We start from the raw sequence: 50,176 nt of genomic DNA, 5'->3' as shown, positions 1-50,176 counted from the left end.
CTTCGCGTTCGGGAACCACTTGCTGGAGGCGGCGTGCGGGCCTGACGCGGGCGCGGCGACCAGGGCGGCACGGCCGCTCCCGGCGATCGGCGTGGACGGGGGCACGGCCACACCGTGACCGGCGGCGCGGCGCGGGCGGGTCACCGATCGGCGGCCCGCCACAGCGCCGCCGCCCTACCCCGGACGTTAAGTTCTCTCGCCGACAGGAAGACCTGAACAACACGGCTCGAAACCGTTCGAACCAAAGGTGTCGTGCCGCAGATCGGAACCTGTCCCAGCCGCCAACTTCATCCGGAAGGGACATAGGTGTTGCAAGTGTCACTTTCTGAAGTCGCGTGCACGGACGTCCTGGGCATTCGCGGCTCTGTGCAGAGGACTGTGAAGCACCGGATTGTCAGCAGTCCTCTGCGCTACGGTGCGTTTGTTCCGTACTCGCGTGCGCGACGGTGAGGTCCGGCATGGACGGCGGCCAGGCGCAGATCATCGAACAGGGCGTGCTGACCGCCCCGGATGAGGCATGGGACGTGGCGGTACGCCAGGCGGAGGTGATCGGCCAGCTGGCCGCCGGGCCACGGGTGGGATTGGCGGCCGCGGACGTGGCGGCAGACGAGCTGGGGATCTCACGGCGGCAGGTGTACGTGCTGCTGGGCCGGTGGCGTGCGGGTGAAGGCGTCGTCTCAGACCTGCTGCCCCGGCGCTCCAGCGGCGGCCGACGACTCGGCCGGTTTCCGGCGGCGGTCGAGACGGTGATGACCGAGGTGATCCGTTCGCGGTATCTGAACCGGCAGCGGCGCTCGGTGGCGGCGGTCTACCGGGAGGTCGTACGCCGGTGCCGGGCCGGCGGGCTGCCGGTCCCGGCGCGCAACACGCTGGCACGGAGGATCGAGGCGCTGGATCCGGCGGCGGCCGCCGCGGCGCGGGAGGGCGCAGACGGGGCGCGCCGTCTGCGGCCGGCGGGCGGCGATCCGCCGAAGATTGAGGATCTGCTGCAGCAGGTCCAGATCGACCACACGCCGGTCGATCTGGAGGTGGTCGATGAGCGGCATCGGCTGCCGATCGGCCGCCCGTACGTCACTGCGGCTATCGATGTGGCTAGCCGCTGCGTGGTTGGCCTGGTGGTCACGCTGGAGGCGCCCTCGGCGCTGTCGGCCGGGCTGTGCCTGGCGCACACGGTGTGTGACAAGCGGCTGTGGCTGGAGCGGCTCGGGATGGAGGCGGTGGCCTGGCCGATGAGCGGCAAGCCGCAGGAGATTTACGTGGACAACGCCGCCGAGTTCCGCAGCGAGGCGCTGCGCCGGGGCTGCGCTCAGCACGGGATCACGCTGGCGTACCGGCCCAAGGGCATGCCGCACTTCGGCGGCGTCATCGAGCGGCTGATCGGCACGATGATGCAGATGGTGCACGAACTGCCCGGGACCACCTTCTCCAACCCGGCCGAGCGCGGCAGCTACGACAGCCAGGCCAAGGCGGTGCTGACCGTCGCCGAGCTGAACCGGTGGCTGGCCCTGGCGGTGGCCGCCTACCACGGCCAGGTGCACGCCACGCTGGGCCAGACCCCGGCCGGGCGGTGGGCCGAGGGCGTCGCGGCCGGCGGCCGCCCCGCGACGGTGACCAGCGCGACGGCGTTCCTGGTCGACTTCCTGCCGGTGATCCGGCGGACGCTGACGCGGACCGGCTTCACCATCGACCACGTGCAGTACTACAGCGACGCGCTCAAGCCCTGGATCGCCCGCTGGGACCGGCTGGAGAAGTTCGTGCTACGCCGCGACCCGCGCGACCTCTCCCGGATCTGGGTGCTGGACCCCGACGGGCACGCCTACCTGCTGGTGCCGTACCGGACGCTGTCGCGCCCGCCGATCAGCGTGTGGGAGCAGCGTGCCGCGATCGCCCGGCTGCGCGAGGAGGGCCGCGCCCAGGTCGATGAGAGCGCCCTGTTCGCCATGGTGGAGCAGATGCGGCAGATCACCGAGGATGCGGCGGCCAAGACCCGTCGGGCCCGCCGGGAGGTGGAGCGCCGCTCGGCGACTCCCGCGCCGCAGACAGCAGGGCCGCCGCCTCCACCGCCGGTCGAGGGGTGCGCGGACGGGGAGCCGGTGCGGCCGTTCGAGGTGATCGAGCAGTGGTGAGCCACGAGCCGGACGTCGAGCCGGACATTGCGCCGGAGTTCGAGATCGAGCTGGAGCCAGGGCGGGTGGAGGATCTGTCGCACCTGCATGAAAGCGCCCGGCCGGTGGCCCGGTTGCCTGCCGCCGAGCGGCTGGCCCGGGTCCGGGCGGATCGGTGGATCGGCTACACCCGCGCCACCCAGGCGCTGGACCAGCTGCACACCTTGCTGGACTGGCCGGCCAAGCAGCGGATGCCGAACCTGCTGGTGATCGGGCCGACCAACAACGGCAAGTCGATGATCGTGGAGAAGTTCCGGCGCTCGCACCCGCCGATCTCGCACCCGGACGCCGAGGAGATCCCGGTGCTGGTCGTGCAGATGCCCTCCGATCCGCACGTGGCCCGCTTCTACACCGGGCTGCTGAGCGCGCTCGGCGCGCCGCTGCGCCCCCGGCAGCGGCTGGCCGAGCTGGAGCAGCTCGCGGTGCGGCTGCTGCGGCAGGCCGCCGTGCGGATGCTGGTGATCGACGAACTGCACAACGTGCTGGCCGGGCGCGACGGGGCGCGCCGCGAGTTCCTCAACCTGCTGCGCTTCCTGGGCAACGAGCTGAAGATCCCGCTGGTCGGCGTCGGTACCCGGGACGCCTACCTAGCGATCCGCTCCGACGACCAACTGGAGAACCGCTTCCCCCCGTTTGTGCTGCCGCGCTGGGAGCCCGGCCGGGAGGCGAGCACGCTGCTGGCCAGCTTCGCCGCCGCCTTCCCGCTTCGCCGCCCCTCCTACCTGGCCACCCCGGAGATGACCGAGTACCTGCTGACCCGCAGCGAGGGCACCATCGGGGAGCTGGCTGCGCTGCTCACCGAGGCCGCCGTCGCGGCGATCGAGTCCGGCGAGGAGGCCATCACCCAGCGCACCCTGCTGCTGGCCTCCTACACGGGCCCGACCGAGCGGCGCCGCAAGTTCGAACGCGAGCTGGCATGACTCACGGGGACCTGCCGGACGCTCTGCGCCGCTGGCCCGTCCACCCCGAGCCCGGCCCCGGCGAGGCGCTCACCTCCTGGCTCGGCCGTCTCGCCGGGTTGTACCGGCTGTCGGTCGAGCAGCTGCTGGCGCACAACCTCGGCGCGGCGTCGGCCGAGTTCGACCGCGGCGCGGACCTGGACTACCAGGCGCCCACGATCATCGTGCACGCGCTCGCCGCACGGACCGGCGTCGAGGTGGACCGGTTGCGCCGGATGACGATCGCCGGGTGCGTGCCGTGGCTGGCCGACACCCTGAACCCCGCCGAGGGCCCGCAGGCCTTCGCCGACTACGTTCGAAAGGAGTCGGTGCTGCTGCCACCGGGCCAGGCCGGATACCACGTGATCAATCGCTGGCGGCCCTGGCTGCCGCTGAGCGGCCGCCCATGGCGGACGGCCCGGCGCATCTGCCCCACGTGCGCAGCCGACCCGGGGCGCGGCGTCGTCTTGCTCGCCGCGCTCCCCCTCATGGCCAGCTGCGCGGAGCACGGCTGCTGCCTGGAGAACCTTCACGACGTTCGCCGGGCCCACCGCTACGGCGAGCCGATGCCCCCGCGCCCGGTCCCGGACGCCGTCGCCGCGTTGGACCGGCTCACCTTCGAAGGCATCGCCACCACGACCGTCACCCTGCCCGCGCAGACCGTGCACGTCGGGGAGTGGCTGCGGCTGCTGCGGACGCTGCTGGACGAGGTCAGCATGGTCGACTCCCGGGCCGGCCCCGGCTCGGCCGCCGTCCTGCACCAGATCTGGGACACCGCTGGCCTGCCGTTCCGGGCGGGCCTGTCCTTCTGGCGGCCGTACGAGCGGCTGAGCCCGCCACGTCAGGAAGCGATGCTGCACGCGGCGGCCACCGCGGTGCAGCTGGCCGCGAACGGGAGGATCGTGCCCTGCGGCACGCTCGGCTCGGCGCTGCAGCCCGCTCCACATCGGCGGTAAGGCAACGGGTGAGGCGGTCAGCCCGTGGCGGGCGCCGCTGCCGCGTTGGTGTCGTGGTCGCGCAACATCCGCAGCACGGTGGCCGGGGATGGGTGCCGGCCCTTCTTCTTGCCCTTGGTGATGACAAGGCGGGCGGCGATGTCGCGGAGGCTGAGGTTCTGCTGGCGCAAGTGCAGGGCCATGGTGAGCATGGTGTCGTCGGTGACGGCGGCGCCACCGATGGTCTTGCCGCGGCTGCGGGCCGATTCGTGGCCTTCCAGGGTGCGGTCGCGGATGTACTCGCGTTCCATCCCCGACAGGGCCGCGAGCACGGTGAACACGACGCCGGAGGAGTCGTGGGAGCCCTGCAGGTCGCCGGTGAGGAACTCCAGGCCGATGTCGGCGGCGCGCAGCTGCTCGGCCAGGGCGGCCAGGTCGAGGCCGCGGCCGAGCCGTTTGTGCTCGTGCACCACGAGGGTGACCGCCACGCCCGCCGCGCGCAGTTCCCGGGCCAGGGTGACGGCCTTGTCGAGCTCGGGGCGGCTGGCGGCGCGGGTGGAGATCTTCTCGGCGAAGACGCGGGTGACGCCGGCGGCCTTGAGCGCGTCGAGCTGAGTGTCCAGGGACTGGCGGACGGTGGAGGCGCGGGCGTAGCCGATGCGGACGTGCCCGGCCGGTTCGGTGCCGGCCGCGATGGGGCGGGGCAGTTCGATCCAGGCCGTGCCCGGCTTGCGGACCGGTGGGGTGGCCACGGTGAGCGCCTTGGCGAGCGCGGGCACGAGCCGGAAGCGGGCGGTGTGGTACTGAACGGCCACCTTGCCCCGGCCGGTCCGGCAGGGCGAGCCGGCGGGGGCGGCGCAGGAGGTCATCGGGCAGGCGTGGGCCTCCACACGGAGGTGGTCGTCGTCGCGCACCCCGGAAGCGTTTCATGGGAGTGTTTCACCCGGCTACCTTATTGCACCGATCTATGAAACAGCGTTCCCCCTGGACGCGTTCTGCAGAGGGCGGTGTTTCATAGGTGGTCGCTTGCGAAACAGGACGCCGCACCCATCTCGGCATGGCCCCTCTCTTGGACTCCATCCATCCGGACCGGGGGCGGACGACATCGCCTGCCTATCGAGAGCTACGCTGTGAACAATAAACCAATATGTTCAAATGGAGACAACATGCCGTCGGCGTTCTCCGAGGAAGAGCGGTTGCGGATCATCGAGCAGTTGCTCGACACCGCCACCCACCTCTTCTCGACCCAGGGGCTGCGCAAGACGTCCCTGGAAGAGTTGACCGCTCCCGCGGGCATCGCCAAGTCCTCGCTGTATGCCTTCTTCGACTCCAAGGAGGACCTGTACTTCGAGGCGATGCTGCGCCAGAGCGAGCAGGTCCGGCGCCGGGTGATCGACCAGGGCCTCAACCGCGGCGCCGACACCCGCGACGCGCTGCGCCGCTTCCTGCGCGCCACGATCGCCGAACTCGACAGCAATCGGCTCTACCGGCGGCTGATGTCCCACCCCCAGGAGATGGCCGCGGTCGCCGCCAAGCTCACCCCCGAGCGCATGGCCGCAGCGACGGACGGCCCGATGGCCGATGTGCTCCAGTTCCTCAGCACCCATCTGAAAGACGATCCGCAGGTCCTGCTCGGCGTGCTGCGCGCGGTCCTGCTGACCCCGCTGCACGCCGAACACCTGGGCACCGACATCTATCCGGCCGTGATGAACCGTCTGATCGACGCGGTCACAGAAGGGATCACCCCATGATGAACGGCCTGCCGTACCTGTCGGCCGGCGCGGGAGCACCCTTGGTCGTCCTGCTCTACACCCCGCAAGCGGCCAACCCGACGGGCCTGGCACGCTGGTCCACGATGCGGATGGTGCGACCGTTCACCAAACACTTCACCGTCTATGTCGTCAACCGGCCACCCGGGCTGCCGTCGGCCACGACGATGGCCGGCCTCGCCGCCGTCTACGCGCAAGCGATCAAATCCACCTTCGAGGGCCCGGTGAACATCCTGGCCATCTCCACCGGCGGCTCCATCGCCCTGCAACTTGCCGCCGACCATCCCGGCCTGGTCAACCGCCTGGTCCTGGCGGGCACGGCCTGCACTCTCGGCCCTGTCGGCAAGCGAGCCCAACGTCACTACATCGAACGTGCACGCCAAGGCAGGCGGCCCAGCCCCGCACTGGCCGAGATCGTTACCGAATCAGCGATCGGCCAGAGACTGCTGCGATGCCTGCTGTGGCTGTCGGACAGCGGCCACAAGGACCACAGCGACGCCGTCACCGTGCTCAACGCCGAAGACGGCTTCGACTTGCGCGGCCGGCTGCACGACATCACGGCGGCCACGCTGCTGATCCAGGGTGGTAAGGACCTCGTCTACCCGCTGGAGCTGGCCCGGTACACGGTCGAGGGCATCCCCGACGCCCAACTCGTCGTCTATCCAGGCCGCAGCCACAGCGGCACATTCACCGATAAGCGCTTCACCTCCGACGTACTGGCCTTCCTGACAGACGCGTGATCAAACTCAGCGGCCGCCTGGGTGCGCCGGATCCATCGTCCACACCGGCGCAACCAAGTCGCCTGGCGACCGGCATGAGCGCCTGCGCCGAAAAGTCGCCACCTGCGCGACGGGCACGCCACCCTCGCTGAGGCAGCCGGCGCCTTCCTGGCCACCCCACACGCGGCCGACCCCGACACCCACCGCGCCTGCACCCGCCTTGGCCGCGATCGGCGGCTGTCGAGATCGCCGATGTCAAGATCGGCCAATTGCTCGCCGAGCTGTGGGGGCAAGCGCGCCGGCGACGTAGAACCGCAGTCGCACTGCCGTCGCCTCCTGGCTGATCTGGTGCCGCGTCAAGAGGCATTGAGCCGCGCCGTCGGGTCCGGCCGACGCAGAACGCCGTGAGGAAACTGCCGCCGAGACAGCGCGGTCGCCAAGACCACGATCCACCGGCTGCTGTGGCGCCGCGACATCCCGCAGCCAGCCATCAACACCAATATCACTGCTGGAGCCGTCACCACCGTCCTGGCACAGGTCGCTCATCTCGGTGATCGGCCGTGCCATCGTACGGACACGGGCCGGCCGGCGTAGGGCGGGAAGGTAGCTGGAGGCGGTGTAGTCGTTGGCCAGGCGATATGGGTGGAAGCCGTGTGCGAGCAGGGGCTGAAGGATGTCGTCGATGCTGTGTCCGAGCTTGGCCAGCCGTCGGGGGTGACCCCAACGATGAGTTCGGCGTCGGACCGGAGCCGGTCGAGTAGTGGGGTCAGTCCGCGTACGGCCGCGCCTTCGGCTCCCTCCACATCGATCTTGCTCGTGCGGGCCTGAGTGAGTTCGGTGTCGGTGAGGATCTGTGGCAGGGTCCGTGCTTGGATCGCGAAGGATGATTGCGTGGTGCGGGGGCGGATGATGGTGGTGGCCCCGAGGTTGGTCGAGGATGTCCATCAAACCCTCTTCGGAGACGATCATGCCATACGGGTCGCACGGCCGCCCTTAAGGGACAGCGGCAGCCGGGCCCAGCGCTTGAGGATCGCGAACTCCTTCCAGGGGCTGCTGCTGACCGTCTCCTTATAGATGACCGCCCACTTGCCCTTGAGGTAGAACCGGGCGGGCGTGTCGTCGGCGTGGGTGAACTGGATGACGGCGTCGCGGCGGCCCAGGGACACCGGCTGGTGCACGTAGCGGAAGCGGAACGGCCTGGGCTCCTTGCCCCGCACCTCACGCGCGAGCGAGGCGGCGGCGTGGGCGCCGGTCGGGATGCCGCTCTGGCACGTCCCATGGATCACGCCGTACTTCTGACGGATCGCCGCGGCGTCGCCGATCGCGTAGACCTCGGGGTGGGAGACCGAACGCAAGGCGGCGTCGACCACGATCCGGCCCCGCCCGTCGACCTCGACCCCGGCCTCGGCGGCCAGCGGCGACACCTTGACACCGGTCGTCCACAGGACCGCGTCAGCGGCGAGGAGCTCGCCGCCGTCCAGCTCCACCGCTTCCGGCATCACCTTGGTCACGGACACGCCGGTCCGCACCTCGACGCCGAGCCGGTCGAGCCCGGCCAGCAGGTAGGTACGCGCCTTCGCGCCCATCATCGCTCCGAGCTCGCCCCGGCTGAGCAGGACGACCCGCACGGACGGGTGCTGCTCGGCGATCTCGGCCGCGGCCTCGATCCCGGTCAGACCGCCCCCGCCGACGACGACGGTCGCGCCCGCCACCAGGCGAGAGGTGAGACGGGCGGCCTCGTCCGCGCTGTTCAGCGTGACCGCGTGCTCGGCCACGCCCGGCACCATGCCGATGTCGGCGACGCTGCCGAGCGCGCAGACGAGCTTGTCGTACTCCAGCGAGCGGCCGTCGGCGAGCGCCACCCGGCGGGCGCCGGCGTCGATCGCGGTCACCCAGCCTTGGACGAACTCGACGCCCGTGCCTTCGAGCATCTCCGGGATCCGCAGATCGGCCAGTTTCTGCCCGGTGGCGACTTGGTGCAGCCGCAGCCGCTCGGTGAAGCGGGTGCTCGGGTTCACCAGGGTCACGCGGACGTCCTCGCCGCGGGTGCGGCGCGCGACGGCGGCCACGGCGGTCATTCCGGCGTATCCCGCTCCGAGAATCAGGATGTTCATGGCTGATGTCCTCATCAGTCGTAGCGGGTCCGCCGGTGCGGCGGACCCGCTGGTTGGTAGCCGTCCGGCGGGTGAGCACTTGTGTGTCCTGGACGTCGAGTCCTGATGAAAGACAGTGCCTCTGCTGGTTGGCCGGGAGAGTTGATCGCTTCTGGGATGTCGTGGCCCGCCGACGGTGTTGGCGTGACCAGCACCCGGTCGACGAAGACCACAGTGTGCTCGGGGCCTGCGCCCTCAGCGCGGCCGCTCGTGCCCGCGCCGCCCGGTCAGCACGTCCTGCCGGCGCGAGGTCCAGCGCGGGGCGATTTCCTCGATCAGGTGACCCAGGTGTTTACGGGAGATCCCGGTGAAGGCGGAATGCGAAAGGCGGTACAGCCCAGCCAGGCTTAGACACCCTGGCATGATCCCGTACGGCATTCTCGTTCATCCGCTTGAGACCAACGTCGGGTCGCCGACCAAGATCACGATATAATCGTGCGCGAGGTCGTTAGCCGGGCCGGGATTCTCAGCCGGCCCGGCCGTGCGCCTCCACCGAAAGGTCCTGCCAGTCGTCCCAGGTCTTGAGCCGGTCGGCATAGGCCTGCTGGATCATCGGGTAGAAACCCTGACCGAAGAGCACCCGCAGAGGCGGGTTACCGGCGTCGACAATCTTGAGGAGTGCTTGAGCCGCGGCGGCCGGGTCGCCGGCGGGCAGCTTGCCCGCCACCCCAGCGAGTGCCCGGCGGAGACCGTCGTAGATCGGGTTGGGCTCGACCTTGTAGCCGTTGTTGAGCGGATTCGGGTTCTTGCCGGACCTGGTGGCGAAGCCGCCGGGCTCGACCATGGTCACCTTGATGCCGAAGCCGGCAACCTCGCCCGCAAGAGATTCGTTCAGCGCCTCCAGAGCCCACTTCGAGGCGTGGTACGCGCCACCGAGCGGCATGGCGATGAGCCCGGCCGCCGAGGACATCTGGATGATGTGCCCCGACCCTTGCTCGCGCAAGTACGGCAGCGCGGCCTGGATGACCCGCATCGCGCCGAACACGTTGGTCTCCAGCTGATCGCGCAGTTGCTCCTCCGTCAGCTCCTCGATCGCACCGAACTGGGCGTAGCCGGCGTTGTTCACGATGACGTCGAGCCGGCCGAAGTGCTCCTTGGCCCGCTTCACGCTCTCGAAGACGGCGACCTTGTCGGTCACCTCCAGCTCCAGCGGGAGCACCGCGTCACCGTAGGCTGCGACCAGCTCATCAAGGCTGCCGGTGTTCCGCGCGGTCGCGGCCACCTTGTCGCCGCGAGCCAGGGCGGCCTCGACGAAGTTGCGGCCCAGACCGCGCGACGAACCGGTGACGAACCAAACCTTGCTCATGATCTCATTCCATTCTTCGTTTTGCTGGGTTGCCAGCATCTCGTGGTCGACAACCCGCTTCTGGTGTGGCTCGTGACCTGCGCCACGTGAGCTTCCCCCAGTACGGGGTGGCCGCATTACCGGGTGGTGATCAGCCGCCGAACGCGCGTGCGTTGTCGTGTGCCCAGTCGGCGAAGGTGAGTGCGGGCCGGCCCAGCAGCTCTTCCACGGTGGCGGTGGTGGGGCCCGGACGGCTGGCGTAGTCGGCCAGGGAGCCGAGCAGGCGGGCCGGGACCTCCTCGGGCAGCCCTTGCGCGAGCAGGCCCTGCCGTACCTGCTCGGGCGGGAGCTCCTGGAACGACAGCTCCCGGCCGATGGCTGCGCCGATGAGGCGCACCTTCTCGAACTGATCCAGTGACTGCGGCCCGGTCAGCGTGTAGACCTTTCCCGCGTGGGCGCTGGTGCGGAGGGCTTGTACGGCGACGGCCGCGATGTCGGTTTCGTGGATCGGGGAGGTGGCGGCCTGGCCGTACGCGCCGCGCACCACGTCGCCGGCCTTCAGCTGGGGCGCCCAGGCCAGGGCGTTGGCGGCGAAGTCGGCCAGGCGCAGCACCGTCCAGTCCAGGCCGGAACTCATGACGAGCTCCTCGGCGAGCTTGAACTGGGCGGCGAAGCGGGCTTCCCCGGCTGGATACTCCACGGTGGTGGCCGATAGCAGCACCGCACGCCGTACGCCTTGCTTGGCGGCCAGCTTCAGCAGGTCGCCGAGGCCGGGACCGGCGGCGCGCGGGCTGATCTGGATGGCTTCCGCTCCTTCCAGCGCCTGCTCGATCCACTGGGGATGGAACAGGTCTCCGTTGACGGCTCTCACGCGATCAGGGAGCTTGGCCTCGGCGGGGCTACGGGTGACCGCGGTGACGGCGGTGTCGTCCTGGAGCAGCTGGTTCATCACCTGGCGTCCCACGACGCCGTTGGCTCCGGTGATCAGGATCATGGCGGTTGTCTCTTTCGGTCGATATGTGGACACAGCGTCAGGCCGGCGTCGGGCCGAAGTCCTGCGCGCGGGAGGTGACCCACTGGTCGTAGGTGAAGGCCGCCCGCCCGGTGACCTCCTCGATCGTCGGCAGGACCGGTGCGGTCTTGCCGTCCCATTCGGCGAGCCCGGCGATCATGTCGTCGATCGCGGGGGCAGGCATACCGTGGTGGAGCATCTGCTCCCGGAACAGCTCGTGAGGCAGTTCCTCGAAGCGCAGCGGCCGCCCGATCGTCTCGGCGATGATCCGCACCCGGTCGATCCCCGTCAGCGACTGCGGCCCGCTGAGCAGGAAGGACTCGCCCACGCGCTCATCGAGGAGTGCCCGGACGGACACGGCGGCGATGTCGCGCGGGTCGACCGGGGCCACGGCGGCGTTGCCGTACACGCCGCGGACGACGTCGCCGGCCTTGATCTGCGGCGCCCAGGCCAGGTCATTGGTCGTGAAGAAGCCAGGGCGGACGAATGTCCACGCCAGCCCGGAGGCGGCGACGGCCTGTTCCAGGCTCAGGTGCTGTTCGCCGATCCACGAAGGCGTGGTGTACGTGATCGCCGCAGACGACAGCAGGACGACGTGCTGCAGGTCGGACAGCCGGGCCGCGTCGAGGAAGGCGTCGAGCCCGGTGAAGACGGGGAACAGGAATGCCCGCTCCACGCTGTCCAGCGCCTCCGACAGGGTGTCCGGCTGGGTGAGGTCGCCGGGCACGACCTCGACCTGCTCGGGGACGGAATGGCCGCCGGGGTTGCGGGTGATGACGCGAACCTTCTCGCCGGCGTCGATCAGCTGGTTGACGACGTGGGATCCGACGTTGCCGGTGGCACCGGTTACCAGAATCATGGTTGCGATCTCCTTATTCGGTGAGTCGACCCGTCGGGTCGAGGTCGGGGGTGAGCGCGGCCAGGCGGGCGAGCTCGGGGGTGGGTTCGAGCAGGGCGCGGCTGCCGACCCGGTGCTCGCGGTCGTCCATCGAGACTTCGAGGGTCTTGGTCAGCGTTTCGTCCAGCTCGGGGTAGTCGCTCCGGTTGTGGCAGCCCCTGGTCTCTCTGCGGGCGATGGCCCCAGGACGGTGGCTTAGGCGACGAACAGCGATGCCTGTAGGTCGAGCAGGTGGGCGAGGTCCTCGTAGCCTTCGTCGGTGGGTGACACGTCCACCTGTCGTGCCCGTTCAGCCGGCGCCTCGATGCCGAGGAGCGCCTGCTTGAGCCCGTCCTCGTGGCGGACCACGCCGCAGCGCTCCCACATGAGGTCGCGCAGGTCGCGCTGGAGCGGCTGGGCGAACTCGTCGCCGCGCTTGACCAGGGAGGCGAGCCGTTCGTTGGCGGCGGCCACGACGGCGGATGGTGGTCCGGCCCAGCACGGCGTTGATGCCTCCGGCGGCGAGCACGGTGTGGGCGTCCGTTCGGGCGCGCTTGCCCACGACGAGCACCTCACAACCGGCGTCGGAGGCGGCGATCGCCGCCCGTAGTCCGGCCGCGCCGGAGCCGAAGACCAGGACGTTCACGGCATGGATCTGGACGTCAGTGGTGATGGGCATGGATGCCTCCGGTTACGGACAGGGGGACGACCGCTTCGACGTGCTCACCCTGTGGCGAGCGGGTCGGGTACACCCGCCGGGGGAGCTCGGGGTCGGGGCTGTCCAGCGGCACGGCGTCGCCTCTGACCAGGCCGAGTTGCACGACCTGGCGCGGCAGCACCGCGTTCAGCAGCAAGTCGGCGGCGACCCGGATCCGGTTGCCCGGCATGACGTACAGGTGGTAGCCACGGGTGACCAGCTTCGCGGCCACTCCGGACAGTGGCACGCCCAGCGGGTCCGCCGCCGCTTGCCACCCGCCGAGGTCGACGAGGAAGCCCAGCAGCCGATGCCGGTACGGCTTGGCGCCCCGGCCCAATCCGAGCGAGGCCGCGACGTTGCGGGCCACGGCCTTGCCGTGCCGTTGGGCGTGCTGCCCCGTCATCGGGGTGATCTCGCCCGGACCGGCCAGGTCGGGCACGGCGGCCGCGTCGCCGGCTGCGTAGATCTCCGGGTGGCCGCTCACCGCCATGTACTCGTCGGTCTGGATCCTGCCGCTCACGGTGGGCAGGCCGAACGTATCGATGACCGGATCGGGCCGGACGCCCGTCGTCCAGACGATGGTCCTGGCCGGCACGAACTCGCCATCGCTGAGCAGCACCCCATCCGGTGCGGCCTTGCGCACGGTGGCGCCCAGCCGCAGCTCGGCTCCGCGCTTGCGCAGGACCCGCTCGGCGGTCCTGCCCAGGGAAGGGCGCAGTTCGGGCAGGAGGCGGTCGTCGTACTGCACGACGATCCAGCGCACCGGCACGCCGGCCAAGCTCCGGTACTTGCGCAGCAGAGACCGGGTGAACAACTGCCCGACGGCGGCCGTCTCGGTGCCCGTGTAGCCCGCTCCGACCACGACGAAGGTCAGCCGGGCCCGCCGCTCCTCCGGGTCTTCGGCGACGGCGGCCAGCTCGACCTGCCGGATGATGTGGTCGCGCAGATAGAGGGCTTCGGGCAGACCCTTCAGGCCGTGGCTGTAGGTCTGGCTGCCCTCGATCGGCAGAACCTTGTTCACCGCGCCCACGCTGACGATCAGCCGGTCGTAGCCGACCTGCCGCGATCGGCCCTCGGAGTCGACGTAGCGGACCTCTCGCTGATCGGCATCCAGCCCGGTGACGGTGCCGGGCAGCAACCGGGTGTACGGCAGCGCGGCGGCCAGGGACACCGCGACGTGGCGCGGATGCACGATCCCGGCCACCACGTCCGGCAGCAAGGGCTGGTAGAGCATGAAATCGGTCGGATTCAGCAGGGTGACATCGATCTCCCGCCGGTGCTTGCGGTTCAGAACCCGCGCGGCGTTGTAACCGGCGAACCCGCCGCCGATGATCACAACTCCCGGTCGGTGCGTCATGGTCTCTCTCCTCAAGTCCGCTGGATGGCGGCTCTCCAAATGGTGGATTTTCCGGTGATCCGGATCAACGACGCACTTCGCTATGCTCCGGTAAGCGCGACTTACCGATGGAAGGCGGACGTGGAACTTCGTGACATCGAGATCTTCCTGACGCTCGCCGAAGAGCTGCACTTCGGGCGAACCGCCGAGCGCTTACGCATCACCCATGCGCGGGTCAGTCAGGTGATCAAGCAGCAGGAGCGGAAGATCGGCGCCGACCTGTTCTACCGGACCAGCCGGACCGTACGGCTGACGCCGATCGGCGAGCAGCTCAGAGACGACCTCCGGCCGGTCTACCGGGAACTGCACGAGAGCATGCGGCGGGCCAGCCTGGCCGCCCAGGGCAAAACCGGCGTGCTCCGCATCGGCATGATCCCCAGCTTCGCCCACGACCTGCGCCCGTTCTGGGACGCCTTCCGCGCCCGGCACCCGCAGTGGGGCCTGCAGATCCGGCACAACCTCTTCGTCGAGCCGTTCAAACCACTCCGCAACGGCTCGATCGACGTCCTGATCAGCTGGTTTCCCGTTGAGGAACCGGACCTCACCGCCGGCCCCGTCGTCTGGACCGAACCCCGGGCCTTGATGGTGGCCGCCGACCACGACCTGGTCGAGCGTGGCTCTGCCAGCCTCGAAGCGCTTGCACACTACGGCGTGTGCGGACCGTCGATCACCCTGCCCGACTACTGGGAAGACACCGCGGTGCCCTTCAACACCCCCAAGGGCCGCCCGGTCACACGCACCATGCCGATCACGACCTGGGACGAAATGGCCACGCTGATCGCCGACGGCCAGGTCGTCCAGCCAGTTCACTGGCACGCCATCCGCTACAACGCCCGTCCCGACATCGCCTACCTGCCCCTCCGGGACGCCCGCCCCATCAGCTGGGGCCTGGTCTGGCGGGCGGATGCGGAGACCCCCGCCATCCGTGGTCTCGCCCAGGTTTTCAGAGACCTGGGAACGCTCACTTTTGACTAGGTTGTGTCCGGCCGTCTCCCCCGATGTGCTGGCCGAGGTAGTGCGAGACCTCGGCATGCACACCTTCACGGAGCAGGGTCCTGTTTCCGGCAGTAAGTCAGGCTTACCGCAGGATGGCGGGATCCATCGTTGATTCTCATGGCCGCCAAAACCCACGATTTGCGGCATGAGATCGACGATTGAGACCCTTCGCCGTGACTTCGACGTCGACATCATCGAACCGGGCGCAGGCAGAGCATAACCAGCTGCGAAATCCCCACCGTTCCCGTCAGCGTGCACACGAGTACGGAAATCCGTGCAGGCGACTTCGGAAATCGACAGCGGGGGTCACACAGGAAAGTGTGAGCAGGGTGCCGCCGACGACGCCTATCGAGCGTCTGAGCTTCTGGGGACTGCCGGACTCCTGCGGCAGAGGCGTCTCGGCAGGGCGGAGCGTATCGGTCATGGGGAACGAGTTCCGATCGACTCGTGCGATGGGGATGAGGGGCGGGAGCGCGCTATCGTCTCCGGCGGCTTCGGGGCGTCCTCGATTCGTCCACTCCCGGCGGCCGTATGGAATACCTAGGGAAACCAGTGCGTCAAGAGGGGTTCGTCCACGAGATCCATGGATCAAGCCGGGCCGCGGTGCATGGGTGGGCCGTTCCGAACCAGGCCACACGGCATAGCGGCGAAGAGCTTGGCCGCCCGCTGTACACGAAGGTGGCTGAAGCCGCTGGCGCGGGCCAAAGTCGGCGAACACCGCCACCGGCCAGGTTCCAGCGGGCGGGCGCCGCGCGTTCGGCGGTGCAGCCTCGGGCCGCGATGGGCGCCGGAGGGCCAGCCGACAGGGCGGTGACGTGCGCCTCAGTGCTCAGGGAGCAGATCGGCGTGCCCGTGACGGCCACCGACAAGCGATTCATCTTCGTAGACTCCGTCTTCGAGCGTTCCTGGGCACTATTGCACGCGATTCGATTGAATGGTTAGCTCTTTCACGCACAGGAGGTGAACGCCATGGACGACATCGACCGGGCCATCCTGCGGGAACTGCAGGTGGACGGGCGGATCCCGTACAGCGATCTGGGGCCGAAAGTCGGGCTGTCGCCCTCGGCAGCCCGCCAACGGCTGCAGCGACTGATCGACACGAAGGTGGTGCAGGTCGTCGGGGTCACCGACCCGATGGCCATGGGCGGGCAGACCATGGCCATGCTCGGTCTGCGCGTGAACGGCGATCCCCGCGCGGTGGCCGACGAACTCTCACGCCACGACGAGGTCGTTTACGCCGTCCTCGTCTCGGGCGCCTTCGACCTCTTCGTGGAGGTCGTCTGCCGTCGCCCGTACGCCCTCCTGGATTTCGTCAACGTCGTCGTGCGTCCCATCGAGGGCGTCGCGGCGGTGGAGAGCTTCCCGTACTTCGGGATCCACACCCACCGCTTTCTGTGGGACGTCGACTGAGCACTCCTGCCTCACCACCACCGAGGTGACAGCGCGACCGGACAGAGCAGCTCCGGTGGTCGGCCCGACCTGTCGTCGACGCGGCGCGTCCCGTCCGCCTGTCCGGGGCCTCTCGCCTTTGTGCCGACGGCCGCCACGGCGGCCGATCACGTGCTGCCGATGCCTCACCCACCGCCCCCTGCCGGTCAGCATCCACCCATCCCTCCACCGAACCGCTCCGAGGTACCCGGCATGACGCATCACCAGCCCCTCACCATCGACTTCTTCACGCACCAGGGCCTGCCTGCCCCACGGCTGACCACCGAAGAGGCCCGCCGGACCGCCGCCGAGCACTTCGGGCTCGCGGTCCGCGCCGAGGCGCTGGGCAGTCAGCAGGACGCCAACTTCCTGCTGACCCACGACGACGGATCGCCCGTGGCCGTCCTCAAAATTGCCAACCCGGCGTTCACCGCGACCGAGATCGACGCGCAGGACACCGCCGCAGACCTGATCGCCGACGCACATCCCGGTCTGCGTGTCGCGACCGTTGTGCGCGATGTCGATGGTGTCCGCAGGACTGTCACCGTCCCAACCGACAACGGTCCGGTCACCGCCCGCCTGCTGCGGTATCTGCGCGGTGGGACGCTCTCCGGCTCACGTCACCTGACGCCCCGGACGGTCGCGGCCATGGGTCGTATCGTCGGCCAGGTCAGCACGACCCTGCGGTCCTTCCGTCATCCGGGCCTGGAGCGGGTCCTGCAGTGGGATCCCCGCCACGCCGACCGCGTGGTCACGCGACTTTCGGACCACGTCGTCGAGGCGGAGCGCAGATCCGCCGTGCTGGCCGCGACCACGGAGGCCTGGGCCGTTCTCCTGGGGGTCGCCGACCGGCTACCGCGCCAGGCCGTGCATCTGGACCTGACCGACGACAATCTCGTCATCTCGCCCGAAAGCCCCGTGCCACTGCCCGACGGGATCATCGACTTCGGCGACCTGACGGACAGTTGGGCGGTGTGCGAGCTCGCCATGACACTGTCCTCGATCCTCCACCACGACGGCATGGAACCGCACCACGTCCTGCCCGCCGTCCGTGCGTTCCACGAGATCAGGCCGCTGTCCGGGGACGAGGCGACGGCTCTGTGGCCCCTGGTGGTGCTCCGGGCGGCCACCTTGGTGGTCAGCGGACGGCACCAGGCCGCCGTCGACGGCGACAACGCCTACGTGAACGCCGCGCTCGAGCGCGAGTGGCGCATCTTCGAGCAGGCCCGCGCCGTGCCGACTGCGGTGATGACCGAACTGATCGTCGAGACATTCGGCCTGACCCGCCAACGGGCCACCGCCGCGGTGCCCGCGGTGCCCGTGCTGGCCGGACCGGACCCCGCAGGCATCGCTGTGCTGGACCTGGCCGTCGGGTCCGACACCATGGACCACGGCACCTGGCTGGAGGACGCAGCCGTGGACCGTCTCGCTGCCGGCCTGCTCACCGCCGGCGCCACCACCGTCACCACCCGCTACGGTCAGGCGCAGCTCACCGCTGCCCCCGCTCTGTCCACCACCTCGCCCGCCACCATCGCCACGGGCGTCGACCTGTGGCTCGACGGGCCCGCCGTCCTGCAGGCGCCGGGCGACGGCGAGGTACTGGCGGCGGTGCCCGGCCGCGCGGCCGTCACCTTCGGGCCCCACGTGCTGCATCTGTCCTTCCCCGACGCCGCCCACCCGATCCCGCCCACTGGCAGACCCGTGCACGCAGGCGACCAACTGGTCGCCCTGCCCGCCGGCGCTCGCGTCCACGTCTCGCTCCGGCGGCCCGAGGCACCCACGATCCCGGCACTGGTGCGGCCCGAGTACGCCGTCGGCTGGCTCGCGCTCACCGCCGATCCCGCCCCGCTGCTCGGGCTGCCCGCTGTCGGCGGTGCCACCCCGGAGGACGACCTGCTCGCCCGGCGCGACGCGGCATTCGCCCTGGTCCAAGAGCACTACTACGAGAACCCGCCCCGCATCGAACGCGGTTGGCGCCACCACATGGTGTCCGCCGAGGGCCGCTCCTATCTGGACATGGTCAACAACGTCACCCCGCTCGGCCACGCCCATCCCCGCGTCGAGCAGGCGATCTCGCGGCAGCTGCGCAGGCTCAACACCAACTCCCGGTTCCACTACGCCGCCGTCGTGCAGTTCACCGAACGCCTCGCCGCTCTGCTGCCGGCCCCCCTGGACACCGTCTTCCTGGTCAACTCCGGCTCCGAGGCCGTCGACCTGGCGATCCGGCTCGCGATCGGCGCCACCGGACAGCACGACGTCGTCGCCCTGCGCGAGGCTTACCACGGCTGGACCTATGCGTCCGACGCCGTGTCCACCTCTCTCCAGGACAACCCCAACGCACTGGCCACCCGCCCGAGCTGGGTCCACACGGTTGACTCACCCAACTCCTACCGGGGGCGTTGGCGCGGCGAACAGGCCGACAACTACGCCCTTGAAGCCGTCCAGGTGATCGATGAGCTGGCCGCCTCCGGCCGCCCAGCGGGCGCCTTCCTCAGCGAGTCGTACTACGGCAACGCCGGCGGCGTCGCTCTGCCCGACGGCTACCTCCAGCAGGTGTACGCGGCGGTGCGTCGGCACGGCGGTCTGGCCCTCGCCGACGAGATCCAGGTCGGCTACGGCCGCCTGGGCACCTGGTTCTGGGGCTTCGAGCAGCAGCAGGCCGTCCCTGACATCGTCTGTGTCGCCAAGGCCATGGGCAACGGCCATCCACTGGGCGCCGTCATCACCACCCGGGCCGTCGCCGACCGCTACCGCGACCAGGGCTACTTCTTCTCCTCCACCGGCGGCAGCCCCGTCTCCAGCGTCGCCGGCCTCACCGTCCTGGACACCCTGCGCGACGAGGACCTGCAAGGCAACGCCGTGCGCACCGGCGCCCACCTCAAGGCAAAGCTCCAGGCCCTCGCCGAGCACCATCCCATCATCGGCGCCGTGCACGGCTCCGGCCTCTACCTCGGCCTCGAACTGGTGCGCGACCGCCACACTCTGGAGCCCGCCACCGAGGAGACGGCCGAACTCTGCGAGCGCATGCTCGACCTCGGCGTCATCGTCCAGCCCACCGGCGACCACCTCAACATCCTCAAGATCAAGCCACCGCTGTGCATCGACCCCGCCGGCGCCGACTTCTTCGCCGACACCCTCGACCGCGCCCTCACCGAACTCGGCCACCGCGGCACGGGCGGGCACACCCGCTGAACGACAACGGCGCTCCTGCTCCCAACGTCGATCGGCAGCCCGACTCAGGCCACGCCTTTGCTCCTCTACATGGTGTCCCGCTAGAAAACACGCCACCGAGACCGCCCGGCTGAGCGAGCTGCGCCTGGTCGCCACCGAACTGCACGCCGCGGCGGGTCTGCGAATCGGCGAGCCCGCCGCGGTGGTTCCCGAGGCCGAGCGGCTCACAACGTTGGCGGAGCCGACGCCAGGCAGCTCGCAACCTGAGCCCACCGGCGCAGCCTGACAGAATCGTGACCCATGATCGACGATTTCGCGAAAGACAACCTGCACGGGAGACTGCGGCGGGACCGCAAGGCGCTGCTCTGGAAACTCGACGGCTTGTCCGAATACGACGCCCGCCGACCTTTGACAGCGACCGGGACCAACCTCCTCGGCCTGGTCAAACACGTGGCCACCGTCGAGGCCAGGTACTTCGGCGAGGTCTTCGACCGCCCTTCCCCGGAACCGCTGCCCCGGTGGCAGGACTCCAACGGCAGCGATCTGTGGGCGACCGAGGACGAGACCCGCGATCAGATCATCGGGTTCTACCGGCGCACGTGGGAACACTCGGACGCGACGATCAACGAGCTTCCCCTCGACGCCCCCGGCCACGTGCCGTGGTGGCCGGAGCCTTATGCCGACACGAACCTGTTCGCCATCATGGTCCATGTCCTCGGCGAGTCCATCCGGCATGCCGGGCACGCCGATATCCTGCGCGAGGGCCTCGACGGCCGGACCGGGTTGCGCGCCGAACACGAGAAGCAGATCGACGAGGAAGCCCGTGCAGCCTACTGCGCGAAGATCGAACTGGCCGCCAGGACGGCCGCACCAATCAAGGCTTAACCACAATCGCGCCACCGTGGCCCCGCCAAGGGCGGGGCCACGGTTCACCTCCGCCCCCCACCAGCAAGATCACTTAAACGCCAAAGGGGCTCATCGAACTTGATCGGGGTTGAGGTGTCCTGTCTCGTTGAACTTGAGGTCTACCCCTCGCCTGCGATGCATCAGATTGGATGAGAATGTGATCTATGCAGCTCCCAGACCAACTTCGCCAGTTAATCGAGCAGGACGCCTCCTGGTCGACTGACCACGAAGGAGCCAGTGGTACGGCCCTGAGGGTCATGTCGGGATCGAAGGTGTTCTACGTCAAGCACGGCCCCCTCGCCGGGGCCGAGCACCTGCGACTGCGCTGGCTTCATGGACGCGTTCCCATCCCTGAGGTGGTCGCCTTCGAAGACCCTGTTCTCGTTCTTGCCGACGTGGGCGCTCCATCCCTGGAAGCCGCCGCACCCGCCGACATAGGCGCCGTGCTAGGCCGGACGCTGCGCATGCTGCACGAGTTGCCCATCACCGAGTGCCCCTTCGACGGCCGACTGCCGGCGGTTCTCGAACACGCCAGCGCCAATATCCGCGACTGCCTCGTGGACCCGGACGACTTCGATGCCGACCATTTCGGGCTGACCCCTGAGATGGTCTACGAACGACTGCTGGCCACGCGCCCGCGCGTCGAGGACCTCGTCGTCGCGCACGGGGACTACACCCCCTCCAACGTGCTGGTGCCCGCCTCGGGAGAGCCCATAGTCATCGATGTCCCGGCACTGGGTGTGGCCGACCGGTACCGCGACCTCGCCATCGCCCACAGGGACTTGTCCGAGGACCACGGCCCGGCGGCCTGGGAGGGGTTCCTTTCCGCCTACGCCCTCGTCGATCACATCGACGAAGAGCGGATGTACTACTACCGGCTCCTGGACGAGCTTCTCTGACCCAGGACGGTGATCATGCCTCAGATCGGTGAGGCAACGACAAAATGCCTCGTGATCGATGAGATTGCCTGAGCTTCAGCGAGACAGGGCATGAGGCCTGACCGGGCACGCTCGCGCGGGGTGTGGGATGAGATCGCCTTGTTCGTGCAGACGGTTCCCGCGCTGATCGGCCTGGCCCGGGTTCTGCTGACCCGCTGAAGCCTTCCGGACCTCGGTCAGTTGCCGTTGTGCTCCATGGTGATCAGGACGCTGCCCTGCCTGCGGCCGGAATCGACGCGCCGGTGCGCCTCGGCGGCCTCTGCCAGCGGGTAACGCCCGTCGATGGCCGGCCTCATCTGCCCTGCTTCGGTGATCTGAGTGAGGAAGCGCAGGTCTTCGGCCTTGTCAGTGGTGGGACGCAGGCCGGTGAAGGCGATGACCGCCCGCTTGTCACCGAACTTCCGCGTCCAGAACGACTGCAGGAGGATCCCCGGGGAGGGGACGGTCGACAGGTAGACGCCGCCGCTGTTCAGCACGCGCCTGCTCCGCGAGAACGAGCTCTTGCCGGCGGCGTCTAAGACCACGTCATAGGTGCGGCCGGCGCGGGTGAAGTCCTCTTTGGTGTAGTCGACGACTTCGTCGGCGCCCAGCGATTTCACCAGCTCCAGCTTGGCGGTGCTGCACACTCCGGTGACCCGCGCCCCAAAGTGTTTTTTGGCAAGTCGCACCGCCGCCGCACCCACGCTGCCGGCGGCGCCGTTGATGAGGATCTCCTGCCCCACGCGCAGATGTGCGTTGTCCCGGAGGAACGGCAGGGCGGTCAGTACGCCGTCCAGGACGGCGACGGCCTGAGCGTAGTCCAGGCCGGCCGGCATGACGGCCAGTGCTCCATCCTCGGGCACGCACACATACTCGGCGTGGGCGCCCAATGCCGGACCGGTGTCCCCGAAGACCTGATCGCCCACGCTGAAGCGGGTCACGTCCTTGCCGACCGCCACGACCTCGCCGGCGAACTCGCCGCCCAGCGTCTTGGCCTTCGGCTTGATGGGACCGGTGAACATCCGCGCTAAGAACGGGCTACCTACGCGGAAGATGGCGTCCGTCGCGGTCACCAGGGCGGCGTGAATTCTCACCAGCACGTCCTTGTCGCCGGGGGCGGGGGTTTGGACCTCTTCGATGCCCAGAACGTCGGGGGCGCCGTACTTGTAGTAAGTCACTGCTCTCATGGGGTGTCCCTTCTCGAGTGGACGTGCGGTGGGCGCCGGATCGCTCCATGTAAAGAACCTTTAACACGGTCCAACGTAAAGCACGGCAGACATCGTGTCAACAATTCTTAACATCGGTCGCCGGCTGGAAGGCGTCTCCGCAGATCAAGAGGCATCCGGCGGATCGCCATGCTGCCGGTGCTGCTGGCACATCGCCTGGAGTTTGTGCGGGTAGCGGCGACCATGGTTGACCACATTGCGCAGGAAGAAGGCCAAGGGCGTGGTCTGGACGAAGGCGCGGGTGGAGGCGTTCAATCTCGCGTACGAGAAGCGTCTAGCCGCCGAGCGGGCCGCCCCGGTTCAGCCGAAGAAGCCGCTGGAGAGGTTCAAGGTGTGGCTGGCGACGCCGAGGCCTTCGCCGGTGATGGTGTGGACACCGGTTCAGCTCGGTACCTTCCTCTACTATGCGGCGCCTGACCGGCTGTACGCCCTGTATCACCTGATCGCGTTCCGAGGCTTGCGTCGTGGCGAGGCGTGCGGTGCGCGCTGGATCGACGGCGAGTTGGACGAAGGTCTGCTGGCCACGGCCAAGCAGCTCACCAACGTCGGCCGGGAGGTGAAGGAGGGATCGCCGAAGACAGAGTCGTCGGGCGCGGTGGTCGCGCTGGACAAGGTCACGGTCGCCGTCCTGCGGGCGCACAAGGCGCGGCAGAACGAGGAGCGGCTGGCGTGGGGATCGGCGTGGACGGACACCGGCCGGATCTTCACGCGGGAGGACGGCAGCGAGTTGACGCCTGACTGGGTCAGTGAGCACTTCGAGCGGTTGGCGTTCGCGGCCGGCCTGCCGCCGATACGGCTGCACGACCTTCGCCACGGTGCGGCAACGCTGTCCCTGGCGGCTGGCAACGACATGAAGACGACGTCGGCGATGCTGCGGCACTCGAGCGTGTCGATCACGGCCGATCTTTACACGACGGTGCTGCCGGAAGTGGCGCGGGAAGCGGCCGAAGCGAGTGCCGTTGTGGTGCCTCGGGCGGTCGCCGTGGGGGAGGCGTCCCAAACTGGCGGTCTCCCTACGGTCTCCCATCTGGGAGACCGCCGACCCGCCGACTTGGCGGGATCAAGGAACCCCCACGTACAGCCTGGAGTGGGAGAGTAGGGCGGGTGGGACTTGAACCCACGACCCACGGATTATGAGTCGGTTCCCTCGGTGCCGTTCAGTGCCGCAGAGAGTCGCATCCCGCTGGGTGCATCGCTCCGGTGCAGGGCAGGCGCACGGTAGCGGGGCCCGGGTTTCGTCGCCGATCGAACGCGTATGAGCAACCGTTGAGCAACCATCAGCCATCTATTCGGCTGCACCGACGACCGACAGCAGGTGGTCAATCTACGTCGCATGCTCCACTTGAAGTGCATGGATGAGGTTTTCGGCAGGCGCTCAGCCGGCCCTGCCGTTGTACGCCGGCCTCTGCATCGGCCTGCTGGCGGACGCGGCGATCGGCGCCTTCACCGGTTGGATCACCGCCAGGACCGGGATCAACCCCTTCGTGGTCGCCAAAGTGAGCGACTCTCCAGGGGTAGAAGCAGTCCAGGTGTCGAAGGCCCGGCACATGCCAACTCTGGTGGCACACGCCCCGCCATGTCACACGTCGAACAGCGCGCTCTCCACATGGTCGAGCGCCAGCCGTACCGCTCCCAAAGCCACCGATTCGCTGCCCAGCGTCGAAGCCTCCACCCGCACGGGGAAGAGGCAAAGCTTCGCGAGTTCCTCGCGCAGAGGTCCCACCAGCAGGTCACCAGCACCTGACATGCCGCCACCGAGAACGACCAGCTCGGGATCCATGGTGAGAATCGCCGCGCCCACACCTCTGGCCAGATCGCGGGCGAAGGCCTGGACGATGGCGTTCGCCTCGTGGTCGCCCCTGCGCACCGCCTCGAAAACCCGCTCGGCGGCGTCCGCGGCCGAGCCCTCGTCCGCGCCGTAGGCGTAGAACCGGTCCAGCGCGGTGTACCACCCGAAGGCGCTCATCACGCCGATCTCCCCAGCCGCGCCGTTGCGGCCGAGGTGCAGCTTGCCGCCAATGAGCAGACCTGCCGCGATGCTCCGCCCGGCCAGGATGCACAGCACGTCGTCGGCGTTCGCGGCGACGCCACGCCAGTGTTCCGCCAGCGCGGCCAGGTTGGTGTCGTTGCCGACGAGAACGGGACCCGCGCTCAGCCCGTCCAAGGCTTCGGCGAGGTCGAGCCCGGCCCAGCCTGGCAGCCGATCGCTGACCACCACCTTGCCCGCGACCGGGTCGACGACTCCTGTCGTGGCGACGCCGAGAGCGCGCACGTCGGCGGGCTCGAGCCCCGCGGCGCGCAGCGTCCTGCGGACGACGGCCCTGGCGGCGGCGAGCCGGTCGTCCGGGGTGGCCTCAGGGCTGACGGCCGACCTGCGGGTGTCGACGATGCGGCCTTTGAGGTCGGCGGTCAGCGCCAGCACCTTGTTGGGGCCGATGTCGAGGCCGACGACGTGGCCTGCCTCCGCGCGGAACCGGTAGCGCTTGGCCGGGCGCCCGACCGGGCGCGGGTCCTCCGCCCTGGGCCTGACCTCCTCGGCGTGCCCTTCGCTCTGCAGGCCCGCGATCACGTCCTCCACAGTGGCCCTGGAGATGGACGTGGCGTTCACGAGCTGAGTCAGCGTCAACGCGTCGCTGCCGTGCAAAGCGCGCAGCACCGCGGCCGCGTTGAGGCGCCGGAGCAGCGCGGGGTCCTGGCCAGTAAGGGTCACGCGGTCCTCATCACGAGTCGATGAATGCCTGGAAATCATGGTAGCCCATTGCCAATTATTAGAGGAGGTACTAAAAATATCCCCAGCACCACTCTGAGAGGACCCCCCAGGTGAAGAAGGTATGCACGCTCGCCGCCGCCGCGCTCGCACTCTCAGCCTGTGCCCCTGCCGGCAGCGGCAGCACCGAGCAGACGGCCGGCGGCATGAGGAAGGAGATCACCTTCCTCACGTTCGAGACACCGAACCTCGGCCCGGAGATCTGGGACGCCCAGATCAAGCGGGTCACCGACAAGTACCCCGACATCACGGTGAAGAAGCTCGTGGCGCCGAGCGCGGGCGAGCGCAACGGCTACGCGAAACAGCTCCTGGCTTCGGGGCAGCTACCCGACGTCATGGCCGCCATCGCGCCCGGCGGGTTCGCCGAGGGCGGCCATCTCGCTCCGTGGGGCGATGCCGAGCTGGCCGCGTACGAGTTCCCGAAGGCCAACCCGCTGCGGGGCAAGATCTACCAGCTTCCCTACAACACCCAGCCGACGCCGCTGATCTACTACAACAAGAAGCTCTTCGCCGAAGCGGGTATCAGCGCCCCACCGAAGACCTGGGCAGCGCTCCTTGAGGTGTCGGCCAAGCTCAAAGCCAAGGGCGTCAATCCGTTCGTGGTCGGCGGCGGCGGAAAGGACGCGTTCGCGGCCGGATACCTGTGGATCGCCCTGGTCGGCACCGACGTGTACAGCAAGCAGCCCGACTTCCTGGTCAAACGGCGCGTGGGCAGGGTCAGGTTCACCGACCCCGACTTCCAGAAGGCCACCGCCAAGTTCGTCGACCTGGTGAAGAAGGGATACATCGACAAGGCCGGTCTCTCGCGTGACTACCCGTCGACGGAAAAGGCCTTCGTCGAAGGCAAGGGTGCGATGTACCCCATGGGTTCGTGGTTCGCGGCGTCCGCCGACGCCACCAAGCCCTCCTTCGACGTCGGGGTCTTCCCTCTGCCCACCGACGACGGCGCCAAGCCGATCGTGCCCGCCTACACCGGCGGTGGGCCGATTGTCAGCGCCAAGGCCAAGAACCTCGAGGCGGCCAAGAGATTCGCTCTGGAGTTCAACCAGAACCAGGCGAACAACGACGAGACGGTGAAGTCGGATGCCGCGATCATCGCGATCAAGGGCTACACCCCGCCCACCATGGGCCCGGTCTACGACGCCACCCTCCAGGTCTACAGAGACGCCCTCGCGGCCGGAGGCGTGGTCAACGCCTTCACCGTCGAGACCGGCGACGACTCCTTGCTGCCCGGCGTCTCCGACAAAGTCTTCGCGCTGGCGCAGGACATCATCGCCGGCAGGAAGGACGCCGCACAGGTGACCAGGGAACTCGACGCGGAATGGGTCAAGGCCGGCGGCCAGTAGCCCTCTCATTCCGGGGTCGCCGTCGATCTGCCTCTTTCGGCGGCGCCCCATCAAACCGAAAGAGCCCTGCAGATGGTCCTGAAACGACGCGGGCCCGCCCTCTGGCACCGGCTCGGCTACCTGCTGAGCTTCGTCGCCCCGGGCGTGCTGGTCTACGCCTGTTTCGTGCTCGCGCCGATCCTGCTCAGCGTCGGCTACAGCCTCACCAACGCCAACATCTTCGTCGCCGAGACGAGGTTCGTCGGCCTGGCCAACTACCTGAATCTCGTCACCGACGAGGCCTTTCTCAGCTCCCTGCGGGTCACCACGATCCTGACCCTGATCGTCGTGATCGTGCCGAACGTCGCGGGGATCGGCGTGGCCGTACTTCTCGACCGGGCCGGCTGGCTCTACCGGGTGCTGCGTAGCGTCTTCTTCGTTCCCGTCGTGCTCAGCTCGGTGGTGATCAGCGTGGTGTGGATGGCCATGCTGCAAGACGAGGGCCTGATCAACACGATGCTGCGCAGCATGGGCGTGGACAACCCGCCCGGCTGGCTGTCCGACCCGAACCTGGCCCTGTACTCCATCGGCTTCATCATCAGCTGGCAGATGCTCGGCTTCTGCTCGGTGGTCTACCTGGCCGCGCTGCAGGGCGTGCCGCAGTCGCTGCACGAGGCGGCCAGCATGGACGGTGCGGGGCCGTGGACCCGCTTCCGCAAGGTCACCTGGCCCCTGTTGGCCCCCGCGCTCACTACCAACACGGTGATGTTGCTGATCACCGGGTTCAAGGCCTACGACCACATCCAGGTGCTCACGGCCGGCGGTCCCGGCGTGGGCACGACCGCCACCGTCGCCTTCAACGTCGTCCAGATCGGCTTCACCGCCAACCGCACAGGCGAGTCGGCGGCGATGGCGATCCTCATGCTCGTGATCATCGCGACGGTCTCCGGTGTCGTGCTGCGCGTGCTCAACCGCAGGGAGGTGGATCTGTGAGGCTCGTGCGCCCGCTGGTCGCGATCGTCATGGCGAGCGCCTTCTTCCTGCCGCTCTATCTGGTCGTGACCAACGTCTTCAAGCGCGGCCCGGACATCACCGCCGCTCCGGCGGCGCTGCCGATCCCGCCGACGCTGGACAACATCACGCAGGCGCTCGACCGGCCGGACAACCTGTTCTGGAACGGTCTGATCAACAGCGTCACCGTGACGCTGCTGTCGATCGTGGTGCTGACTCTGGTCTCGGCCATGCTCGGCCACTACATCTGCCGCAGCCCTTCGCGCTTCGCACGGATCACGCTGCTGGTGCTGCTGGCCGGGCTGATGATCCCGCCGCAGGTCATCCTGGTGCCGGTCACCCAGGTGCTCAACCTGACCGGACTGATGGGGACGATCAGCGGCCTGGTGCTGTTCAACGTCGGCTACTACGTGCCGTTCGGCGTCTTCGTCTTCTCCGGCTTCATCCGGTCGATTCCGGTCGAGCTGGAGCAGGCCGCCTCGATCGACGGCGCGGGCAGGTTCGGCACGTTCTGGCGGGTGGTCTTCCCGTTGCTGCGGCCGGCGACGGCCAGCGTGCTGATCTTCCTGGGCGTGTGGATCTGGAACGACTTCCTCAACCCGCTGATCATCCTCGGCCCCGCCGGAGGCACCACGGTGACCGTGGGCGTCTACCGCGCGCTCGGCCAGTTCCAGCGCGACTACGGCGGCATGTTCGGCCTGATGGTGCTGTCGGCACTGCCCATCCTCATCTTCTACTTCGCGCTGCAGAAGCACTTCGTCAAGGGACTCACCGGGGGAGCGGTCAAAGGATGATCAACTTGAGAGGCCATGTCGGGAAGGCCCTCGACCGGCCGATCACCCTGGCCGTGGTGGGCGCGGGCGCGCGCGGCTCGTCCTACGCCGAGCTCGTCACGCGCTGGCCCGACCGGGTGCGTGTCGTCGCCGTCGCCGAGCCGCGCGCCGCCGTCCGGGAGGCTTTCGCGGTACGGCACGCGCTGCCGGCCGGCCGTGTCTTCGCCGATTGGAAGGAGCTGGCCGCCCTCGGCAGGATCGCCGACGCCGTGATCGTCGCCACGCTGGACGCCGACCACCTGGCGTCCACGAAGACCTTCGCCGAGCAGGGCTACGACATCCTGCTGGAGAAGCCGATCGCGCCGACCGAGGCGGAATCGGTCGCGATCGGCGAGGCCGCCGAGCGGACCGGTGCCACCGTGGCCGTCTGCCACGTCATGCGCTACACGCCGTACACCACGGCGCTGCGAGAGGTGCTGCCTGAGATCGGCGAGATCGTCTCCGTCGAGCACCTGGAACCGGTGGGCTGGTACCACTTCGCGCACTCCTTCGTGCGCGGGAACTGGCGCCGGCAGGACGAGGCCACGTTCGCCCTGCTCGCCAAGTCCTGCCACGATCTCGACTGGCTCGGCTTCGTCATCGGCCGCAGGGCCGAGCGGGTCTCCTCCTTCGGCGGGCTGCGGCACTTCCGCCCCGAGAACCGTCCTTCGGAGGCCGCCGGCCGCTGCATCGACTGTCCCGTCGAGGCATCCTGCCCCTACTCGGCCGCCCGGATGTACCGCGAAGGCCTGCGCGACGGCGGCACCAAGCAGTACTTCACCCGGGTCATGACCGCCGGGGTGCTCACCGAGGAGGCCGTGACCCGGGCGCTGGCCGAGGGCCCGTACGGCAGGTGCGTCTACGCCTGCGACAACGACGTGGTCGACCATCAGGTGGTCAACCTCGAGTACGAGGGCGGTGTCACCGCGTCGTTCACGATGACCGCGTTCACCCCGCTGGAGAACCGGCACACCAAGTTCTTCGGCACCCGCGGTCAGCTCACCGGCGACGGCCGGTTCATCCACGTCTACGACTTCGTCACCGAGCGCACGACCACGATCGACACCGCAAAGGACGGTTCATCTGCGGCCGAGGGGCACGCGGGCGGCGACGCGGCGCTGGTCCGCGCGTTCGTCGACGCCCTCCACCAGGGCCGCCCCGAACTCATCCTGTCTGGCATCGCCGAGAGCGTCGACAGCCACCTCGTGGTCTTCGGCGCCGAGCGCGCCCGCCACACCGGCACCGTCGTCGAACTGTAGTCACCCCCCACATGAAGGAGAGCCATGCGTTCCACGCTCGTTCTGGGAGTCACGGTCACCGCCGTCCTCATCGCCCCACCCGCGCTGGCCACGACCCAGCACTCGCCCCACGCGCAGGAAGTGAAGATCACTGGCGAGGCCCGGACCAAGGGCGGCCTTGAGGTCCGCTACCGCTTCCAGGACCCCGACGGCGACGCCGAGGGCATCACCCGCTTCCGCTGGCTCACCGGGCCCACCGCGTTCGGTCCGTGGACGCCGCTCACGGGCGTGCTGACCCGCAACATCGGCATCCCGCTGAGCTACGGGGGCCAGTACCTCCGCGCGGAGGTCACCCCAGTGGACGCGACCGGTGCGACAGGCAGGTCCCGCCTGTCCGAGCCCGTCCTGATCAAGGCCGTCGACGGCAACCCCGGTACGGACTGGCTGCACGACGCCAGGTACGGCGTCTCCCACCACTTCCTGTCCAACTACATCAACCGGGTGGCCGCCTCCCCAGAGGAGAAGTGGCAGGACGGCGAGTCGTGGGACGACCTCGTCAAGACCTTCGACGCCGAGGCCTATGCCGAGGATCTGGCGAAGGCGGGCGCCGGGTTCGCCATGATCACCCTCGGCCAGAACAGCGGCTACATGATCGCGCCCAACCGGGCCTACGAGCGCATCGCCGGGCTGCAGCCGGGCGAGCGCACCCCCGCCGGGCGCGACCTGCCCATGGAGATCGCCGACGCGCTGGCGAAGCGCGGCATCAAGCTGGTCTTCTACATTCCGGGCAACCCGCCGCACTCGGCGCACAAGCAGCCCGGCGACTACGCGATCACCAAAGCGTTCGGCTACACGCCCGGAACGGACGGCGTGCCCTCGCAGGACACGCTGGCGAAGTGGCAGTCGGTCATCAGGGAGTACTCCGAGCGCTACGGCACCAAGCTGGCCGGCTGGTGGATCGACGGGGTGTACCCCTCGCTGCACCCTGCCTACCAGGACATGACCAAGCCCTACAACTGGTCCAGCCTGGCCGCCGCGCTCAAGGCAGGCAATCCCGGCCGGATCATCGCGCTGAACTCCGGTCTGGGCGCCCGGAACCACCAGCCCACGTCCGTCTACGACGACTACACCCCAGGCGAGTCCAGGGGCCTCGGTGCCATCCCTTCAGCCGGGCGATGGGCCGACGCCGAGCAGAGCACCCAATGGTTTGACTTCACCTATCTGGGAGCGAACGACCCCTATTGGGCCGGTTGGGGTAACAAGGGCACCTCCAAGGACACCACCGCGCTGGTGCGCTGGGTGAAGGCGGCCACCGACCGGGGCGGCGCCATCGGTCTGGACACCAAGGTCAACAGGTACGGCAGGCTCGACCCCGAGCAGCTCGCTCAGCTTGAGCAGGTCCGCAAGGTCGTGCGCGAAGGCGCCCCCACTCCCGAGCCCGCGGGAGGTGTCTACAACGACGACGACTTCCTGATCAGGTACACCGGCTCGTGGGGTGTCAGCGGAGGCCGCCCGGGCGACCTGGGGGGTGACGTGCACTACACCTCCACCGACGGCGACTCGGCCGAGTTCGGCTTCTCCGGCACCGGCATCGAGTACATCACCGAGCGCTTCCGTGACATGGGCAAGGTGGACGTCTACCTGGACGGTGTCCTGAAGGCGACCGTCGACTGCTTCTCCGAGACCAAGCAGACCCAGCAGGTGCTGTTCAAGGCCGACGGCCTCAGCGCGGGGACGCACACGATCAAGGTCGTCAAGAAGTCCGGCACCTACATGCTGGTCGACGCCTTCCGAGTGACCCGGTAATAGGACGCGGTCACGGGGTGGCAGCCGCACCCCGTGACCGCGGTCGGCCCAAAGCCCTCGTCGCCGTGGCCCGCTCCAGCCTGGTCAGCGTCTGGCACCTGCTTGTGCTGCGCCATCAACTTGCGGTGCTCCGTCGCCAGGTCGCCCGACCGCAACCGTCATGGGCGGATCGGGCGATGATCATCGCGCTTGCGCGGCTACTGCCCACAGCTGGCCGCCTGCGGTTGACGTCGGGCACGTTGCTGCGCTGGCATGTTGACCTGGTACGGCGCCGCTGGACGTTCATGGGCCGCCGACAGTGTTAGCCGCCCATCGAACGATTGATCACCCGCGCGCTCAGGCATCGAGAGCGGCGAAGTGGCGATGCATCCGGTCTAGACCGACAACCACTCACGATCGACCATCCCGCTGTCGACAGCGTGACTGGTCTATACCCCCGCTCAAAATTCGTGTATAAGTCTTACAATCTCGCTCGAAAGTAGGGCGCAGTGCGCATGAATCGACATGTACCCCGATTGGTTGGAGGGGTAGCGCTCGCGTTATCCGTGCCCCTCCTTGCGATGCCGTCCGCAGTGGCCGAACCCATCCCTGCGAACACCGACCTCAACGCCAAGCCCGCGGTGGTGCCCGCTCTTCAGCAGTGGGAGGGCGGAACGGGCTCGTTCGAGCTGCGCGAGCACAGCCGGATCGTGCTGGCCAAGAAGCAGGTCGACGAGCTCGATGACCAGGGTGCGCGGCTCTCTGCCGAGATCGAACAGGTGACAGGGCGGAAGCTGGACGTCTCCCCGCGGATCCCGCAGGATGGCGACATCGTCCTGTCAGTCGATCCCGTCCTTGCCGACGTGGCGGGTGGCGCCCGGTTCGCCGAAGAGGGCTACACCCTCACGGTCACCGATCGCAACGTGACGATCGCCGCGCCGACCGCGAAGGGTGTCTACTACGGCACCCGCAGCCTCCTGCAGATCCTGCTGCTCGACGACGGTCGCGATTCGGTCCCCGCGGGCACGGCCGTGGACTGGCCCAACTACAAAGTCCGCGGGTTCATGCTGGACGTCGGACGGCGCTTCTTCACCACCGACTACATCCGCGACTATCTGCGGCTGATGGGCTGGTTCAAACTCAACCAGCTGCAGTTGCACCTCAACGACAACGGTTTCAAGGGCGGCAAGCCCTGGAGCGAAGTCCAGGCCGGCTTCCGGCTCAAGACCGACAATCCCGCGCTGGCCGGGCTGGCTTCCGCGGACGGGGCCTATGATCGAGCAGACTGGGACTCCTTCGAGGACACCGCTGCCGCGAACGGCGTCACGATCATCCCCGAGTTCGACGCGCCCGCCCACTCGCTGGCGTTCATCCGGTTCCGCCCGTCGCTCGGCCTCAACAACGGCGAGTCCGACCACCTTGATCTGTCCAAGCCGGAGACCACCGCGTTCATGAAATCGGTGTTCGACGAGTTCACGCCGTGGTTCCGCAGTCCCGACGTGCACTTCGGCGCCGACGAGTACACGGTGGACAAGCCCCGCTACAAGGTCTACTTCAACGAGATGGCCGCCCACGTCCGCGCGCTCGGCAAGCAGCCGCGGGCCTGGGGCAGTCTGTCGGTCATGGCGACCGACACCTCCGGTTATGACCGCGACGTGACCATGAACAGCTGGAACAACGGCTGGTACGGACCACAGGCGCTTAAGCGGGACGGATACTCCTTCATCAACACCAATGACGCCCTGCTTTACATCGTCCCGTTCGCGAGCTACTACCACGGCCGTGGGCTGGACGGGAAGTACCTCTACGACCAGTGGGAGCCGCACGTCTTCCCCGGCGGGCAGAGCGTGGCCCCCGGTGACCCGCAGTTGCTCGGAGCCATGTCGGCGGTGTGGAACGACCTGACCGAGGGCACCTACACGGAGCTGGACGTGCACGGGCTGGTCGAGCCCACGTTCGGCGTGCTGGCGCAGAAGATGTGGAGCGGGGCCAAGTCCGGCGTGCCGTACAGCACCTTCCTCGACACGGTGCGCAAGCTCGGGGTGGGCACCGGGCTGACGAAGGTTTCCACGACGCTCGCCGCGTCGGCGTCGGGAGAGGTGAGCCTGGGCAAGGAGGCGACAGCCTCCGCCGGTGAGGCGGCCGCGGCCTTCGACGGGGTGCGCACCACCCGGTGGGCCAGCGGTCCAGGAGACGAGGCCTGGCTGCGGGTGAACCTCGGAAAGCCGGTCGCCATCAGCAAGGTCGAGCTGGACTGGGCGCCCTCCTACGGGCAGGACTACGAGGTCCAGGTGTCACGGGACGGCGAGGACTGGACCACCGTCGCCGGCCGTACGGGCCGCGAAGCCGCGGGAGTGGACACGCTCACGTTCGATCCGGTGACGGCACGGCACGTACGGCTCGTCGGCACGCAGGCGGGCACGAAGCAGAACGGGTACGCCCTGTGGAGCATGCGAGTCTTCGAGGTGCCGGACCTGGCGCTGCACCGGCCGACCACGGCGTCGTCGTCCGAGGTGGCGAGCCTGGGACCGGAGAACGCCACCGACGGCGACGGGAAGACCCGATGGGCCAGCGCCTACCGCGACGGTGAATGGATCCAGGTCGACCTCGGCTCCCCGCAGACCGTCCAGCGCGTCCTGCTCGACTGGGAGACGGCCTCCGGCCGGGACTATGACCTCCAGGTCTCCGACGACGCGACCACCTGGAAGACGGTGGTCCCGGTCCGGGGCAAGCCGGACGGGGCCCGCGTGGACGAGCTCGCCTTCGATCCGGTGAAGGCCCGGTACGTGCGGATGCAAGGGATCAAGCGGGCGACCGGCTTCGGATATTCGCTGTGGCGCTTCGAGGCTCGCTCTATGAGCCCCGAGCCCGACCCCGCGTAGGTGCGCTGATGCTTTGAGATCGCGAGGGACCAGCGCAGGTCCCTCGCAGTGCAACAGGATAAAGATCGGAGGTCTGCCCCTCCGATCTTTGTCCTGGGTTTTGTCGTGCGGTCTGCTCGCGACGGCGCGACAGCCTGTTTAGCAGTGCATTCGACCTCTTCTCGAATGGCAGGCGGCAACTCTTGCACCCACGCAGTGCCATAACTATCGTCCTTATTCATCGGGTCTTTTCGAGATCCGGACCTGGCTTTCTTCCCCCAGGAGCCGCATGTGAGACCACGTCGCCGACACCAGTTACGCATCAGCGGGCCCGCCGTAGCGGGCGCCCTGGCTCTGATCCTGACGACCAGCCCATCGACCGCCTCCGCAGCCGGCATTGCCTCGCCCGACCGCTACACCGGCGACTACGCCTCGCTGGAGAAGCACCCCACTCCGCAGTGGTTCGATGACGCGAAGTTCGGCATCTTCATCCACTGGGGCGCCTACAGCGTCCCCGCATGGGGACCGCGCCGGAGCTATGCCGAGTGGTACGGCAACTACATGAACAGCAAGAACTCGGCCACGTACGCCCACCACCGGGCCACCTACGGCGAGGGCAAGAACTACGACGGCTTCATGGACGACTGGAAGGCCGAAAACTACCAGCCGGACGAATGGGTCAAGCTGTTCAAGGACGCCGGCGCCAAGTACTTCGTGCTGACCTCCAAGCACCACGAAGGCGTCGCCCTGTGGGACACCAAGCAGAGCACCCGGAGCGTCGTGCATCACGGCCCCAAGAAGGACCTGGCCAAGATGCTGTTCGACGCCGCCGAGGGCTCGGGACTGAAGCGAGGCTTCTACTACTCCAACTACGAGTGGTACAACCCCAACTACACCGGAAGGCAGCCGACCAATCCGTATACGGGAGCGCAGATCCCGTACACCGGTGTCACCACCGGCGAGAACTACGTCACCGACTACATGCTGCCGCAGATGAACGAGCTCATCGACGGCTACGACCCGGACATCCTGTGGTGCGACGGTGAGTGGGAGCGGGACGCGAACTACTGGAAAATGGGCGACACCCTCGCCCATTTCTACAACCAGGCCGCCGAGCGCCCCGAGCCCAAGGAAGTCGCCGTCGCCAACCGGTGCCGGGTGAAGCCCGGCGGCTACCGCGGCGACCAGCTCGACTTCGAGACGCCAGAATACGAGAAGGTCCCGGACATCAGGGCGAACAAGTGGGAGTCCAGCCGCGGGATCGGCTTCTCCTACGGGCTGAACAAGAACGAGCCGATCGAGGACTACCTGTCCTCCACCGAGATCGTCCACGACCTGGTCGACATCGTCAGCAAGAACGGCAACCTGCTGCTCGACGTCGGGCCGGATGCCGATGGCACGATCCCCGAGGCGCAGGCCTCCCGGCTGCGCGATGTCGGGCGATGGCTGAAGGCCAACGGGGAAGCGATCTACGGCTCGACGTACTGGACGCGTGCCGAGGAGCCGGCCAGCGCCGTACCCGTCCGCTACACGGTGAACAAGGGTGACCTGTACGCCACCGCGCTGGCGTGGCCGGGGAACACGCTGACGCTCGGCGCGGATGTGCCGGTGACGGCGAACTCCAAGATCACGCTGGTCGGCGGCGCGTCCCAGGCGGCGCTCAAGTGGCACCGCAACAGCGCGGGCAACATCGTCGTCACCATGCCGGAGGGCGGAAGCGGGATCGATCCGCTTGGCAGCGCCTACTCCTTCAGGATCCACACCCCGAACGCGCCGATCATCGCCCGGGCGGTCCTGGACCTGCCGGCGCACGTCTCCCCAGGCGCCACGATGGACGGCACGCTGTCCTACACCAACCTGGGAGACACCGCACTCGGCGACCTCACCCCCACCGGTCTGACGCCGGAGAGCTGGACGATCACAGGTCTGCACCCGGTCGCCTCCCTGGAGCCGCGGCAGACGGCCACGTTGCCCGTGAGGATCACCGTTCCGGCTGGCACGCCTCTGTCCAGGAACGTTCCGGTCACGGTGACCGCCTCTGTGGCCGGCCGTACGGTGACCGCCACCGACACCGTCGAGGTGGCGCCGGTCAACCTGGCGTTGGGCAAGCCCGTGACGCAGAGCAGCCTCGCCTGGGGCGGGGTGCCGGAAAGGGCGGTGGACGGCAACACCAGCGGCGTGTTCGGGCAGGGCTCGGTGACCCACACCGCCGAGCCGTCCGACCAGGCGTGGTGGCAGGTGGATCTGGGCGCCGCCGGCCCCCTGGCGGAGGTGCGGATCCACAATCGGACGGACTGCTGCGCCGACCGCCTGCGTAACTACTGGGTGATGACGTCAGAGCAGGAGATCCGCGGGCGGACCGTCGATGAGGCGAAGTCCTCGCCCGGCGTGACCGCGACCCGGCAGACGGCCGTGGCGGGCACGCCGAGCGTCATCGACCTGGGCGGCGTCAAGGGGCGTTACGTCCGAGTTCAGCTCGAGTCCGCCACCGATCCGCTGAGCCTGGCGGAGGTGGAGGTCTACAGCCAGAAGGTCGCCGCGGCGGCCGTGCCGGGCGTGGTGCCTCAGCTGTCCAGTTGGAAGGCGGGGTCCGGGAGCCTCACCCTCACCGATGACGCCGGGGTGAACTATCCGGCGGATCAGAGGTCGCTGACGACGACCGGCGCGACGATGCCCGGCCTGGCCGACCGGACGCTCGCCCAGGTGGCGGAGACGATCGCCGGTGACTACACGACGGTGACCGGACGCCCGGCGGAGGCGCGCCCGGGAACCCGGGAAAGTGACCACGGAATCCGCCTGCGGCTCGTCGAGGAGAACGAGCTCGGAGCGGAGGGCTACCGGCTCACCGTCGACGATCGGGTCACCGTCGAGGCGAACACCACCGCCGGCCTGTACTACGGCAGCCGGTCGGTGCTGCAACTGCTGCGCCAGGACGAGGGCCACGCCAGCCTGCCCAAGGGACAGGTGGTCGACGTCCCGAGCAAGCCGCAGCGGTGGTTCGCCATCGACGCCGCGCGCAAGTACTGGTCGCCCGACTACATCAAGGACACCATCCGGGAGATGGGCTGGACCAAGCAGAACATGCTGCTGCTGCATCTGGCGGAGCCGGAGGGCTTCCGCCTCCACAGCGCCGAGCTGCCCGGCCTCACCTCCGCGAAGTTCTCCTACGACCGCCGCCAGATCCAGGAGTTCATCGAGCTGGGCCGGGAGAACAACGTGCAGATCGTGCCGGGGTTCGAGTTCCCCGGACACGCCGATCCCGTCTCGAACTACTTCAAGGTCGGCATGGGACACGGGCCGAACCCCGACGGGTCAGGTGCCACGCCGGACAACTCCTGCGGCCAGCAGTACACCTACGGCTGGGTGACCCCGAGCTTCGCGATGAACATCATGCGGCCCGAGGCCGTCACCGCGGCCAGGCGCGTGCTGGATGTGTTCATGTCGTGGTTCACCAGCCCCTACGTGCATCTCGGCGGCGACGAGATGCCCGCGGACCTCACCAAGTGCCCCGCGGTCAAGGCCTTCCTCGCCAAGAACGCCGACCGCTTCACCACCTTCGGCGACCTTTTCAACGGCTATGTCAACCAGTTGAACGAGCACGTCGTCGCCAAGGGCAGGCGCTCCATCCTCTACAACGGCTTCGAACACGCCACCGCCCCCAAGCAGCAGGTCGCCGACGACGTCATCGTCATGGACTGGCTCGGCAACGCCGACGACCCGCGGCTGGCGCCGTACGACGTGATCCAGGCCGGACCGTCGGGCAACCTCTACGTCACCGCCAACGCCGTGCACAAGTTGTACGGCAACCCGGCGTGGGCACACACGTCCTGGCGCCTCAAGGCCAGCCCGAAATTGCTCGGCGGCGTCGTGCACGTGTGGAACGACTACCAGATGTGGGCGCCGGACGCCTACTCCGATCAGTACTCGGCGCCGCTGCGCGACGCGGCCGGCAACACCATGTGGCACAACGCCGCTCCCGCCACCACCTATGCGGAGTTCGCCGAGCTCAAGAGGAGGATCGGCAAGGCGCCCGGGTGGAAGGGCTTCGAGGCGCCGCAGCCCACCACCGACGGCAGGCCGATCCACACCTACTCCTTCGAGCCCGCGGCCTACCCCGACGGCTGGAACGACGGCGCGCCGGGCATGAACGTCCGCCCGGTGCTCGACGGGACCGGATCCCTGCACATGTCCACGCAGATCAACAGCCTGCCCTCCTACGTGGACGGCCGGTCAGGCAAGGCGTTGAAGTTCAACGGCCGCGGTGACGGGCTGGGCATCGGCGGCCTCGACCTCTCCGGACCGTGGACCTACACCTAGTGGGTGCGTAAGGACGGAACGCTGAGCGACGCCAACCTGCTGGGCTCCAGACAGGGCAACATCAAGCTGGAGCAGTACGGCACCGACGGCAAGGTCGGCTTCACCAGCGTCGGCGTGCAGGACTACGCGTTCGACTACTCGGTACCACTGGGCCGGTGGACGCAGCTCACCTTCGTCTCCGACGGTACGGCCACCACCCTGTACGTCGACGGGGAGCGCCGTCAGACACTGCCGCAGACCATCCCGCTGCCCCAGGCGTACTTCGGCCAGCTCAACGGCACCACCTTGAACGGGGCGATCGACGACGCCGCCGTCTACGCCCAAGCCCTGACCGACGAGCAGGTCCGGGCGCAGTACACCGCTTCGACGCGCTGAGACCGCTGGAGACTTCGTGAGAAAACGCAAGATGACCCCCAAGGCCTGCCTCACGCTGGCCGTGACCCTGGGTGCCGGGACGCTCCTGCCCATGCCCGCGGCCCATTCCGCCTCCGCTTCGCAGGCGCCCGTCCCCTCGGTGTCGCCGACCCCGCAGTCGCTCGCCGGCAGCGGTGCCGCCGCCATCGTCACAAGCCGGGTGCTCATGGTCGCCGACGACCAGACCGACCCCGCGGCTCGCGACCGCCTCGTCAGGGAGCTCAAGGCGCACGGCGCCGACCGGGTGGACATCGTCGCCCCCGATCGGGTTCCCGAGGCCGAGGCCGGCCTGCTCACGGTGCGCCTCGGCCCGGCGGCGCGGCCGGACATCGCGCAGGCGCTCGGCGACACGGCCGTGCCGGACCAGGCCGAGGGCTACGCCCTGCGGGTCTCGGGCGGCAAACCGCACGCGGAGATCGCCCTCGGCGGCACGGACGCCGCGGGCCAGTTCTACGCGGTGCAGACGCTGCGCCAGCTGTTCGTCGCGTCCGACGACGGCTGGAAGGTGGCGGGCACGCAGGTCAGCGACTTCCCGTCGATGCCGCTGCGCGGCACCATCGAAGGCTTCTACGGCGCGCCATGGACGCACGCCGACCGCCTCGACCAGATGGACTTCTACGGCGACGTCAAGGCCAACACCTACGTGTACGCGCCCAAGGACGATCCCTACCACCGCGGCAGGTGGCGCGACCCCTACCCGGCGGACAAGCTGGCCGAGCTGGGCGAGCTGGTGGCCCGAGCCGGCGCCAACCACGTGCGCTTCACCTTCGCCGTCTCCCCGGGCGAGTCGATCTGCTACTCCGACCCCGCGGACCGCAAGGTGCTCAAGCAGAAGCTCCAGGCGCTTTACGACCTGGGCACCCGAGCCTTCTCCATCCCGCTGGACGACATCAGCTACACCCGGTGGAACTGCCCGGCGGATCAGGCCGCGTTCGGCGCGCCTGGACGCGCCGCCGCGGCAAAGGCCCAGGTCGACCTGCTCAACGACGTGCAGCGGAACTTCATCGCCACCCACGAAGGCGCCCGGCCGCTGCAGATGGTGCCCACGGAGTACGGTGATCTGACCGACACCGCCTACAAGGAGACCATGCGCGCCACCCTCGACCCCGCGGTCGTGGTGATGTGGACGGGCACCGACGTCGTTCCCCCGGAGATCACCAATGCGCAGGCTGACAAGGTGTCGGCGCTGTTCGGGCGCAAGGTCTTCGTCTGGGACAACTACCCGGTCAACGACTTCGGCAACACCAGCGGGCGACTGCTGCTCGCGCCGTACGACAAGCGTGAGGCCGGCCTGTCGGCACACCTGTCCGGCATCGTGGCCAACCCGATGAACCAGCCGTACGCCAGCAAGGTCGCGGTCTTCGGCACCGCGGACTTCACCTGGAACGACAAGGCGTACGATGCGACCGCGAGCTGGCCGCGCGCCATGGCCTACCTGGCCGGCGGCGACCGCGCGTCCACCGAGGCCCTGCTCGTCTTCGGCGACCTGGAGCACCTGGCCCCGACCTTCGGCAGCACCCCCTGGCAGCCCCAGGCGCCCGAGCTCACGGCCCGCGTGGCCGACTTCTGGCGGGCGTGGGACGACGGACGGCGCGCCGACGCGCTCGCCGCGATGCGCGCGTACGCGAACGCCGTCGCCGCGGCCCCGGCCACCATTCGCGGCGGCGCGGTGGAGAAGGGATTCACCGACGACGCCGCGCCCTGGCTGACCGCCACCGAGCTGTGGGGCAGGGCGATGGTCGCCATGCTCGACGCGCTCGAAGCCCGGCAGGCCGGGGACACGACCAGGGCCGACGCGTTGCTCGCCGACTCCCGGGAACTGCAGCAGCAGGCCCGCGCGGTCCGGGTCAGCCCGCCGCGCAACACCTGGGGCTCGGTCCAGCCCAAGGTCGGCGACGGGGTCCTCGACGTCTTCTTGGTCCAGGCTGACGTCCGGATCCAGCTGTGGGACGTCGCCGGCGGCGGCAAGAACCTCGCCCTGGACGGCACGGCGACCGCGTCGAGCGTGGAGCAGGGCCTCGACCGGCTCGCCGCCCGGCACGTCAACGACGGTCTGATGGGCACCCGCTGGGCTTCCGGCTACTCCGACAACGAATGGGTGCAGGTCAAGCTCGCCGCGCCGGCGAAGGTCGCGGCCGTGACACTGGCCTGGGAGAACGCCTGCGCGGCTGAGTACCGGATCCAGACCTCCGCCGACGGCGCCACCTGGACCACCGCCTCCACCCAGCGTCCGGACACATGCGGCAACGACGTGATCCGGATCACGGCGGACCAAGCTGTGCAGTACGTCCGCATGCATGGCGTACGGCGCAAGACAACGTGGGGGTACTCCATTTACGAGATGGGCGTCTACGGAGCCCCCGTGTCCTGACCCGGCTCAGATCCGGGACGAGAGGAGCGCTGGGGCATCCGGTGCTCCAGTTGGTCGCGTTGCTCGCCGAGTCGAAGTTCCCAGCCGCACACAAGCCGTCCCGCCTGCCGTGCCGCGGTGATGAACGACGACTCGGTGGCAGACTGTACTCAGGCCGGGCCCGCTTGGCGCAATCGCTGCGGGCGAGGCCGTGCGGCCCTGGCCCGCGCTTCCGGCTGGGGCCGTCAAAAGGCCGGATCAGTGTGGACGCGCTCGCCTTCGACGTAGGTGGCCAGCACCGACGTCTCGGCGAGCTCGTCGGGCGGGACGGCGTACGGGTCGCGGTCCGTGACCACCAAGTCGGCCAGCTTGCCCTTGTGGATGGTGCCCGTCCGGGCGTTCAGGTGGTTCAGCCGCGCCGTGCCGAGCGTGTAGGCGACCAGCGCGGCTGTCAGGCTCAGCCGCTGTTCCGGCAGGAACACCTCGGCGTTCCCGCCCGGAGGCGTGCGGTTGACGGCGACGTGGATGCCCAGGAACGGGTTGGGGCTGCTGACCGGCCAGTCGCTGCCCGCCGCGAGCGGGGCGCCGGCGCGGACGAGATCCCCGAACGGGTACTGCCAGGCCACCCGTTCCGGGCCGAGGAACGGGATGGTCAGCGCGTCCATCTGCGGCTCGTGTGCCGCCCACAACGGCTGCACGTTGGCGGTGATGCCGAGCGCGGCGAACCGCGGCACGTCGTCCGGGTGCACGACCTGCAGATGGGCGATGTGATGACGGTGGTCGTTGGCACCATTGGCGGCGCGCGCCGCCTCGAACGCGTCCAGAGCCTCCCGGACCGCCCGATCGCCGACGGCGTGCACGTGGACCTGGAAGCCCTCGGCGTCCAGGCGGGTGACGCACCCGCGCAACGCCTCAGGATCGACGAAACTGAGCCCTCGGTTGCCGGTCAGGCACCCGCACCCGTTGAGATAGGAGGAGGTCATCGCGGCGGTGAAGTTCTCGACCACGCCGTCCTGCATGATCTTGACGCTGGTGGTGCGGAACCGGCCCACCTCGTCCTTGCGGGCGAGCAGCTCGGGGATCTGCTCCTCACCCCTGCCGCGATCCCACCACAGCGCGCCGACCACCCGGGCGGTGAGCAGCCCCGACTCGGCCGCCGCCAGGTAGGCGCGCTGCACCTTCGGATCGACCATCGCGTCCTGCCAGGCGGTCACGCCGGCGGCGTGCAGCCTCCGCTGGCCGGCCTGGAGCGCCCGCAGCATCATCTCCGCCGTCGGCTCGGGGACGTGCCGGCCGACCAGGTGCGATGCGCCCTCGTGGAGGGTTCCCTGCGGCGCGCCGCCGGCCTCTCGCTCGATCCGCCCGTCCGCCGGGTCGGGAGTGCTCGCGTCGACACCGCTCAGCTCCAGCGCCCGGGTGTTGACCCAGGCGCCGTGGCCGTCCCGGTTGATCAAGTGGACGGGCCGGTCGGGCACCACCGCGTCCAGCAGGCGCCTGCTGGGGGTTCCGCCCGGGAACCACTCCATGGACCAGCCACCCCCGCTGATCCATTCGGCCTCCGGGTTCGCCTCGGCGTACGCGCGGATGGCCGCGACCGCCTCGACCGCATCGCGGGCGTCATGCAGGTCGCACTGGATCATGGTGAGGCCGGCCAGGACGGGGTGCACGTGGGCGTCCTGGAAGCCCGGGAGCAGGGCGCGGCCGGCCAGGTCGACGACCTCGGTGCCGCGGCCGATCAGGGGCCGCACGTCGGGGTGGTCGCCGACGGCGACGATCCGGCCGTCGCGGACGGCGACCGCTGTGGCCGTGGGGCGCACCGGTCCGAGCGTGTGCACCGGGCCGCCGCGGAAGACGAGGTCGGCGGGGGCGGTCATGTGGTTTCTCCTTCTCGCGTGAGCGGAGTGATCAAAGCGATTCCGGGCGGTGCGTCCAAGGGCGGACGTGCTCGACGGCGGCGCCGACGTGGAAGACGGTGGCGTCGTCGTAGCTGCGGCCGACGATCTGCACGCCGGTCGGCACGCCGTTGGAGGCACGTCCGGAGGGCACGTCGAGCACCGGGCAGCGGCTGGCGATGTTGAAGACCGTGGTGAGCGAGTGCTCCATGTAGTGGTCGAGCTCGACGCCGTTCACGGTGAGTTTGGTGTCGACATACTCCTCGCCCGCCCGCAGGCCGGGCGCGCAGGTGGTCGGACAGATCAGCGCGTCGTAGCCGTCGAGTAGCTCGCCGATCGGGCGGGTAGATCGCCGCCTCCATCTCCAGACCGGCCAGGAAGCCACCGCCCCGCTCGTACGTGGTCCTGGCTTGCGCGGCGAAGTCCAGCGCGTACCGGGTGAGCTTGTCACCGTGCGCGGCGGCGATCCGGCCGACCACGGGGCCGAATACGGCACCGAAGTGGATGAAGGCGGCGCGCATGACGTCGGCGCGGCGCAGCCCGACCGCGACTTCCTCGACGACCGCCCCGGCCTCCCGTAACGCGTCGGCCACGGCCAAGGTGTTGGCGGCGATGTCCGGCTCGATCTCCCAGTCGCCCAGGTTGGGCGCGTACGCGATGCGCATCCCGGCCACGTCGCCCAGCCTGTCGGGGATCCGGACGGCGGGGCGGAGCGAGACCACATCGTGAGGGTGCGGGCCGGCGATGACGTTCTGCAGCAGCGCGCAGTCGGCGACGGTGCGGGCCATCGGCCCGTCGTGGCAGTAGTGGTCGAGGTTGAACGGCGGCATCGCCGGCACCCGGCCGTAGGGCGGCTTGTAACCGACGGTGCCGGTGTTGGCGGCGGGCAGCCGGATCGAGCCGCCGATGTCGGAGCCGGTGGCGAGAACGGCGGTGCCAGAGGCGAGCACCGCACCGGAACCGCCCGAGGAGCCACCAGGGGAATAGCCGAGGTTCCACGGGTTGCGGGTGACGCCCCACAGCTTCGAGTGCGTGAACGCGGCGCAGCAGAACTCCGGAGTGGTCGTGCGGGCGTGCACGATGCCGCCCGCGGCGACGATCCGTTCGACGACCGGGTGGGTGACCTCGGCCACGTGGCTGGCGTGGGCCAGCGTGCCGTCTGAGGCGATCCGTCCTGCGATCGGCTGCTCGTCCTTCGTGGCGGCGGGAATCCCTCCAGGGGGCGCGAGCAGCCGGCGCGGTAGGCGCGCTCAGCCTGCTCCGCCTGGAGGAGCGCCTCGTCGAATATGCGCTCGCTCATCGCGTTGACCAGTGGCTCGACGGCCTCGGCCCGCTCGATGAGCGCGATCATCAGTTCGACGGGAGACAGCTCGCGCGAGCGGAACATCCGCAAGGCCTCGGTTGCGGGAAGGTAGGGGAGGTCGGTCACTCGGCCGCACTCCTTTCCGTGGAGTCGGTTTCTGCGGCGTGAGAACGAAGGGATGTCGAGGGCGTTGGAGCGGGCGGCGTCTTCCGCAGGGCGGCCGCGAGGGCGCGCCGGTCGGCTGCGATCCTGGCCGGGTCCCAGCCGGGTCGCGGCACGGAGTGGAGCAGCAGCCTGGTGTACGGGTGGTCGGGTGCGGCCAGTACGTCCGGGGCCTGGCCTGTCTCGACTGCCCGTCCCTGATAGAGGACGAGGATGTCGTCGGCGACGTGCCGGACAAGCGCCAGGTTGTGTGTGACGAAGAGGTATGCGACGCCAGTGTCACGGCGGATCTCCGCTAGCAGGTCGAGGATCTGGGCCTGGGTGGACACGTCGAGTGCGGCGGTCGCCTCGTCCAGGATCAGCACCTTCGGCGCGGTCGCCAGCGCGCGGGCGATCGCCACCCGCTGGCGCTGGCCACCGGACAGCCGCCTGGGGAGCGTGCCTGCCTCGCGTTGGCCGATGCCGACTCGTGCCAGCAATTCGTCGCGCCGGGCCCGGCGTTGCGCTGGGCTCATGGAGAAGTGCAGGCGCAGCGGCTCCTCGACGCACCCGGCGACGGTGACGCGGGGGTCGAGCGAGAGGTAGGGGTCTTGAAAGACCATCTGGATCTCCCTGGCGTGGGCCAGCCTGGTGGCCCGGCCGCGCACGGCGTGCGAGCGGTCCCGCCCGCCAACGCGGATCCGGCCGGCGTCTGGCCGTTCGAGGCCGACGAGCATCCGCGCGGTGGTCGTCTTCCCTGACCCCGACTCGCCCACGATGGCCAGGGAGCCGCCGGGAGGTAGCGAGAAGGAGACGCCGTCGACGGCGACATGGTCGCCGAACGTCTTGCGCAGGCCCTCGACCTCCAGCGCGTGCTCACTCATCGATCAGCTCCTCCACGCGCAGGCATGCCACCTGGGCGCCGTCGACGTCCCAACGGACGGGCTTCCCTTCGCCGCACCGGGGCCGCGCGTGGGCGCACCGGGCCGCGAATGCGCATCCGGCAGGCGCCTCGGCGAGCGACAGCGGCCGCCCGGGGACCCCGTGCGGCGCCTGGTCGGAGTCCAGCCGCGGGGTCGCGGCCAGCAGTCCCACGGTGTACGGGTGGCGAGGCCGGCCGAAGAGCCCCTCGGCGGACTGCGCCTCCACGATCCGGCCCGCGTACATCACGTAGATGCGGTGGCAGATCGCCGCGGCCAGCTCTAGATCGTGGGTGACGAAGAGCATCCCCATGTCGCGCTCGGCCTGCAGGCGGGTGAGGATCGAGATCACCTCGGCCTGGGTGGTGACGTCCAGCGCCGTGGTCGGCTCGTCAGCCAGCAGCAGCCGGGGCTCTCCGGCGAGCGCGCCGGCGATCATTACGCGCTGCAGCATGCCGCCGGAGAACTCATGCGGATACCTGCGCAGCGCCGCGCGCGGCTCGTGGATGCCGACCGACTCCAGCAGGTCCTCGGCCTGCCTGATCGCGTCCTTACGCAGCACGCCGCCGGCCCGCATCCCCTCGGTGACGAAGTCGCCGATCCTTCGCAGCGGGTTGATGGAGGCCCTGGGGTCCTGGAAGATCATGGAGACGTCCTGGCGGCGCAGCTCGCGGAGCCGGACGGGCGACATCGTCAGGATGTCGTCCCCGTCCAGCCTCAGGGCGCCGGTGGCCGCAGCCCCTTCAGGAAGCAGCCCCAGCGCCGCTCGGCAGGTCACGGACTTGCCGGATCCGGATTCCCCGACCAGGCCGACGGCCTCGCCTCGCGCGACGTGCAGCGAGACACCGTCGACGATGGGGCGCGCGGCCCCGCCTCCCGTGAGCCGCACGGTCAGGTTCTCGATCTCCAGCAGCGCCGCGGTCATCGTTGCTCCCGCCGTGCGACGCGGTCGGCGATGGACTCGCCGACGACGCTGAAGGCGACCACGGTGACGACGATGGCGACGCCGGGGCGAGGGAGGGCAGCATGGCGCCCTGGAGCAGGGACGTGGAACCTTCGTTGATCATCGCGCCCCAGTCGGCCGTGGGTGGCTGCACGCCGAAGCCGAGGAAGGACAGCGCCGCGAGGTCCATGAGCGCGTACCCGAAGTTGATCGCGGACTGGGCGAGGATCAGCGGCGCTATGTTGGGCAGCAGGTGCTTCACGCAGATCACCCAGCCGGACCAGCCCTGCACCCGGTACGCCTGGATGTAGGGGCGGGCCTTCTCCTGCAGGGCCACGTTGCGTGCCAACCGGCCGACGTATGGCGCGTAAGCGACGCTCATCGCGATCACCGGCGCGGTCAGCCCGACGCCGAAGACCGCCACCAGGATGATCGCCAATAGCAGGGCGGGGAAGGAGAAGACGAGCTCCATGGCGCGCGACAGCACGGAGTCGACGGCTCCGCCGTACCAGGCGGCCGTCACTCCGATCAGTGTGCCGAGCGCCGTCGACACGATCACGACCATGAGCGGGCCGAGCAGCCCCGTCCGGGCGCCATAGATCAGCCGGGACAGGACGTCCCGCCCGGACTGGTCCGCGCCCAGCGGATGCTCGGGAGTAGAGCCGCTCAATGCCGCTGACAGGTCTACGGCGTCGGGGTCGTGCTGTGCGATCAGCGGGGCGAACACCGCCGCCACGATCAGCAGGGCCAGCAGGGCGAGGGCGGCTGCGACGAGCTTGTCACCTGTGACGAGACGGGCCAGCGGTGCGAGGAGCTTGCGCCGGTGGACGGGTACGGCGGTCATACTGTGCCGCCCTTCGGATGGGACAGACGGGGGTCGATGAGCGGATGGAGCAGGTCGACGACGAGGTTGGCGGTGACGAAGGCGAGCACCACCAGCAGGCTGACCGCCTGAACGACCGGGAAGTCCTTCACGGTGACGGAGCTGACGAGCAACTGGCCGACCCCGGACAGGCCGAAGGCAGTCTCCACGATCGAGGTGGCGACCAGCAGGCCGGCGATGATGGTCCCGGACACGGTGGTGACCGGGCCGAGGGCGTTGCGCAGCACGTGGCGGCGTACCACGACCGAGCCGCGGACCCCGCGGGATCGGGCCACCTCGACGTGCTCGCGTCCCAGCTCCTCCCGCATGGACGTCCGGGTGACGCGGACCAGCAGGCCGACGAAGGTCAGGGCGAGCGCCGCCGCCGGGAGCGTCAGATGGTGGATCCGGTCGCCGAGGCCGCCCCCGTTGCCGAAGGCGGGGAACCAGCCGAGCTGGATGGAGAACAGCGAGATCAGCCCGATCGCGGCGACGAAGGACGGGGTGGCGGTGGCGACGCCCGTGCCGACGAGGACCAGCCGGTCGACGACGCCCCGCCGCAGGGCGGCCACCGCACCGAGCGCAAGTCCTCCGATCATGATGAGCAGCCCGGCGTAGCCGATGAGCCACAGGGTCGTCGGCAGCCGGGCCATGATGAGACCGCCGACGTCCTGCCTGAACTGCGCCGACTTGCCGAAGTCGCCGGTGACGACACCTTCGATCCACTTCGCGTACTGGATCGGGAACGGGTCGTTCAGGTGGTACTGATCTTTGATGGCCGCGACGGCCGCCGGTGACGCCGAGCGGCCTCCCAGGAGGAAGGACGCCGGGTCACCGGGGGCGAGATGGACGGAACCGAAGACCAAGAACGACGTGATCAGCAATGTCAAGGCGATGCCGCCGATCCGGCGGAGGAGGAAGCCGGCCATGGTCGAACTCAACCTGCCGATCCCAGGGGGGCGCCCCACGGGAAGACGAGCTGGGCGATGCCAGTCGGCGCGCCGGTGAGCCGCTTGTTGAGGAACAGAGTGTGCGGCACCTCGTACAACGGGATCCACACCATGTCGCGGACGGCGATCTCCTGCAACTTGGCGACCGTCGCGGCGCGCGCGGCCGGGTCGGCCTGCGCGCTCGCCTCATCGACCAAAGCGTCGTACTCGGGGTTGGAGTAGCCGCCGTAGTTGGCGAAGTCGCCCGTCGTCAGGATCCCGTAGAACTCCAGCGGGTCGGGGGTGGAGTCGTACCAGACCGTCATGACCAGGTCGATGCCTTCCCGGGCCTTCGGGTCGGAGAACAGCGCCGTGTAGGCCTCGGGGGCGACCGCCTTCAGCTCGACCCTCAGGCCGATGGCCTGGCCCGCCGCCTGCACGGCGTTGGCGATGACGCCGATCTCCGGGGAGAGCGTGCTGGTCGCCATCACGATCTTCTTGCCGGTGGCGTCGGCCTCCTCGACCAGCTTCTTGGACCCGGCGACGTCCCGGTTGAGTGCCGGGAGCTTTGCGTAGTACTCCTTGGCCGCCTCCGGCGCGATGCCCCAGGCGCCGGTGGCGCCGGGCGCCTTCGCCGGGGTGGCGACACCACCCGCGGCGGCCTTGATGATGCCGTCGCGGTCGAGCGCCATGGACAGCGCCTTACGGACCTTGACGTCACCGAGCGTGCCCTTGAGGTTGGTGGGGATCACGCTCACTGTCGTCGTGTTGGGGCCGAAGTAGAGCGTGCCGTTCGCGGCGGTGCGGAGCTTGGGGAACCCGGAGGACGGCAGCAGGTAGCCGCCGTCGACCTCGCCGGCGAGCAGCGCGTTGACGCGAGCGGCCGGGTCCGAGATGAACACGTTCTTGATCGTGTTCGCCTTCGGCGCCAGCGACGTGTCCCAGTAGCCGGCGAACTTCTTGAGGGTGATCGACTGACCCTTCTGCCAGGAGCCGAAGGAGAACGGGCCGGTGCAGTTGACGCCGACGTCCGGGGTCCCGTAGCCCTCCTTGGACAGGAAGGCGGCGCTCTCGACGGTCCCGGCGGAGGTGCCCATCTCCGCGTTGAAGAGCTGGTCAGACTTTTTCAGGTGGACCGTGACCTCCGTCGGCCCCGTCTTCTCGATCCTGTCGACGTTGCGGTAGACGGAGACCCAGTACGAGCCGACTTTGGGGTCCATGTGACGGCGCAGGCTGGCGACGACGTCGTCGGCGGTGAGTGTGGAGCCGTCGTGGAACCTCACCCCCGAGCGGATCGTGTACACCCAGCGCTTGGGGTCGGGGGATCGGGCCGCGCTGGCCAGGCCGGGCTTCACCTTCATGTCCGGAGTGATCCGCATGAGCTGCTCGCACACGTTGGCGAGCACGGTGTTGGGCGGGTAGTCGAAGGCGTACACGTAGTCGAGGGATTGCGGTTCGGCGTAGAGCGACCAGGTCACGGAGTCCACCGGGCCCTTGGCGGGTGGGGTGTCGTTGGTGATCTCGAAGGTGCCGGAGGGGCCGTCCTTGCCGGCCGGTGAGGCGCCGCAGGCAGCGACCGCGAGCGCGAGCAGTGCCGTTGTGGCAGCGAAATGGGAGGTGCGCATCAGACCACCTCTTTCGGAACGGGCCGCAACGAAAGGGTGCGGCTGGGGTGGCAGCGAGTATTCGTGAAGGAACGTTCCTGCACAAGAGCCC

At 69.1% G+C, this 50,176-nt stretch carries 38 protein-coding genes and 3 pseudogenes; 21 read left to right on the top strand and 20 right to left on the bottom strand.

What is annotated here, in order from left to right; genetic code table 11:
• The first annotated feature begins 458 nt into the window (after positions 1–458).
• From ACTWPT_RS37870 to ACTWPT_RS37860, 3 genes are read left to right on the top strand one after another with little or no spacing between them, the layout of a single operon-like run.
• Positions 459–2,126 carry a transposase gene (locus ACTWPT_RS37870; RefSeq protein WP_443182320.1) on the top strand — a complete coding sequence of 556 codons (1,668 nt, stop codon included), beginning with the start codon at positions 459–461 and terminating at the stop codon, positions 2,124–2,126.
• The gene (locus ACTWPT_RS37865) at positions 2,123–3,085 is read left to right on the top strand and encodes a TniB family NTP-binding protein (protein ID WP_443182319.1); all 963 of its coding nucleotides are present in this window, start codon (positions 2,123–2,125) and stop codon (positions 3,083–3,085) included. Before ACTWPT_RS37870 ends, ACTWPT_RS37865 begins: the two co-directional genes overlap by 4 nt.
• Positions 3,082–4,059 carry a TniQ family protein gene (locus ACTWPT_RS37860; RefSeq protein ID WP_305923844.1) on the top strand — a complete coding sequence of 326 codons (978 nt, stop codon included), beginning with the start codon at positions 3,082–3,084 and terminating at the stop codon, positions 4,057–4,059. The genes ACTWPT_RS37865 and ACTWPT_RS37860 overlap by 4 nt, the downstream gene beginning before the upstream one ends.
• A 17-nt stretch (positions 4,060–4,076) precedes the next feature.
• On the opposite strand, the gene ACTWPT_RS37855 is transcribed toward ACTWPT_RS37860, so the two are convergent.
• Entirely contained in the window at positions 4,077–4,952 is an 876-nt protein-coding gene (locus ACTWPT_RS37855) for a recombinase family protein (protein WP_305923845.1), read from the bottom strand.
• Positions 4,953–5,204: 252 nt separating this feature from the next.
• Here ACTWPT_RS37855 and ACTWPT_RS37850 point away from each other — a divergent pair, with 252 nt between their 5' ends.
• Complete coding sequence (locus ACTWPT_RS37850) at positions 5,205–5,789, top strand: TetR/AcrR family transcriptional regulator (RefSeq protein ID WP_443182318.1); 585 nt, start codon at positions 5,205–5,207, stop codon at positions 5,787–5,789.
• Positions 5,786–6,547: an alpha/beta fold hydrolase gene (locus ACTWPT_RS37845; RefSeq protein WP_443182317.1), complete on the top strand. Its 762-nt coding sequence runs from the start codon at positions 5,786–5,788 to the stop codon at positions 6,545–6,547. The genes ACTWPT_RS37850 and ACTWPT_RS37845 overlap by 4 nt, the downstream gene beginning before the upstream one ends.
• 944 nt (positions 6,548–7,491) lie before the next feature.
• Here the strand turns inward: ACTWPT_RS37845 and ACTWPT_RS37840 are convergent.
• The 9 genes and pseudogenes from ACTWPT_RS37840 to ACTWPT_RS37800 form a co-directional block, all read right to left on the bottom strand.
• A complete protein-coding gene (locus tag ACTWPT_RS37840) occupies positions 7,492–8,640 on the bottom strand; it encodes an NAD(P)/FAD-dependent oxidoreductase (RefSeq protein ID WP_305923854.1) in 1,149 nt (382 codons plus the stop codon).
• Positions 8,641–8,874: 234 nt separating this feature from the next.
• Positions 8,875–9,057 (bottom strand): hypothetical protein, encoded by a 183-nt coding sequence (locus ACTWPT_RS37835; protein ID WP_443182316.1) that lies wholly within the window; start codon positions 9,055–9,057, stop codon positions 8,875–8,877.
• 88 nt (positions 9,058–9,145) lie between these two features.
• On the bottom strand, positions 9,146–9,985 hold the full coding sequence (locus tag ACTWPT_RS37830) for an SDR family NAD(P)-dependent oxidoreductase (protein WP_305923856.1): 840 nt from the start codon (positions 9,983–9,985) through the stop codon (positions 9,146–9,148).
• A 130-nt stretch (positions 9,986–10,115) separates the two neighbouring features.
• Positions 10,116–10,958 (bottom strand): NAD(P)H-binding protein, encoded by an 843-nt coding sequence (locus ACTWPT_RS37825; RefSeq protein WP_443182315.1) that lies wholly within the window; start codon positions 10,956–10,958, stop codon positions 10,116–10,118.
• A gap of 37 nt (positions 10,959–10,995) precedes the next feature.
• A complete protein-coding gene (locus ACTWPT_RS37820; protein WP_443182314.1) occupies positions 10,996–11,835 on the bottom strand; it encodes an NAD(P)H-binding protein in 840 nt (279 codons plus the stop codon).
• 160 nt (positions 11,836–11,995) lie between these two features.
• Positions 11,996–12,052, bottom strand: a pseudogene (locus tag ACTWPT_RS37815) (hypothetical protein); the annotation flags it as partial.
• 17 nt (positions 12,053–12,069) lie between these two features.
• On the bottom strand, positions 12,070–12,327 hold the full coding sequence (locus ACTWPT_RS37810; protein ID WP_443182313.1) for a hypothetical protein: 258 nt from the start codon (positions 12,325–12,327) through the stop codon (positions 12,070–12,072).
• Positions 12,328–12,349: 22 nt separating this feature from the next.
• Positions 12,350–12,532 (bottom strand): annotated as a pseudogene (locus ACTWPT_RS37805) (FAD-binding protein); the annotation flags it as partial.
• Positions 12,516–13,907, bottom strand: a complete 1,392-nt coding sequence (locus ACTWPT_RS37800; RefSeq protein ID WP_443182312.1) for an NAD(P)/FAD-dependent oxidoreductase — start codon at positions 13,905–13,907, stop codon at positions 12,516–12,518. The pseudogene ACTWPT_RS37805 and the gene ACTWPT_RS37800, both read right to left, overlap by 17 nt.
• 120 nt (positions 13,908–14,027) lie before the next feature.
• Here ACTWPT_RS37800 and ACTWPT_RS37795 point away from each other — a divergent pair, with 120 nt between their 5' ends.
• The 5 genes from ACTWPT_RS37795 (at position 14,028) to ACTWPT_RS37775 (ending at position 21,346) form a co-directional block, all read left to right on the top strand.
• The gene (locus ACTWPT_RS37795) at positions 14,028–14,921 is read left to right on the top strand and encodes a LysR family transcriptional regulator (RefSeq protein WP_443182311.1); all 894 of its coding nucleotides are present in this window, start codon (positions 14,028–14,030) and stop codon (positions 14,919–14,921) included.
• A gap of 990 nt (positions 14,922–15,911) precedes the next feature.
• Positions 15,912–16,352, top strand: coding sequence for an Lrp/AsnC family transcriptional regulator (locus ACTWPT_RS37790; protein WP_138715971.1), 441 nt, complete (start codon positions 15,912–15,914; stop codon positions 16,350–16,352).
• Positions 16,353–16,583: 231 nt separating this feature from the next.
• Complete coding sequence (locus tag ACTWPT_RS37785; protein ID WP_443182310.1) at positions 16,584–19,562, top strand: aminotransferase; 2,979 nt, start codon at positions 16,584–16,586, stop codon at positions 19,560–19,562.
• A 279-nt stretch (positions 19,563–19,841) separates the two neighbouring features.
• Positions 19,842–20,426, top strand: coding sequence for a DinB family protein (locus tag ACTWPT_RS37780; RefSeq protein ID WP_443182309.1), 585 nt, complete (start codon positions 19,842–19,844; stop codon positions 20,424–20,426).
• Positions 20,427–20,611: 185 nt separating this feature from the next.
• Positions 20,612–21,346, top strand: a complete 735-nt coding sequence (locus tag ACTWPT_RS37775) for an aminoglycoside 3'-phosphotransferase (protein WP_443182308.1) — start codon at positions 20,612–20,614, stop codon at positions 21,344–21,346.
• Between the two features lie 215 nt (positions 21,347–21,561).
• On the opposite strand, the gene ACTWPT_RS37770 is transcribed toward ACTWPT_RS37775, so the two are convergent.
• Positions 21,562–22,551, bottom strand: coding sequence for an NAD(P)-dependent alcohol dehydrogenase (locus ACTWPT_RS37770; RefSeq protein ID WP_443182307.1), 990 nt, complete (start codon positions 22,549–22,551; stop codon positions 21,562–21,564).
• A gap of 235 nt (positions 22,552–22,786) precedes the next feature.
• Between ACTWPT_RS37770 and ACTWPT_RS37765 the strand changes: the two genes are divergently transcribed.
• Complete coding sequence (locus ACTWPT_RS37765; protein ID WP_443182306.1) at positions 22,787–23,689, top strand: site-specific integrase; 903 nt, start codon at positions 22,787–22,789, stop codon at positions 23,687–23,689.
• Positions 23,690–24,169: 480 nt separating this feature from the next.
• On the opposite strand, the gene ACTWPT_RS37760 is transcribed toward ACTWPT_RS37765, so the two are convergent.
• Positions 24,170–25,300 carry an ROK family protein gene (locus tag ACTWPT_RS37760; RefSeq protein WP_443182305.1) on the bottom strand — a complete coding sequence of 377 codons (1,131 nt, stop codon included), beginning with the start codon at positions 25,298–25,300 and terminating at the stop codon, positions 24,170–24,172.
• A gap of 110 nt (positions 25,301–25,410) precedes the next feature.
• Between ACTWPT_RS37760 and ACTWPT_RS37755 the strand changes: the two genes are divergently transcribed.
• The 9 genes from ACTWPT_RS37755 to ACTWPT_RS37715 all read left to right on the top strand — a co-directional run bounded on the left by ACTWPT_RS37755 (position 25,411) and on the right by ACTWPT_RS37715 (position 41,491).
• Complete coding sequence (locus tag ACTWPT_RS37755; protein WP_443182304.1) at positions 25,411–26,703, top strand: ABC transporter substrate-binding protein; 1,293 nt, start codon at positions 25,411–25,413, stop codon at positions 26,701–26,703.
• A gap of 72 nt (positions 26,704–26,775) precedes the next feature.
• Positions 26,776–27,675, top strand: a complete 900-nt coding sequence (locus ACTWPT_RS37750) for a carbohydrate ABC transporter permease (protein WP_443182303.1) — start codon at positions 26,776–26,778, stop codon at positions 27,673–27,675.
• On the top strand, positions 27,672–28,487 hold the full coding sequence (locus ACTWPT_RS37745; RefSeq protein WP_443182302.1) for a carbohydrate ABC transporter permease: 816 nt from the start codon (positions 27,672–27,674) through the stop codon (positions 28,485–28,487). Before ACTWPT_RS37750 ends, ACTWPT_RS37745 begins: the two co-directional genes overlap by 4 nt.
• A complete protein-coding gene (locus ACTWPT_RS37740) occupies positions 28,484–29,764 on the top strand; it encodes a Gfo/Idh/MocA family protein (protein WP_443182301.1) in 1,281 nt (426 codons plus the stop codon). Before ACTWPT_RS37745 ends, ACTWPT_RS37740 begins: the two co-directional genes overlap by 4 nt.
• A 24-nt stretch (positions 29,765–29,788) precedes the next feature.
• The gene (locus ACTWPT_RS37735) at positions 29,789–31,549 is read left to right on the top strand and encodes an alpha-L-fucosidase (protein WP_443182300.1); all 1,761 of its coding nucleotides are present in this window, start codon (positions 29,789–29,791) and stop codon (positions 31,547–31,549) included.
• Positions 31,550–32,121: 572 nt separating this feature from the next.
• A complete protein-coding gene (locus tag ACTWPT_RS37730) occupies positions 32,122–34,410 on the top strand; it encodes a discoidin domain-containing protein (RefSeq protein ID WP_443182299.1) in 2,289 nt (762 codons plus the stop codon).
• A 270-nt stretch (positions 34,411–34,680) separates the two neighbouring features.
• A complete protein-coding gene (locus ACTWPT_RS37725; protein WP_443182298.1) occupies positions 34,681–38,706 on the top strand; it encodes an alpha-L-fucosidase in 4,026 nt (1,341 codons plus the stop codon).
• Positions 38,707–38,709: 3 nt separating this feature from the next.
• Positions 38,710–39,081, top strand: coding sequence for a LamG domain-containing protein (locus ACTWPT_RS37720; RefSeq protein WP_443182297.1), 372 nt, complete (start codon positions 38,710–38,712; stop codon positions 39,079–39,081).
• Between the two features lie 16 nt (positions 39,082–39,097).
• Positions 39,098–41,491 (top strand): beta-N-acetylglucosaminidase domain-containing protein, encoded by a 2,394-nt coding sequence (locus ACTWPT_RS37715; RefSeq protein ID WP_443182296.1) that lies wholly within the window; start codon positions 39,098–39,100, stop codon positions 41,489–41,491.
• Between the two features lie 224 nt (positions 41,492–41,715).
• On the opposite strand, the gene ACTWPT_RS37710 is transcribed toward ACTWPT_RS37715, so the two are convergent.
• Complete coding sequence (locus tag ACTWPT_RS37710; RefSeq protein ID WP_443182295.1) at positions 41,716–43,344, bottom strand: amidohydrolase; 1,629 nt, start codon at positions 43,342–43,344, stop codon at positions 41,716–41,718.
• Between the two features lie 31 nt (positions 43,345–43,375).
• Entirely contained in the window at positions 43,376–43,747 is a 372-nt protein-coding gene (locus ACTWPT_RS37705; RefSeq protein ID WP_443182294.1) for an amidase family protein, read from the bottom strand.
• Between the two features lie 25 nt (positions 43,748–43,772).
• Between ACTWPT_RS37705 and ACTWPT_RS37700 the strand changes: the two genes are divergently transcribed.
• Complete coding sequence (locus ACTWPT_RS37700; RefSeq protein WP_443182293.1) at positions 43,773–43,943, top strand: hypothetical protein; 171 nt, start codon at positions 43,773–43,775, stop codon at positions 43,941–43,943.
• 21 nt (positions 43,944–43,964) lie between these two features.
• On the opposite strand, the pseudogene ACTWPT_RS37695 reads toward ACTWPT_RS37700, so the two are convergent.
• The 6 genes and pseudogenes from ACTWPT_RS37695 to ACTWPT_RS37670 all read right to left on the bottom strand — a co-directional run.
• Positions 43,965–44,531: pseudogene (locus ACTWPT_RS37695) on the bottom strand (amidase family protein); the annotation flags it as partial.
• 256 nt (positions 44,532–44,787) lie between these two features.
• A complete protein-coding gene (locus ACTWPT_RS37690) occupies positions 44,788–45,690 on the bottom strand; it encodes an ABC transporter ATP-binding protein (protein WP_443182292.1) in 903 nt (300 codons plus the stop codon).
• On the bottom strand, positions 45,683–46,582 hold the full coding sequence (locus tag ACTWPT_RS37685) for an ABC transporter ATP-binding protein (protein ID WP_443182327.1): 900 nt from the start codon (positions 46,580–46,582) through the stop codon (positions 45,683–45,685). Before ACTWPT_RS37685 ends, ACTWPT_RS37690 begins: the two co-directional genes overlap by 8 nt.
• Positions 46,470–47,513, bottom strand: coding sequence for an ABC transporter permease (locus ACTWPT_RS37680; RefSeq protein WP_443182291.1), 1,044 nt, complete (start codon positions 47,511–47,513; stop codon positions 46,470–46,472). Before ACTWPT_RS37680 ends, ACTWPT_RS37685 begins: the two co-directional genes overlap by 113 nt.
• Positions 47,510–48,472: an ABC transporter permease gene (locus ACTWPT_RS37675; protein WP_443182290.1), complete on the bottom strand. Its 963-nt coding sequence runs from the start codon at positions 48,470–48,472 to the stop codon at positions 47,510–47,512. The genes ACTWPT_RS37680 and ACTWPT_RS37675 overlap by 4 nt, the downstream gene beginning before the upstream one ends.
• Complete coding sequence (locus ACTWPT_RS37670) at positions 48,469–50,085, bottom strand: ABC transporter substrate-binding protein (RefSeq protein WP_443182289.1); 1,617 nt, start codon at positions 50,083–50,085, stop codon at positions 48,469–48,471. Before ACTWPT_RS37670 ends, ACTWPT_RS37675 begins: the two co-directional genes overlap by 4 nt.
• Between the last annotated feature and the right edge of the window lie 91 nt (positions 50,086–50,176).

The organism is Nonomuraea sp. 3N208 (assembly GCF_052245935.1).
Classification (GTDB): domain Bacteria; phylum Actinomycetota; class Actinomycetes; order Streptosporangiales; family Streptosporangiaceae; genus Nonomuraea.
This window is presented reverse-complemented; position numbering and strand designations above follow the sequence as displayed.

Coding starts and splice junctions, on each gene's coding strand:
- ACTWPT_RS37740 (WP_443182301.1), top strand. CDS start 28,484: ATGATCAACTTGAGAGGCCATGTCGGGAAGGCCCTCGACCGGCCGATC.
- ACTWPT_RS37840 (WP_305923854.1), bottom strand. CDS start 8,640: ATGAACATCCTGATTCTCGGAGCGGGATACGCCGGAATGACCGCCGTG.
- ACTWPT_RS37770 (WP_443182307.1), bottom strand. CDS start 22,551: ATGAGAGCAGTGACTTACTACAAGTACGGCGCCCCCGACGTTCTGGGC.
- ACTWPT_RS37790 (WP_138715971.1), top strand. CDS start 15,912: ATGGACGACATCGACCGGGCCATCCTGCGGGAACTGCAGGTGGACGGG.
- ACTWPT_RS37825 (WP_443182315.1), bottom strand. CDS start 10,958: ATGATCCTGATCACCGGAGCCAACGGCGTCGTGGGACGCCAGGTGATG.
- ACTWPT_RS37690 (WP_443182292.1), bottom strand. CDS start 45,690: ATGAGTGAGCACGCGCTGGAGGTCGAGGGCCTGCGCAAGACGTTCGGC.
- ACTWPT_RS37800 (WP_443182312.1), bottom strand. CDS start 13,907: ATGACGCACCGACCGGGAGTTGTGATCATCGGCGGCGGGTTCGCCGGT.
- ACTWPT_RS37710 (WP_443182295.1), bottom strand. CDS start 43,344: ATGACCGCCCCCGCCGACCTCGTCTTCCGCGGCGGCCCGGTGCACACG.
- ACTWPT_RS37750 (WP_443182303.1), top strand. CDS start 26,776: ATGGTCCTGAAACGACGCGGGCCCGCCCTCTGGCACCGGCTCGGCTAC.
- ACTWPT_RS37850 (WP_443182318.1), top strand. CDS start 5,205: ATGCCGTCGGCGTTCTCCGAGGAAGAGCGGTTGCGGATCATCGAGCAG.
- ACTWPT_RS37680 (WP_443182291.1), bottom strand. CDS start 47,513: ATGACCGCCGTACCCGTCCACCGGCGCAAGCTCCTCGCACCGCTGGCC.
- ACTWPT_RS37835 (WP_443182316.1), bottom strand. CDS start 9,057: ATGCCGTACGGGATCATGCCAGGGTGTCTAAGCCTGGCTGGGCTGTAC.
- ACTWPT_RS37860 (WP_305923844.1), top strand. CDS start 3,082: ATGACTCACGGGGACCTGCCGGACGCTCTGCGCCGCTGGCCCGTCCAC.
- ACTWPT_RS37870 (WP_443182320.1), top strand. CDS start 459: ATGGACGGCGGCCAGGCGCAGATCATCGAACAGGGCGTGCTGACCGCC.
- ACTWPT_RS37845 (WP_443182317.1), top strand. CDS start 5,786: ATGATGAACGGCCTGCCGTACCTGTCGGCCGGCGCGGGAGCACCCTTG.
- ACTWPT_RS37775 (WP_443182308.1), top strand. CDS start 20,612: ATGCAGCTCCCAGACCAACTTCGCCAGTTAATCGAGCAGGACGCCTCC.
- ACTWPT_RS37735 (WP_443182300.1), top strand. CDS start 29,789: ATGCGTTCCACGCTCGTTCTGGGAGTCACGGTCACCGCCGTCCTCATC.
- ACTWPT_RS37670 (WP_443182289.1), bottom strand. CDS start 50,085: ATGCGCACCTCCCATTTCGCTGCCACAACGGCACTGCTCGCGCTCGCG.
- ACTWPT_RS37785 (WP_443182310.1), top strand. CDS start 16,584: ATGACGCATCACCAGCCCCTCACCATCGACTTCTTCACGCACCAGGGC.
- ACTWPT_RS37830 (WP_305923856.1), bottom strand. CDS start 9,985: ATGAGCAAGGTTTGGTTCGTCACCGGTTCGTCGCGCGGTCTGGGCCGC.
- ACTWPT_RS37780 (WP_443182309.1), top strand. CDS start 19,842: ATGATCGACGATTTCGCGAAAGACAACCTGCACGGGAGACTGCGGCGG.
- ACTWPT_RS37820 (WP_443182314.1), bottom strand. CDS start 11,835: ATGATTCTGGTAACCGGTGCCACCGGCAACGTCGGATCCCACGTCGTC.